General features: G+C 67.2%; 55 protein-coding genes (1 of these 55 running past the window's edge). 19 read left to right on the top strand and 36 right to left on the bottom strand.

Annotated features, from left to right (window positions below; translation table 11 throughout):
* The 6 genes from mmsA to LTH96_RS10715 form a co-directional block, all read right to left on the bottom strand.
* Positions 1–650: the beginning of a multiple monosaccharide ABC transporter ATP-binding protein gene (gene mmsA / locus LTH96_RS10740; RefSeq protein WP_241465722.1), read on the bottom strand. It extends 892 nt beyond the left edge of the window; 650 of the gene's 1,542 nt are visible here — the first part of the coding sequence; the start codon lies at positions 648–650; its stop codon lies beyond the left edge, outside the window.
* Between the two features lie 120 nt (positions 651–770).
* The gene (gene chvE / locus LTH96_RS10735; protein ID WP_241465721.1) at positions 771–1,931 is read right to left on the bottom strand and encodes a multiple monosaccharide ABC transporter substrate-binding protein; all 1,161 of its coding nucleotides are present in this window, start codon (positions 1,929–1,931) and stop codon (positions 771–773) included.
* Between the two features lie 78 nt (positions 1,932–2,009).
* The gene (gene araA, locus LTH96_RS10730; RefSeq protein WP_241465720.1) at positions 2,010–3,536 is read right to left on the bottom strand and encodes an L-arabinose isomerase; all 1,527 of its coding nucleotides are present in this window, start codon (positions 3,534–3,536) and stop codon (positions 2,010–2,012) included.
* Positions 3,533–4,306, bottom strand: coding sequence for an L-ribulose-5-phosphate 4-epimerase (locus LTH96_RS10725; protein WP_241465719.1), 774 nt, complete (start codon positions 4,304–4,306; stop codon positions 3,533–3,535). Before LTH96_RS10725 ends, araA begins: the two co-directional genes overlap by 4 nt.
* Positions 4,303–5,982: a ribulokinase gene (gene araB / locus LTH96_RS10720; RefSeq protein WP_241465718.1), complete on the bottom strand. Its 1,680-nt coding sequence runs from the start codon at positions 5,980–5,982 to the stop codon at positions 4,303–4,305. Before araB ends, LTH96_RS10725 begins: the two co-directional genes overlap by 4 nt.
* Before the next feature lie 151 nt (positions 5,983–6,133).
* Entirely contained in the window at positions 6,134–7,162 is a 1,029-nt protein-coding gene (locus LTH96_RS10715) for a LacI family DNA-binding transcriptional regulator (protein ID WP_241465717.1), read from the bottom strand.
* A gap of 151 nt (positions 7,163–7,313) precedes the next feature.
* Here LTH96_RS10715 and LTH96_RS10710 point away from each other — a divergent pair, with 151 nt between their 5' ends.
* Positions 7,314–7,742 (top strand): universal stress protein, encoded by a 429-nt coding sequence (locus LTH96_RS10710; protein WP_241465716.1) that lies wholly within the window; start codon positions 7,314–7,316, stop codon positions 7,740–7,742.
* 30 nt (positions 7,743–7,772) lie between these two features.
* A complete protein-coding gene (locus LTH96_RS10705; RefSeq protein WP_241465715.1) occupies positions 7,773–8,942 on the top strand; it encodes a glycerate kinase in 1,170 nt (389 codons plus the stop codon).
* 53 nt (positions 8,943–8,995) lie between these two features.
* On the opposite strand, the gene LTH96_RS10700 is transcribed toward LTH96_RS10705, so the two are convergent.
* The 6 genes from LTH96_RS10700 to LTH96_RS10675 all read right to left on the bottom strand — a co-directional run bounded on the left by LTH96_RS10700 (position 8,996) and on the right by LTH96_RS10675 (position 12,638).
* Entirely contained in the window at positions 8,996–9,814 is an 819-nt protein-coding gene (locus LTH96_RS10700; protein ID WP_241465714.1) for a SurA N-terminal domain-containing protein, read from the bottom strand.
* Between the two features lie 133 nt (positions 9,815–9,947).
* Positions 9,948–10,274: a DUF202 domain-containing protein gene (locus tag LTH96_RS10695; protein ID WP_241465713.1), complete on the bottom strand. Its 327-nt coding sequence runs from the start codon at positions 10,272–10,274 to the stop codon at positions 9,948–9,950.
* Entirely contained in the window at positions 10,274–10,699 is a 426-nt protein-coding gene (locus LTH96_RS10690; RefSeq protein WP_255728112.1) for a YidH family protein, read from the bottom strand. The genes LTH96_RS10695 and LTH96_RS10690 overlap by 1 nt, the downstream gene beginning before the upstream one ends.
* Before the next feature lie 25 nt (positions 10,700–10,724).
* Positions 10,725–11,159 carry an SDR family oxidoreductase gene (locus LTH96_RS10685; protein WP_255728127.1) on the bottom strand — a complete coding sequence of 145 codons (435 nt, stop codon included), beginning with the start codon at positions 11,157–11,159 and terminating at the stop codon, positions 10,725–10,727.
* A complete protein-coding gene (locus tag LTH96_RS10680) occupies positions 11,156–12,406 on the bottom strand; it encodes a pirin family protein (protein ID WP_241465711.1) in 1,251 nt (416 codons plus the stop codon). Before LTH96_RS10680 ends, LTH96_RS10685 begins: the two co-directional genes overlap by 4 nt.
* Before the next feature lie 91 nt (positions 12,407–12,497).
* On the bottom strand, positions 12,498–12,638 hold the full coding sequence (locus LTH96_RS10675; protein WP_304653915.1) for a hypothetical protein: 141 nt from the start codon (positions 12,636–12,638) through the stop codon (positions 12,498–12,500).
* Between the two features lie 38 nt (positions 12,639–12,676).
* Here LTH96_RS10675 and LTH96_RS10670 point away from each other — a divergent pair, with 38 nt between their 5' ends.
* The 3 genes from LTH96_RS10670 to LTH96_RS10660 all read left to right on the top strand — a co-directional run bounded on the left by LTH96_RS10670 (position 12,677) and on the right by LTH96_RS10660 (position 15,051).
* On the top strand, positions 12,677–14,023 hold the full coding sequence (locus LTH96_RS10670) for a galactokinase family protein (protein WP_241465710.1): 1,347 nt from the start codon (positions 12,677–12,679) through the stop codon (positions 14,021–14,023).
* Positions 14,024–14,084: 61 nt separating this feature from the next.
* Positions 14,085–14,744, top strand: a complete 660-nt coding sequence (locus LTH96_RS10665) for a pyroglutamyl-peptidase I (protein WP_241465709.1) — start codon at positions 14,085–14,087, stop codon at positions 14,742–14,744.
* 124 nt (positions 14,745–14,868) lie between these two features.
* Positions 14,869–15,051 (top strand): hypothetical protein, encoded by a 183-nt coding sequence (locus LTH96_RS10660; protein WP_241465708.1) that lies wholly within the window; start codon positions 14,869–14,871, stop codon positions 15,049–15,051.
* A 75-nt stretch (positions 15,052–15,126) separates the two neighbouring features.
* Here LTH96_RS10660 and LTH96_RS10655 read toward each other — a convergent pair whose 3' ends face one another.
* Positions 15,127–15,537 carry a hypothetical protein gene (locus LTH96_RS10655; RefSeq protein WP_241465707.1) on the bottom strand — a complete coding sequence of 137 codons (411 nt, stop codon included), beginning with the start codon at positions 15,535–15,537 and terminating at the stop codon, positions 15,127–15,129.
* Between LTH96_RS10655 and LTH96_RS10650 the strand changes: the two genes are divergently transcribed.
* Complete coding sequence (locus tag LTH96_RS10650; RefSeq protein WP_241465706.1) at positions 15,527–15,796, top strand: hypothetical protein; 270 nt, start codon at positions 15,527–15,529, stop codon at positions 15,794–15,796. The genes LTH96_RS10655 and LTH96_RS10650 overlap by 11 nt on opposite strands.
* A gap of 93 nt (positions 15,797–15,889) precedes the next feature.
* Positions 15,890–16,864 carry an SDR family oxidoreductase gene (locus LTH96_RS10645; protein ID WP_241465705.1) on the top strand — a complete coding sequence of 325 codons (975 nt, stop codon included), beginning with the start codon at positions 15,890–15,892 and terminating at the stop codon, positions 16,862–16,864.
* Here the strand turns inward: LTH96_RS10645 and dnaB are convergent.
* Positions 16,861–18,222 carry a replicative DNA helicase gene (gene dnaB, locus LTH96_RS10640; protein WP_342357750.1) on the bottom strand — a complete coding sequence of 454 codons (1,362 nt, stop codon included), beginning with the start codon at positions 18,220–18,222 and terminating at the stop codon, positions 16,861–16,863. The two genes, LTH96_RS10645 and dnaB, sit on opposite strands and share 4 nt — an antisense overlap.
* On the bottom strand, positions 18,219–19,784 hold the full coding sequence (locus LTH96_RS10635; RefSeq protein ID WP_241465704.1) for a peptide synthetase: 1,566 nt from the start codon (positions 19,782–19,784) through the stop codon (positions 18,219–18,221). The genes dnaB and LTH96_RS10635 overlap by 4 nt, the downstream gene beginning before the upstream one ends.
* 84 nt (positions 19,785–19,868) lie before the next feature.
* Between LTH96_RS10635 and LTH96_RS10630 the strand changes: the two genes are divergently transcribed.
* Both LTH96_RS10630 and glsA read left to right on the top strand, forming a co-directional pair.
* Positions 19,869–20,651 carry an alpha/beta fold hydrolase gene (locus LTH96_RS10630; RefSeq protein WP_241465703.1) on the top strand — a complete coding sequence of 261 codons (783 nt, stop codon included), beginning with the start codon at positions 19,869–19,871 and terminating at the stop codon, positions 20,649–20,651.
* 680 nt (positions 20,652–21,331) lie between these two features.
* The gene (gene glsA / locus LTH96_RS10625) at positions 21,332–22,342 is read left to right on the top strand and encodes a glutaminase A (protein ID WP_241465702.1); all 1,011 of its coding nucleotides are present in this window, start codon (positions 21,332–21,334) and stop codon (positions 22,340–22,342) included.
* A 59-nt stretch (positions 22,343–22,401) separates the two neighbouring features.
* Here glsA and LTH96_RS10620 read toward each other — a convergent pair whose 3' ends face one another.
* The 11 genes from LTH96_RS10620 to LTH96_RS10570 all read right to left on the bottom strand — a co-directional run bounded on the left by LTH96_RS10620 (position 22,402) and on the right by LTH96_RS10570 (position 32,574).
* Positions 22,402–23,523, bottom strand: a complete 1,122-nt coding sequence (locus tag LTH96_RS10620) for an LLM class flavin-dependent oxidoreductase (protein WP_241465701.1) — start codon at positions 23,521–23,523, stop codon at positions 22,402–22,404.
* A gap of 222 nt (positions 23,524–23,745) precedes the next feature.
* Entirely contained in the window at positions 23,746–24,198 is a 453-nt protein-coding gene (gene rplI / locus LTH96_RS10615) for a 50S ribosomal protein L9 (RefSeq protein WP_241465700.1), read from the bottom strand.
* A 33-nt stretch (positions 24,199–24,231) separates the two neighbouring features.
* A complete protein-coding gene (gene rpsR, locus LTH96_RS10610; protein WP_036475751.1) occupies positions 24,232–24,471 on the bottom strand; it encodes a 30S ribosomal protein S18 in 240 nt (79 codons plus the stop codon).
* 114 nt (positions 24,472–24,585) lie between these two features.
* On the bottom strand, positions 24,586–25,182 hold the full coding sequence (locus tag LTH96_RS10605; protein ID WP_241465699.1) for a single-stranded DNA-binding protein: 597 nt from the start codon (positions 25,180–25,182) through the stop codon (positions 24,586–24,588).
* A 56-nt stretch (positions 25,183–25,238) separates the two neighbouring features.
* Complete coding sequence (rpsF, locus tag LTH96_RS10600; RefSeq protein WP_241465698.1) at positions 25,239–25,538, bottom strand: 30S ribosomal protein S6; 300 nt, start codon at positions 25,536–25,538, stop codon at positions 25,239–25,241.
* A 212-nt stretch (positions 25,539–25,750) separates the two neighbouring features.
* Positions 25,751–27,070: a M18 family aminopeptidase gene (locus tag LTH96_RS10595; RefSeq protein ID WP_241465697.1), complete on the bottom strand. Its 1,320-nt coding sequence runs from the start codon at positions 27,068–27,070 to the stop codon at positions 25,751–25,753.
* A gap of 48 nt (positions 27,071–27,118) precedes the next feature.
* Entirely contained in the window at positions 27,119–27,925 is an 807-nt protein-coding gene (locus LTH96_RS10590; RefSeq protein WP_241465791.1) for a response regulator transcription factor, read from the bottom strand.
* A gap of 97 nt (positions 27,926–28,022) precedes the next feature.
* Entirely contained in the window at positions 28,023–29,444 is a 1,422-nt protein-coding gene (locus LTH96_RS10585) for a sensor histidine kinase (RefSeq protein WP_241465696.1), read from the bottom strand.
* Entirely contained in the window at positions 29,437–30,339 is a 903-nt protein-coding gene (locus LTH96_RS10580) for an ABC transporter permease (protein ID WP_241465695.1), read from the bottom strand. The genes LTH96_RS10585 and LTH96_RS10580 overlap by 8 nt, the downstream gene beginning before the upstream one ends.
* Complete coding sequence (locus LTH96_RS10575; RefSeq protein ID WP_241465694.1) at positions 30,336–31,247, bottom strand: ABC transporter ATP-binding protein; 912 nt, start codon at positions 31,245–31,247, stop codon at positions 30,336–30,338. Before LTH96_RS10575 ends, LTH96_RS10580 begins: the two co-directional genes overlap by 4 nt.
* 34 nt (positions 31,248–31,281) lie before the next feature.
* Positions 31,282–32,574 (bottom strand): DUF418 domain-containing protein, encoded by a 1,293-nt coding sequence (locus tag LTH96_RS10570; protein WP_241465693.1) that lies wholly within the window; start codon positions 32,572–32,574, stop codon positions 31,282–31,284.
* A gap of 137 nt (positions 32,575–32,711) precedes the next feature.
* On the opposite strand from LTH96_RS10570, the gene LTH96_RS10565 reads away from it, so the two are divergent.
* Positions 32,712–33,578, top strand: coding sequence for a potassium channel family protein (locus tag LTH96_RS10565; RefSeq protein WP_241465692.1), 867 nt, complete (start codon positions 32,712–32,714; stop codon positions 33,576–33,578).
* A gap of 40 nt (positions 33,579–33,618) precedes the next feature.
* Here the strand turns inward: LTH96_RS10565 and LTH96_RS10560 are convergent, their stop codons facing one another.
* Positions 33,619–34,704 carry an inositol-3-phosphate synthase gene (locus LTH96_RS10560; protein ID WP_241465691.1) on the bottom strand — a complete coding sequence of 362 codons (1,086 nt, stop codon included), beginning with the start codon at positions 34,702–34,704 and terminating at the stop codon, positions 33,619–33,621.
* A gap of 132 nt (positions 34,705–34,836) precedes the next feature.
* Between LTH96_RS10560 and LTH96_RS10555 the strand changes: the two genes are divergently transcribed.
* A complete protein-coding gene (locus tag LTH96_RS10555) occupies positions 34,837–36,279 on the top strand; it encodes a glycosyltransferase family 87 protein (protein WP_241465690.1) in 1,443 nt (480 codons plus the stop codon).
* On the opposite strand, the gene LTH96_RS10550 is transcribed toward LTH96_RS10555, so the two are convergent.
* On the bottom strand, positions 36,265–37,689 hold the full coding sequence (locus tag LTH96_RS10550; RefSeq protein ID WP_241465689.1) for a CCA tRNA nucleotidyltransferase: 1,425 nt from the start codon (positions 37,687–37,689) through the stop codon (positions 36,265–36,267). The two genes, LTH96_RS10555 and LTH96_RS10550, sit on opposite strands and share 15 nt — an antisense overlap.
* Positions 37,690–37,812: 123 nt before the next feature.
* On the opposite strand from LTH96_RS10550, the gene LTH96_RS10545 reads away from it, so the two are divergent.
* The 5 genes from LTH96_RS10545 to trxA all read left to right on the top strand — a co-directional run bounded on the left by LTH96_RS10545 (position 37,813) and on the right by trxA (position 43,585).
* Positions 37,813–38,367, top strand: coding sequence for an NUDIX hydrolase (locus tag LTH96_RS10545; RefSeq protein WP_370642739.1), 555 nt, complete (start codon positions 37,813–37,815; stop codon positions 38,365–38,367).
* A 21-nt stretch (positions 38,368–38,388) separates the two neighbouring features.
* Positions 38,389–40,158 (top strand): murein biosynthesis integral membrane protein MurJ, encoded by a 1,770-nt coding sequence (gene murJ, locus LTH96_RS10540; protein ID WP_241465688.1) that lies wholly within the window; start codon positions 38,389–38,391, stop codon positions 40,156–40,158.
* A 69-nt stretch (positions 40,159–40,227) separates the two neighbouring features.
* Positions 40,228–42,117: a hypothetical protein gene (locus LTH96_RS10535; protein WP_241465687.1), complete on the top strand. Its 1,890-nt coding sequence runs from the start codon at positions 40,228–40,230 to the stop codon at positions 42,115–42,117.
* Positions 42,118–42,233: 116 nt separating this feature from the next.
* A complete protein-coding gene (trxB, locus tag LTH96_RS10530; protein ID WP_370642740.1) occupies positions 42,234–43,244 on the top strand; it encodes a thioredoxin-disulfide reductase in 1,011 nt (336 codons plus the stop codon).
* Between the two features lie 14 nt (positions 43,245–43,258).
* On the top strand, positions 43,259–43,585 hold the full coding sequence (trxA, locus tag LTH96_RS10525; protein WP_241465685.1) for a thioredoxin: 327 nt from the start codon (positions 43,259–43,261) through the stop codon (positions 43,583–43,585).
* A 108-nt stretch (positions 43,586–43,693) separates the two neighbouring features.
* Here trxA and LTH96_RS10520 read toward each other — a convergent pair whose 3' ends face one another.
* The 8 genes from LTH96_RS10520 to rpmH form a co-directional block, all read right to left on the bottom strand.
* On the bottom strand, positions 43,694–45,010 hold the full coding sequence (locus tag LTH96_RS10520) for a ParB/RepB/Spo0J family partition protein (RefSeq protein ID WP_370644433.1): 1,317 nt from the start codon (positions 45,008–45,010) through the stop codon (positions 43,694–43,696).
* Between the two features lie 1,126 nt (positions 45,011–46,136).
* Positions 46,137–47,111: an AAA family ATPase gene (locus LTH96_RS10515; RefSeq protein ID WP_342357749.1), complete on the bottom strand. Its 975-nt coding sequence runs from the start codon at positions 47,109–47,111 to the stop codon at positions 46,137–46,139.
* A gap of 163 nt (positions 47,112–47,274) precedes the next feature.
* A complete protein-coding gene (gene rsmG, locus LTH96_RS10510; RefSeq protein ID WP_241465682.1) occupies positions 47,275–48,024 on the bottom strand; it encodes a 16S rRNA (guanine(527)-N(7))-methyltransferase RsmG in 750 nt (249 codons plus the stop codon).
* Between the two features lie 81 nt (positions 48,025–48,105).
* Positions 48,106–48,771, bottom strand: coding sequence for a R3H domain-containing nucleic acid-binding protein (locus LTH96_RS10505; RefSeq protein WP_241465681.1), 666 nt, complete (start codon positions 48,769–48,771; stop codon positions 48,106–48,108).
* Between the two features lie 5 nt (positions 48,772–48,776).
* Positions 48,777–49,739 carry a membrane protein insertase YidC gene (gene yidC / locus LTH96_RS10500; protein ID WP_241465680.1) on the bottom strand — a complete coding sequence of 321 codons (963 nt, stop codon included), beginning with the start codon at positions 49,737–49,739 and terminating at the stop codon, positions 48,777–48,779.
* Positions 49,740–49,807: 68 nt separating this feature from the next.
* A complete protein-coding gene (yidD, locus tag LTH96_RS10495) occupies positions 49,808–50,092 on the bottom strand; it encodes a membrane protein insertion efficiency factor YidD (protein ID WP_370644437.1) in 285 nt (94 codons plus the stop codon).
* 230 nt (positions 50,093–50,322) lie between these two features.
* Positions 50,323–50,718, bottom strand: coding sequence for a ribonuclease P protein component (gene rnpA / locus LTH96_RS10490; protein ID WP_241465679.1), 396 nt, complete (start codon positions 50,716–50,718; stop codon positions 50,323–50,325).
* Between the two features lie 176 nt (positions 50,719–50,894).
* The gene (gene rpmH / locus LTH96_RS10485) at positions 50,895–51,032 is read right to left on the bottom strand and encodes a 50S ribosomal protein L34 (RefSeq protein ID WP_083504652.1); all 138 of its coding nucleotides are present in this window, start codon (positions 51,030–51,032) and stop codon (positions 50,895–50,897) included.
* Between the two features lie 252 nt (positions 51,033–51,284).
* Here rpmH and LTH96_RS10480 point away from each other — a divergent pair, with 252 nt between their 5' ends.
* The 3 genes from LTH96_RS10480 (at position 51,285) to dnaA (ending at position 55,704) form a co-directional block, all read left to right on the top strand.
* The gene (locus LTH96_RS10480) at positions 51,285–52,259 is read left to right on the top strand and encodes an ABC transporter ATP-binding protein (RefSeq protein ID WP_241465678.1); all 975 of its coding nucleotides are present in this window, start codon (positions 51,285–51,287) and stop codon (positions 52,257–52,259) included.
* Positions 52,256–53,929, top strand: a complete 1,674-nt coding sequence (locus LTH96_RS10475) for an ABC transporter permease (protein WP_241465677.1) — start codon at positions 52,256–52,258, stop codon at positions 53,927–53,929. The genes LTH96_RS10480 and LTH96_RS10475 overlap by 4 nt, the downstream gene beginning before the upstream one ends.
* Positions 53,930–54,219: 290 nt before the next feature.
* Positions 54,220–55,704 (top strand): chromosomal replication initiator protein DnaA, encoded by a 1,485-nt coding sequence (dnaA, locus tag LTH96_RS10470; protein ID WP_370644436.1) that lies wholly within the window; start codon positions 54,220–54,222, stop codon positions 55,702–55,704.
* The last annotated feature ends 627 nt before the right edge of the window (positions 55,705–56,331 follow it).

Genomic DNA, 56,331 nt, shown 5'->3' with positions numbered 1-56,331 from the left:
CGGATCACGGTGGTGGAGTCGGCCACCGCCGCGATCTCGCCGAGCTTGTGCGAGATGATGATGCAGGTGACACCTTCCTCCCGCAGATCTCGGATGAGACCGAGCAGGTGGGCGGAGTCATCGTCGTTCAATGCCGCCGTGGGCTCGTCGAGGATCAGCAGCTTGACGTTCTTGCTCAGTGCCTTGGCGATCTCCACCAGCTGCTGCTTGCCCACGCCGAGGTGGCCCACAGGGGTGACCGGGTTCTCACGCAGACCGACCTTGTCCAGCAGGGCCGCAGCCTCCAGATTGACCTCGTGCCAGTTGATGATTCCTGCGCGGCTCTTCTCGTTGCCCAGGAAGATGTTCTCCGCCACGGAGAGATGCGGCACCAGCGCGAGCTCCTGGTGGATGATGACGATGCCGAGAGCCTCGGACTCGTTGAGCGAGGAGAAGCTCACCTGTTTGGACTCGAAGTGGATCTCGCCCTCGTAGGTCCCCGCCGGGTGGACCCCGGAGAGCACCTTCATCAGGGTGGACTTTCCTGCGCCGTTCTCGCCACAGACCGCGTGGATCTCCCCCCGACGCACCTGAAGGTTCACGTCGTCCAGCGCCACCACCCCTGGGAACGTCTTGGTGATGGAGCGCATCTCGAGGATGTTCTCGTTCATGGGCCCTCCTTAGGACCTCTGCAGAAGGTCGGGCCCGGGGCTTCCACCCCGGACCCGACCGGTGAGACTGCTGAGCGGTGCTCAGCTCAGTGGTAGATCGGGCTCAGCGCCACATCAGGGTCACTGCTGGCCGGACTCGACCTGCTCCTCGGTGTAGTACTCGGAGTCCACGAGGATCTCCTCGTAGTTCTCCTGCAGGATCATCTCCACCGGCAGCAGGTAGGAGGGGATGACGGCGGAGCCGTTGTCGTAGCTCTCGGTGTCATTGGCCTCGGGCTCTTCCCCGTTGAGGAAGGTGTCCGCCGCGTTGACGGCCTGCTCGGCGAGCAGGCGGGTGTCCTTGAAGATGGTGGAGTGCTGCACGCCTTCGGCGATCAGCGAGACCGTGGCGATCTCGGCGTCCTGACCGGTCACGATCGGCAGACCGTCTTCGATGGTGTCTCCCAGCCCGTCGCTGCGCAGGGCGTTGATGATGCCGCGGGAGAGCGGATCCGCCGGGGAGAGCACGCCGTGCAGCTCCTCCTCACCGCGGTAGGTGCTCGTGAGCAGGTTCTCCATGCGCTCCTGGGCGGTCTCCTGCTCCCAGCGCTGGGTGGCCGCCTGGTCGATCGTGGTCTGACCCGAGGGAACAGCGATGGTCTCATCCTCGATATAGGGCTCGAGCACGTCCATCGCGCCGTCCCAGAAGAACCGCGCGTTGTTGTCATCGAGGGAGCCGGCGAAGAGCTCAACGTTCAGCGTCTCCTCCGGGGCGTCCTCGGCGGGCTCGAAGTCCTCATCCAGGATTCCGAGGCCGTAGAGCAGCGCATTGGCCTGCTCCTGGCCCACGGCGAAGTTGTCGAAGGTGACGTAGAAGTCGACGTTCTCGCTGTTGGTGAGCAGTCGGTCGTAGGAGATCACCGGGATCCCCGCGGCATCGGCGGCGTCGAGCTGGCTGGTCAGCGCCGAGCCGTCGATGGAGGCGATGATCAGCGCGTCCATGTCCTGGGTGATCATCTGGTCGATCTGCTGCTGCTGGGTGGGGATGTCGTCGTCGGCGTACTGCAGGTCCGCGTTGTAGCCGAGCTCTTCCAGGCCGTCCTCCACGGCCGCGCCGTCGTTGAGCCAGCGCTCATAGGTCTGCGTCGGCATCGACACGCCGACTGTCATGTCCTCGGGTGCGGCGTCTCCGCCGCCGGTGTCGTCTCCGCCTTCACTGCCAGCGCCGCCTCCCGCACATGCGGTGAGACCCAAAACCAGGGCGGCCGAGACGCCCAGCATCTTCATTGATCGGTTCTGCATGATTTTTTCCTCCTGGGTTTCGTGCCTGCCCCTGCGGTAGACACGTGGTGCGAATGAGTGGGTCATGTGCGCGCGGGGCTAGAGTCCCTGCGCAAGTCGGTGGTAGGCGGCATTGAAGCGCAGCTCTTTGGCGAACCCGCGGGCGGTGGTGGCCGCATCGATGATCGCCAGCTCCATCCCAGCGATCTCGGCCAGATCCTCGAAGGCCTGGACTCCGGCGCCGGTGGAGAGCACCGTGTGGTGCGCAGCCCCGGCGGTGAGCCAGCAGGTCGCAGAGGTCGCGAAATCTGGACGCGGCTCCCACACCGCACGGGCCACCGGAAGATTCGGCAGCGGCTCGTCCGGGGGAACCAGGTCCACCAGGTTCGCGGTGAGCCGGAAGCGTTCGCGCAGATCAGACATGGCGACGACGACGCCCTCGCCTGGATCGGTGTCGAAGACCATCCGCACCGGGTCCTCTCGGCCCCCGATGCCCAGCGGGTGGATCTCGATCCGCGGGGTCGACGTGGTCAGCGAGGGGCAGATCTCGAGCATGTGCGCACCGAGGATCTTCTCCTTCCCCGGGGTCATCTCGTAGGTGTAGTCCTCCATCAGCGAGGCGCCCCCGGGCAGACCGTGCCCCATGACCTTCGCCGCGCGGACCAGCAGGGCGGTCTTCCAGTCCCCCTCCGCGCCGAAGCCGTAGCCGGCCGACATCAGCCGCTGCACGGCCAGCCCGGGAAGCTGGCGCAGCCCGCCGAGGTCTTCGAAGTTGGTGGTGAACGCGGAGAACCCGCCCTCTTGGAGGAAGGAGCGCATCCCGGCCTCCTGGCGGGCCGCGTAGGCCAGCGACTCCCGACGCTCACCGCCGGCCTGGAGTTCAGCGGCGACGTCGTAGTGGGCGTCATACTCGGCCAGCAGCGCCTGCACCTCTTCTTCGGACACGGCCTCGACGCGTGTCACCAGGTCGTTGACCGCCCAGGTGTTGATCGAGGTGCCCAGCCGGATCTCGGCCTCGGTCTTGTCCCCCTCGGTGACCGCGACGTTGCGCATGTTGTCCCCGAACCGGCACACCCGCATGTTCTGAAGCGCGTTCCACCCGGCGGCGGCGCGCGCCCAGGTGCCCACCTCGGTCTGGACCCGGGGGTCGGTGCTGTGTCCGACCACGGTCTTCCGACGCACCCCGGTGCGGGTCGCGATGTAGCCGAACTCGCGGTCCCCGTGGGCGGCCTGGTTCAGGTTCATGAAGTCCATGTCGATCTGCCCCCAGGGCAGCGCCATGTTCGCCTGGGTATGGAAGTGCAGCAGCGGCTTGGCCAGCGCCTCGAGCCCGGCGATCCACATCTTCGCCGGGGAGAAGGTGTGCATCCACACGATCACCCCGAGGCAGTTCTCATCGGCGTTGGCCGCCAACGCGGCGGTGCGGATCGCGTCGCGCTCGGTGAGCACCGGCTTCCACACGATCTCCACCGGGATCTGGTCCGCGCCGTCGAGGGCGGCGGTGACCTGCTGGGACTGCTCGGCGACCTGATCCAGGGTCTCGGGCCCGTAGAGGCCCTGGGAGCCGGTGAGGAACCAGATGGACCTGCCCTCGAAAGGCGAGGAAGCCGGGGTGTGGAAGCTCATGCGTGGTCCTTCTGTCCATAGACGTTCTGATACCGCGCGTAGAGCGCGTCGATCTGGTGCTGGGCGATCCGCTGCGGCTCCCCGTAGGCGCGGGCGAGGTGCACGGTGCGCGCGACCTCTTCACAGAGCACCGCCGCCTTCACCGCTTCCTTGGCATCACCGCCGATGGTGAAGGGACCGTGGCGGTCCATCAGCACCGCCTTCGACCGGGAGGCCTGGAGGGTCTCCACGATGCCGCGGCCGATGGAGTCGTCCCCGATCAGTGCGAAGGGCCCGACGGGGACGTCTCCGCCGAACTCATCGGCCATCATGGTCAGCACGCACGGGATCGCTTCGCCCCGGGCGGCCCAGGAGGTCGCATAGGGGGAATGGGTGTGGACCACCCCGCCGATGTGGGGCATGTGCCGGTACACATAGGCGTGGGCGGCGGTGTCGGAGGAGGGGCTGAGCCCGATGGAGGTGTCGTCGTCGACCTTGACCCCGTCCAGAGTGCAGACCACCATGTTCCCCGGGCTCAGCTCGTCATAGCTGACCCCGGAGGGTTTGATCACGAAGAGTCCCGAGGTCTCACCTGAGACGTGCTCCGAGGCGTGGGCGGCGAGCTCTTCGGCCTCTTCAGAGAGGTCCACCCGTGCCGAGACGTTGCCCGCGGTCCAGGCCACCAGGTCATTGCGGGGCAGCTCGGCATGCAGGCCGGCCACGGTCTCCCGGGCTGAAGCGATGGCCTCCCTGGCCGAGGCCGAGAAGGCGTTCAGATGCAGGGCGTTCATGCGCTGACCTCCTGGTGGTGTGCCCGGCGCCGGATGGCCTTGAGCCGGCGCATCACGTCGTTGCCGCCGCGGCCGAAGTGGTCGTGCAGCGCGCGGTATTCGGCGTAGAGCTCGTCATATGCGGCGGCCGCCTCCGGCTGCGGGGTGTAGGCGTTCTTTCGGCGGCCGCCCATGACGGCGCCGGCGGCGGAGGCGTCCGGGTAGGCGCCCGCGGCGACCGCGGCGTGGATGGCCGAGCCCAGCGCGGGCCCCTGGGTGGAGACGATGGTCGAGATCGGAAGCCCGGTGATGTCGGCGTAGAGCTGCATCAGGAAGGAGTTGCGCAGCAGTCCCCCGGCGACGACGAGCTCGGTCACCGGGACGCCGGAAGCGTTGAATGCCTCGATGATGGTGCGGGTGCCGAAGGCGGTGGACTCCAGCAGGGCGCGGTAGCCGTCCTCAGGCTTGGTGGCCAGGGTCTGGCCGAGCACCAGCCCGGAGAGCTCGTGATCCACCAGCACCGAGCGGTTGCCCGAATGCCAGTCCAGGGCGACCAGTCCATGGGCGCCGACCGGCTGGGCCGCAGCCTTCTCGGTGAGCAGCTCGTGGACGCTCAAGCCGCGGGTCTCGGCCTCGGCGCTGACACTTCCCGGCACCTGGTTCTCCACGTACCAGGCGAAGATGTCGCCGACGCCGGACTGTCCTGCCTCATAGCCCCAGAGCCCGTCGGTGATGCCGCCGTGGACGGCGCCGCACATGCCCGGCACCTCGGCCAGGTGGTCTCCGTTCATCACGTGACAGGTGGAGGTGCCCATGATCGCGACCATCTGCCCGGGCGCCACAGCGTCGGCGGCCGGAGCAGTGACGTGGGCGTCCACATTCCCGACGGCGACGGCGATGCCCTCGGGCAGCCCGGTCCACTCCGCCGCGGTGGCGCTCAGCCCACCGGCACGCTCGCCGAGCTGGCCGATGCGGTGGTCGAGCTTCTCTGCCACGAAGCCGGAGAACTCCGGGTTCAGGGCGGCGAGGAAGCCGGCGTCCGGGTAGGTCCCGTCCTGGTAGATGCCCTTGTAGCCGGCGGTGCAGGCATTGCGCACGTATTCCCCGGTCAGCTGCCAGACGATCCAGTCGGCGGCTTCCACCCAGTGGTCCATCGCTGCGTAGATCTCGGGGTCCTCCTCGAGGACCTGCAGACCCTTGGCGAACTCCCATTCGGAGGAGATGAATCCGCCGTAGCGTCGGATCCAGGATTCCCCGCGAGAATGGGCCAGCTCATTGATCCGGTCGGCCTGGGCCTGGGCGGCGTGGTGCTTCCAGAGCTTCACGTAGGCGTGGGGCCGGTCGGCGTACTCGGGCAGCTCGCTCAGCGGGGTGCCCTCGGTCGTGGTGGGCACCATGGTGCAGGCGGTGAAGTCGGTGGCGATGCCGATGACCTTCTCGGCCGCGACCCCGGCCTGGCGCAGCGCCTCAGGCACCGCGGTCTTCAGCACGTCGACGTAGTCACCGGGCACCTGCAGCGCCCATTCCGGGGGCAGCGGCTCCCCGCGGTGCGCGGTGAGTCGGCTGTCCATGACCGCGTGGCCGTAGTCATGAACGGCGGAGCCGAGCTCTGCGCCGTCGCTGACCCGGACCACCAGGGCCCGTCCCGAGAGCGTGCCGTAGTCGACACCGATGACGACCGCGTCCGCAGCAGACATGGAACACCGTTCTTCCTTGCACTGGATCTGGCTCCGGGCCGGGCATGGCCGCGAGCTGCACGTGAACATGACCTGAGTCACGTGATCTACGTCTCAGCAATGTTAACGTTAACATCGCCTTGCGCGTCAAGACCTTCTCAAAATTTTTATTTCAGTCGCGGAAGGCGGTCGAGCCGCGCGTGATCAGCTCCGGGGAGATGAAGTTCGGCACGTGGGTCAGCCCGTCGCTGACGTCGAGGAGCAGCTCCAGGGCCGCACGTCCGGCTTCTTCGAAGGGCTGGCGCACCGTGGTCAGCGGCGGCGAGAAGTACCCGGCGGCGTCGACGTCGTCGAACCCGACCACCGAGATGTCCCCCGGCACCGAGAGCCCGCGCTCGGCCAGCGCGCGGATCAGGCCCAGCGCGATGAAGTCGTTGGAGGCGAAGATCGCGTCGGGCAGTCGAGCCTCGCTGAAGAGCTGCTGGGCGGCGTCGTAGCCGGCCTCCGCTGTCCAGCCGGCGGACCGGATCATCCGTGGTGCGCTGAGATCCGCGACGGCGAGCGCCTGCCGCCACCCGACCACGCGACCGCGGGCGTCGAACCAGTCCATGGGTCCGGCGATATGCGCGATCGACTTGTGCCCGCGATCGATCAGGTGCTGGGTGGCGCGGCGCGCGCCGAGTTCCTGGTCGATGCCGGCGACGTTCATGTTCCCGGCGGGCCACAGCCCGGAGGTGACCAGCACCAGCGGGACCCGGGTGGAGAGCTGCTTGGCCGCCTCGGCCAGGGCCGGCACCGGGGTGATCACCACGATCCCCTCGATCCCGTGGCTGAGGAAGAAGTCCAGCGTGGAGTCCACCGTCTCGGCGCGCTGATCGCGGACCACGCTGAGCGCGGTGGCGTAGCCGCGCTGCCGTGCCGCGTTCTCGATGGCCCAGGTCATCCGGGTGGGCCCGAAGTCGGTGTCGCCCTGGCTGACCACGCCGATCAGCCCGGTGCTCTGGGTCTTCAGCGCCCGGGCCTGGCTGTTGCGCCGGTACCCCAGGGCCTGCATGGAACGTTCGATCCGCTCCCGGGTGTCCGGGTGCACCGTCTCCGGGGCGTTGAGCACGCGGGAGACGGTCTGGTGCGAGACACCGGCATGCTTGGCGACGTCGATCATCGAAGGCCGCCTGGCACCTTTGCGCTTCGCCCCGTTCACCCAGCGGCTCCTCTCCCCCTGCTCGAGATGATCCTGCCACATCCGCGCACCGGGTCGACCCGCCCCACGTCCAGTCGACGCTCCCTGCTCGGAACGAGGCTCCAGTACGCTGATCCGTGGTCACGCTCACCATTCGTAGAAGGAGAACATCATGGCAGGTCCGATCGTCGTCGGTGTGGACGGAAGTCCGACAGCCCAGCGCGCTGCCCAGAAGGCCCGCGATCTCGCGCTGAAGCTCGATGTCGCGCTGCACGTCGTGTCCGCACACACCGATGCCACCATCGAGCACGTGAACAGCGGCTCGGACCAGTGGGTGGTCTCGGGCACCGACAACGCGCTCTACATCGCCGAGCAGGTGGTCCGGGGTCTGCGCACTCCGGGGTTGAAGATCAGCGCGGGGTCAGCTCAGGGCAAGCCCGCGGAGGCGCTCATCGACTACGCAGAGAAGGCCGGCGCGCAGCTGATCGTGGTGGGCAATCAGCGCATGCGCGGCGCCCGTCGCGTTCTGGGCAGCGTGGCGAATTCGGTGTCCCACACCGCAGGCTGCGACGTCTACATCGCCAATACGTATGGCGACTGAGAACGGCGGACCAGCACAGATCAGCACGCCATGAGTTCCACCGTGCCTGCCGTGCAGCGCATCGTCTGCGTCCCCGACTCCTTCAAGGGCTCCGTCAGCGCGGCGCAGGCCGCCGCGGCGATGGGCCGCGGTGCCCGCCAGGTCTTCCCCGACGCGCAGATCCTCGAGCTGCCCTTCGCCGACGGCGGCGAGGGCACCTTGGAGGCGCTGCTCGCCGCGTGGGGGCGCGCGCCGGAGACCGTGGAGGTCCGTGACGCGCTGGGTCGACCGGCGACCGCGCAGTATGGACGCTCCGCCGACGGACGCACCGGAGTGATCGAGGCGGCCCAGGGCAACGGGCTCCCGCAGGTCTCCGACGTGGGGCTGCAGCCGCTGCGGGCCGACACCTTCGGGGTCGGGCTCATCGCTCGGGAACTGCTGGCCGATCCTGCCTGTACCGAGATCCTGCTCTGCATCGGCGGATCGGCGAGCACCGACGGCGGCACGGGGCTGCTGCGCGCTCTGGGCGCCGAATTCCTCGACGCCGCTGGAGCCCCGGTGGCTCCCGGCGGTGCGGGCCTGGGGAAGATCAGCGCCGTGGACCTCAGCGGGCTGGACCCCAGGGCGAGCCAGGTGGGCTGGCGGATCGCCGTGGACGTGGAGAACCCGCTGACCGGCGAGCGCGGGGCCGCGACGGTGTTCGGGCCCCAGAAGGGCGCGACGGCAGCGGAGGTCGGCCTCCTGGACGCCGGCCTGAGCCACCTCGCCCAGGTGCTGGGCGAGATGAGCGGCGCGGAGCCTCAGCGGCTGCGCGAGACCCCTGGCTTCGGCGCCGCCGGCGGAACGCCGGTGTGCCTGGCCGTGCTGCTCGGTGCCGAGGTCCTTCCCGGCGCACAGATGGTGGCCGAGGCGCTGGACCTGCAGGAGACCCTCGCCCGGGCCGATCTGATCATCACCGGAGAAGGCTCCCTGGACGCACAGTCCCTCGACGGGAAGGTGGTCCAGGCGGTGCGCGGCTATGCCCCGCACAACGCGGCGGTGCTGGTGATCGCCGGCGCAGTCCAGCTCAGCGCGGAGCAGTGCCGCGCCGCGGGGCTGACGGCCGCGTTCTCGATCGCCCCGGGCGCGGCCTCGCTGCAGGATCTGCTGCGCCGAGCACCGGAGCTGATCGAAGACACGGCGGCCCAGGCCTGCGGGCTGCTGAGTCACAGCCTTTCGTGAGACCCCGTCTTCGCTGAGGCGCAGGTGCGCCTGCAGGCGGCGTCCCGCTCAGATCACAGGTGTGTCTGGACGTCTGCCTCGGCGCGGAGATCTTCGACATGGTCCAAGGCTGCCTCATTGCGGGCCTGATCGGTGGCGTCCGCCTCGAGGTCATCGCGCACCTCGTCGAAAGGTGGGATCTCGGCCGCTTCCTCACCCTCGGCCGCTTCCTCACCCTCGGCACCTTCAGCACCCTCAGCGCCTTCTGCGCCTTCCTGGGCGGCGACGGCCTCGTCATAGGTCTCGCGGAGCTCCTCCTCTGAGGGCTCCGGGACCTCCAGCTGCGCGAGCACCTGGTTGATCAGGACCTGGCTCTCGGCGTCCTCGGTCAGCTGCTCCTCGTCCATGCCCTGCTCTTCATAGGCCTCGATGAACTCTTCGGAGGAGCCCATGCCTGCGGTCTCGGCGGCGTCGGCGATGAGCGCGTCGATCTCCTCCTCGGAGGCCTCGTAGCCCTCGTCCTCGGCGTCCTGGAGCAGAAGCTCGTTGCCGATCATCGATTCCAGGGTCTGCTCCTTGAGCTGATCCTGGTCCGGCTCCTCGCCGGTCATCTGGGACTCCATCGCCATCTGCTGGAACTGGGACTCATAGAGCACGGTGAAGTCCTCGCCGGTGATCTCTTCGCCGTTGACCTCGGCCACGACCTCCGGAACGTCAGAGGTGTCAGCCTCAGGCAGCTCGGGCTGCTCGCCGTCGGCGCCCTGCTCCGGGCTCTCGGCGCCCGCTTCGGCGCTCTGCTCCTGCGCGCTCGCGTCGTCGTTCTCTGCGGCGGGTGCATCACTGCATGCGGCCAGGGCCAGCACGCCGGCCAGGGCGAAACCTGTGGTGATCATCTTCATCGACAAGGCAAGGACCTCCTCATTGGTAGTCGAGCGCGAAACGTAGCACGCGCAGCCCAACGCCGGGACCAGCCTGTACTCAGCTGGAGTTCAGGCCGACGATGAAGGTCCAGGTCAGGCGTCCGGCTCAGGCCAGCACCGCGAGGAGGCCCAGGATGCCGAGCACCACAACGGCCAGCGTCGTGACCAGCACCGCCGGCACGTCCGCCTCCACCCGCTCCGCCGCGATGCCCCGGGACTGCCGCGAATACCGCCGCCGCTGGGTGAGGTAGATGGCGCCGGCGACGACGGCGCAGCTCAGCGTCAACCCCACGGTCCAGAACCCGTAGTGCGGCAGCCAGCGCAGGAAGACCGCTCCGACCAGCGCGAAGAGCATCATCGTCCGGCCCCAGGAGAGCACCGTGCGCTCGGGCTGCAGGCCCGGATCCGCGTGCATCGGCGCCGCCGGGGACATCAGTCCAGCACCACCAGCACGATGACCACAGCCATGGCGACCCCGGAGGCGAAGCTCAGCAGCGGGATGATCAGCGGCATCGGCAGCGGATGCCCCAGACGCATGCTGCGCTCCACGTTGAGCCAGCGCATCGCCGCGCCCACGCTGATCAGCAGTCCCACGCTGATCGTCAGCACCGAGACCACGGTGCGGTAGGGATCGGCGAACACATCGGCGGCGAAGGCCTCCACAGCCACGCCTCCGGCGAGGAACGCCAGGGCGGTGCGGATCCAGGCCAGGAAGGTGCGTTCGTTGGCGAGGGTGAAGCGTGGGTCTGGCTCCTGGCCGTGTGCCAGCAGGCGAGAGCTCAGTCGTCCCCGCGGTGGATCCTCGCTCAAGGGGTCTTGGCTCACTGAGCCTCCTGCTCGCTGGTCCTGGTGCTGCATCACTGCGTCGGCGAGCCCAAGTCTTTCACAGCGGCGAGAGCCCCGACCGAGCTGTCTGGTTCAGACGCCGGCCTTCACGGACCCCTCCACCACGAGGTGATTCATCTTCTTGGCGATCATCGCGATCCCCCTTCTCGGGGCGGGCCTTGAGCCCGGGCAGGAAGGCCTTGACCATGTGCAGAGTGCCCCAGAAGTTCACGTCCAAGACGCGTTCGATGACCTCGAGGTCGAGGTCCTCCACGGGGACGGAGGGCTGGATGATCCCGGCCACATTGATCAGCCCGTCCACGGGCCCATGGGCCTGAGTGATGAGTCCGGGAAGCTCGTCCACAGCCTCGCGGTCGACGATGTTCACCATGTGCGTGCTGAGCCGCCTCCCGGCCTGGGCCTCTCGGGCGCGTCTGCGCCGCCAGCAGATGGCGCTCGATAGACCCTGTCGCGCCTGAGCCTGCCGGTTCAGCCGCGCGGCTTCATCCGCGTGTTGGGCAGCTCCGGGGCCGGCAGCGGCGCGGCCTGACCGGGTGGAAAGTCCCCGAACTGCGGGAACATCCGGCCGTCGTCGTAGTGGGCCTCGGCCAGCGCATCGCGGAGCCTCCCGTGCACCGGGTTCCCCAGCGCCCCGGCGGGAACCGGGATCTGGTGCTCCGAACCATCGGCGCGGGCCGCCCGTTCAGTGGTGCCGCCCTCCGTGGCGCCGCCTCTGTCGTCACCTGCGTCGCCCCCTGTGTCGTCGCCGTCGGGAGCGTGTTCAGCCGCACCCACCTGGTCGCGCAGCGGTGAACCCTCCGCCGGTGGCTCGAAGCCCATCTCGGCCTGGTAGGCGCTGCGGAAGGCCGCGATCTCCTCGTGGCTGCGCCCGACGAAGTTCCACCACATCACGATCTGCTCGCCCAGGGGTTCTCCGCCGATGAGCAGGGCCAGGACCGGCTCGTCCAGGGCCTCCACCCGCAGCGTGGTGGCCCCGACCTCGGTCACCGCCAGATGATCCTCCCCCACCAGGGCGCCGTTCAGCCGGACCGCGCCAGAGATCCGCAGCAGTCCGTGCTCGTGGGCCGCGGGGACCTCGATCTGAAGCACCGTGCCGGGCTCGAGCCGCAGCTGGGCCCCGGTCAGCGGGATATAGGTCTTCACCGGCGAGCGCCGGCCCAGCAGCTCACCGAGGAACACCTGAGCCTCCCAGCCCGGCCCTTGGACCGGCTCCGGGCGATGGGTCTCCAGCGACGGCTCCACGAATCGATGCGCATCGGGGAAGGCGTACCAGAGCTGGGCACCGTGCAGGACTGCGGTGTCCGCAGAGGAGTACTCCGAATGGCTGATCCCGCTGCCGGCGTTCATCAGCGCCACTTCGCCGGGGCGCACGGTGGCCCAGTTTCCGGCGGAGTCCATGTGGTCGATCCGGCCTTCGAAGAGCCAGGAGACGGTGGCCAGCCCGGTGTGCGGATGCCGCGGCACCCGCATGGGCGTGGCCTCGGTGAGATCGTCGGGGCCGTAGAAGTCAAGGAAGCACCATGCCCCGACGAGTGAGCGGGCTCGCTGCGGCAGGGTGCGGCGCACGGTCATCGCCCGCGGACCGCCCAGCGGGACCGTGCGCGGCTCGAGCAGCTCGACTCCGTCCTGGGCGCGGGTCACACCGTCACGCAGACCCTCGAAGGTGTAGGGCCCGTTGATGCAGACCTGTTCCTGGGGCTCGCGCTCGGTGGTGCTCATCGCCGTCTCCTCATCCTGATGACCGGGTTCGAAGTCGAGTATTTCAATATTGAATCAATAAGCCCAGAGTTTCCGCTCCAGGCGCAGGGCGTCAGTCGTCGGTGACGGTGACGGTGACCTCGACCTTGGTGTTGCCGCGGGCGGCCTTGGAACAGGGGCAGAAGGCGTGGGCCTTCTCCGCGATCGCCTCCGGCTGCCGCGGCGAATCCGCGGCACCGCCGGTCATCCCCATGGAACACCAAGCCACTGTTACTGGCACAATGGAACACCGTGCGAACTACCGATGCCGTCTGGCTTGCCCCTGGCGAGCCACAAGAGATCCAATCTGACCTGGTCAGCCGCTTCCAGCAGGAGTATGGCCGGGCAGCTTCTGGTACCTGGTTCGCCCCGGGCCGAGCCAATCTCAACGGCGAGCACATCGATTTCCACGCCGGCCGCTGCCTGCCGATGGCCCTGGCCCACGGCACCTACGTCGCCGCGGCTCCGCGCACCGACGGCCAGCTTCGGCTGCGCACGCTGGACGCATCACTCGACGACGGGATCACCACGGTGACCCCGGACCAGATCGGACCCGCCGCGGCCGCCTCCGGACAGGATGTTTCGGGGCATTGGAGCCACTACGTCTCCGGGGTGCTCTGGGCGCTGCGCGAACTGGGCAGGTCCCAGCCGGCATTTGCGGTCGATGCGGACTTCGGCGCCGATCTGCTGGTGGTGTCCACGCTGCCCATCGGCGGAGGGCTCTCCTCCTCGGCTGCCCTTGAATGTGCCTCGATCCTCGCGTTCCTCGCTCTGGGCACTCCGTTCGGCCAGGACAATCCTCTGCAGGATCTCAACGCCGCGCTGACCCGGGAGAACCGCAAGGACCTGGCCGCCGCCTGCGTGCGGGCCGAGGTGGAGGTCGTCGGCGCCGGCACCGGAGGCCTCGATCAGACCGCTGCGATGCGCGCCCGCCCGGGCAAGGTGCTCTCGCTGGACTGCCGGGACTTCAGCGTCACCCCGCTGGACATCGGCTGCATCCTGCGCGGCTACCGACTGATCGCGGTGGACACCGGAGAGGCGCATCGGCTTGCCGACGGCCAGTTCGGGGATCGTCGGGCAGACGCCGAGGCCGCGACGCGCCTGCTGGGTCTCGACCGGCTCCGTGATGCGCTGCCCGAGCAGCCGCGCAAGGCCGATGTCTCCCACGTGCTCGAGGAGTTCGATCGGCTCGCGGAACAGCTGGAGACCCTCGACGGTCGCAGCGTCGAGGCCTGCCGGCGTCGGCTTCACCATGCCCTGACCGAGATGGTGCGATCCGAGAAGCTGCATCACCTGCTCTCGGGGGAGGCCTACGGCGTGCGTCACATCGCCTCCACGGTCGGAGACATCCTCACTGCCGGACATATGAGCATGCGCGACGACGCGGAGGTCTCCTTCGACATCGCCGACCTCGTGGTGGAGACCGCGCTGGCCCAGGGCGCCGAAGGCGCCCGGCTGATCGGCGGTGGCTTCGGCGGCTCGGTGCTGGTGCTGATCACCCCCGCGGCGATCCCCAAGCTCACCGCGGCGCTGGAGCGCATCAGCCGCCGCATCCGGCTGCTCGACGTCGCACCCTCCGCCGCGGCCCAGGCGCTGTGACCTCGCCCCAGACCGCCCGCGGCACCGGAATCGCCGGTCGCGCCGCTGATCCGTGCGCCCGATGAACTCCACGCGCACGGTGCTGCTGACCGGTTTCGAGCCCTTCGCCGGGATGGACCACAACCCCTCCTGGGACGTGGTCGCCGAGCTCTCCGAGGCCGCTGGGCGAGGCGCTCTGCGGGCCCAGGAGGTCCACGGCGACGTCACGGTGCGCACGGCGCTGCTGCCGGTGGAGTTCCACGTCAGCGCCGAGCTCCTGCTCGAACAGATGGCCGTCGCCGCACCGGACCTGGTGATCTCCGTGGGCCTGGCAGCCGGCACGGAGGCGGTGCGGCTGGAGCGGGTCGGCCTGAATCTGCGCGACGCCCGGATACCGGATAACGCCGGGCATCAGCCCACCGAGGAGCCCGTCGTGCCGGGCGGGCCTCCGGCCTTGTTCGCCACCCTGCGGCTCAAGGCCGCCCACGCCGCGATCAGCGGCGCAGGAATCCCCGTGGCGCTCTCGCTCAGCGCGGGCAGCTTCGTGTGCAACAGCCTGCTCTATACGCTGCTGCACGCGGCCCCGGCATCCGTGCCCGCCGGCTTCGTCCATGTCCCGGATCTGTCCCGCGCGGGATCTCCGGTGAGCCGCGCGCAGGCCGCGCGAGCCGTGGACCTGCTCATCACCGAGTCGCTGCACCAGGGACCCGATCTCCAGGTGCCCGCCGGCCTGCTGCACTGAGCTCCGGCGCTGCCCGGCCAGGGTTTACCTCCTGCCCAGCTCATTTTCAGAGATACTTCCTAGACTCCAGGTCAGGACGCATTTCCCATCCACCCGGTACGGCTCTGCCAAGCGAGGTGCACGAATGTCATCTCATCCCGCACGTCCCACTCACCGGGAGCTGGATCACCCGGCCCCCGAACCCGCATCCGCGCGCGCCCCTGAACTCGGACGGTCCAATTCCGACGCCACCGTAGCGATCACCTTGGGCGTCGGCATCGGGGTGATCGTCTTTCTCCTGGTCCTGCCCTACCTCGGCGGCATCTGACCCAGCGCCGGGCAGCCGCTGTGAATCCCCGAGGATCCCGGTGGATTCACCTCGCCGCTTCGGAGAGTCCCCTGGTCACGCCTGACTGCCGGTACGCTGACAGGCTGTGAGCACCAGCAAGAAGTCCGCGGCCAAGAAGCCTGTCGGCAGATCCTCGGTTCCGACCAGGAAGAAGAGCGCGACGACGGCGCGACGACCCTCCTCTCCCGCTCCCCGGGCCGGCAAAGGATCACGGGCCGGCACAGCCTCGCGAAACGGTGTGAGCTCGCGCAGTGCGGGCTCGCGCGGCGGGTCATCCCGTGCTCCGTCTCGGCCCTCGGGGAAGTCCGGCTCCCGCAGCACCCGACCCAACGGCAGCCCGAGGCCCAACCGCGGCCCCCGGTCAACCGGCAGGACCCGGTCCGCGTCCGCACAGCGGAAGCAGCCCAGCGCCCTGCGGCGCATCGCCGGGGACTGGGGCCGGTATCTCTGGGCAGTGGTCGTCACCGTGGTCATCGCCGCGCTGCTCTTCGAGTTCACCATGATCTGGACCATCGGGGTGGGCTTCTACATGCTGGCCCTGGGTGAGTTCACCGGCCTCTGGATGTTGGTGGGCGGCTACGCGATGGCCTGCACCCCGGCCGCCTTCGGACTGCTCATCGCCACCGGCCAGTTCTGGAAGTCCCTGACCCATTCACTGTGGATCGGACTGCTCTACGGCACGCTGGGATTCACCTTCATCGACGTCATCCTCGGCTCCTTCTGAATCCTCGTCCGAGTCAGCAGAACCCTCGGCGGAGAATCTCGGGAATCCCTGAGACCCTGAAAGTCACCAGATCACTTCTCCGGGAGGCCCGTCATGTCCGCACGATCCACATCGGCTGCTGCATCCCCACGGTTCGACCTCTCCGGGCGGGTCGCGCTGGTCACCGGGGCCACTCGTGGCGCCGGACGCGCAATCGCTCGTGAGCTCGCCGGCGCCGGGGCCGTTCTCTACTGCACCGGCCGCTCGTCCCCAGAGGCGCCGTCTGACTACGGCCGTTCCGAGACCGTGGAGGAGACTGCGCGGCTGATCTCCGACGCCGGCGGGACGGCGCATCCGGTGATCGTGGATCACCTCGAGATCGAGGCGGTCCGCGCCCTGATCGCGCGGATCGACGAGAATCACGGGCGTCTGGACATCCTGGTCAATGACATCGGCGGGGAAGCCTATGTGGAGTTCGGCAAGGCGCTGTGGGACTACGACCTCGCGGCGGGGAAGAAGCTCTTCGACACCGGATTCACCACTCATTTGAACACCAGCCACAGCGCCCTGCCGCTGCTCATCCGCAATCCCGGCGGCCTGGTGGTGGAGGTCACCGACGGGACCCGCCGCTACAACGCCTCCCACTTCCGGGAGAACGCCTTCCTCGACCTGACCAAGACCGCAGTGGATCGACTGGCTTTCGCCCAGGGCCATGAGCTGGCGCCCCATGGCGGGACGGCCGTCTCGGTCTCCCCCGGCTGGCTGCGTTCAGAGATGATGCTCGACGGTTTCGGGGTGACCGAGCAGACCTGGCGCGCCGCCGCAGAGGCCAACCGCGGGAAGACCGAGGTGGTGCCGCCGTATGAGTTCGTCATCTCTGAGACCCCGGCGATGCTCGCCCGCGGCATCACGGCCCTGGCCGCAGACCCGGCGCGGGCCGGGTGGAACACCAGGTCGACCAGTTCCTTCGAGCTGGCTCAGCACTATGAGCTGACCGACGTCGATGGGTCCCGGCCAGACGCCTGGAGCTTCATCACGGAGATGGAGACCACCGACGCCGCACAGCTCGAGGCCTCGCAGTACCGCTAGAAGTCGCGGGCCATGTCCTGGAAGCGGGCATAGTGGCCCTGGAACGCCACCGTGATGTCCCGGGTGGGACCGTTACGGTTCTTCGCCACGATGATGTCGGCCTCGCCGGCGCGCTCGGTCTCCTTGTCATAGACCTCAGGGCGGTGCAGCAGCATGACCATGTCCGCATCCTGCTCGATCGAACCGGATTCACGCAGATCGGAGACCTGCGGCTTCTTGTCCGGACGGGACTCGGACCCGCGGTTCAGCTGGGAGAGGGCGATGATCGGGACATCAAGCTCCTTGGCTAGCAGCTTCAAGGTACGGGAGAACTCGCTGACCTCCTGCTGGCGCGACTCGACACGTTTGCCCGAGGAGAGCAGCTGCAGATAGTCCAGCACCACGAGCTTGAGGTTGTGACGCTGCTTGAGCCGGCGGCACTTGGCCCGGATCTCCATCAGCGACATGTTCGGGGAGTCATCGATGAACAGCGGCACGTCATTGAGCCGGTCCACCGCCTCGGACATCTTCTCCCAGTCCTCATCACGGATATTGCCCTTGCGCAGGTCGGAGAACAGGATCCGGGACTCTGCGGAGAGCAGACGCATCGCGATCTCGTTGCGCCCCATCTCCAGGGAGAAGAAGGCTGCGGTCATCTTGTTGTTCACCGCGGCGGCGCGGGCGAAGTCCAGCGCCAGGGTGGACTTACCCATGGCCGGACGAGCGGCGATGATGATCATCTGTCCGCCGTGGAAGCCATGGGTCAGGTCATCGAGTTCGCGGAACCCGGTGGGGATGCCGGTGAGTCCCCCGTCGTGGGCGGAGTTGGTCTCGATCTCGTCGATCGTGGGGCCCAGGATCTCGGAGAGTGAGACATAGTCCTCGCTCTGCCGGTTCTCCGCCACGTTGTAGATCTCAGACTGCGCCTGGTTGACGATGCCCTCGACCTCACCGTCGGCGGTGTGTCCGAGCTGGACGATCTTGGTGCCGGCGTCGACGAGTCGGCGCAGGATGGCGCGCTCGCGCACGATCTCCGCGTAGAAGCCGGCGTTCGCCGCGGTGGGCACCGACTGGGCCAGGTTGTGCAGGTACGCCGGGCCGCCGATGCGCTGAAGTTCGCCGCGCTTGGTCAGGTGATCCGAGATGGTGACCACGTCGGCGGGCTCGCCGCGGCCGTAGAGATCGATGATCGCGTCGTAGATCAGCTCATGCGCGGGTCGGTAGAAGTCCGAGCCGCGCAGGACCTCCACGACGTCGGCGATGGCGTCCTTGGAGAGCATCATGCCGCCGAGCACTGACTGCTCCGCCACCATGTCCTGCGGGGGCGTGCGGGAGTCCACCCCTGCGGGGGATCCGGTGTTGTAGAGCTCGGTAGTCACCCCTCCACGATACTCGGTGCACGCAGTCCTTCGACCACCGCATCCAGCCAGGTGCGCATCGTCTCGCGAGCCTGTGGAGTATCGGGATAGCGGCAGCGCAGATGCAGTCCTGTCTCGTTGACCACGAACCAGATCATCACCCCGTCGGTCTGGACCACCGCGGAGACGTGCTGAGCATTGAGCGCCTCGTCCACATTGATCGGCAGTCGGCGATGATCCAGCCAGCTCATCGCGAACATCCCCGGCTCGGCGGGCATCCCGCCGTAGGGCCGCATGATCGGTGCCATCGGATGCGAGCCCAGCCGGATCGCCTCCTTGACCGCCTGATAGCTGCCGCGCAGGCTGTCGTCTTCGTTCTCCAGGACCGCATTGGTGATGAACCAGCCCACCGAGTCGAACCAGCGCGGCTCATCGCGGCTGTGCACCGGGAAGACCGTGCGCAGCGGCTGGTCGCCCAGCTCGCGGAAGATCCGGGTCATCACCGAGACCGCGACGGCGATCAGCCTGACCCCCTCTTCCCTGGCATGGGCCTCGAGCTTGTTGAGCTCCGCGGAGTCCAGCACGTCGCGGACCTCGACCTTCTCACTCACCGGCAGCGAGATATCCCCCAGCGGCAGCGGGAAGGTCGGCATCACTCCACCTCCGGCCTCCAGGATTTCTCGCCACCGGGTGACGATCTCCTCTGGGGGAAACGGCTTGGCCTCCATCGCCGTGGTGTGCGCCGCGAAGGACTCCGGCACCGGGAGCTCATGTGCCGCGGGACGGCCGGCCCGCAGGTTGTTCAGGACGGCGTTGAAGTCCCGCACCAGCACCAGCAGGGACCAGGCGTCGACGTGGGCGTGGTCGGAGCCGATGACGATCTGTGGTGACCCGGCGGTGTCCCGCACAGCCGCGGATTCACCGTCGTCGATCACGCAGAGCCGGTGCGACGGCGTGCCGAATGGATCGCAGACGGCGTCGAAATGAGCGCGCAGGGCGGCCTTGACCTCCGCCGCGTTGAGCTGGTCGCTCGGCGCGGCCAGGTGTGCGGTCTTCAGCGCCGCACCGCGATCCACGCTGAAGCTGATCGGGCGGCGCGGCCGCTCGGGAGCAGAGAGCTGCTCCCAGGTGCCGGGCAGCATCGCGACCTCGCGCAGCAGCAGGTCACTGACCGGTCCGCCGGAATCTCCGCCAGGCCCGGTGTTGGAGTGATGCGTGTCACTGCGGCGCGGGGAATGTTCGGGCCGCCAGTCGAAGACCGTGCGCAGCGTCCCGTGGCGCTGGATCACCACCTGCCAGGCGGCGGCGATCTCGTCCAGGGAAGCCGGACCGTCGAGCTGGAAGGACACCGCCATCCAGGATCCGGGTCTGGACCCGAAGCTGACATGGCGGTTCTGGTCGAACGACACCGGGAGCCCGCCGGGGGGATCGGCGGCCGGCACCCCGGCCCCCGGGAGTCCCGCCCCGAAGCCGACGTCGGAGGTCCGCCTCGCCGCATCGTCGACGGCGAGCTGGGCCACCACCGAGTAGCTGGACAGACGTCCGGGCCTGGCGTGCATCTGTGCCACATTGGTCAAGCGCATACGGCGTAGTGTAGATGGCGTTCAGTTCGCCTGGATGTTTCCAGCGCAACTTGTTGTTCACCTGAGACTCAGGAGTCGAAGACCGTGGGGCTTTTCCAGACAGCCGGGGCGAAGCTCGCCTATCAGATCTCCGGCGACGGTCCGATCTTCGTCCAGCTGCACGGGCTGACCTCTTGTGCCTCGCGCGAGCAGCGCGCCGGTCTGGACATGACGCTCAGCCTCGAAGACTGCCGAGTCCTTCGCTACGACGCGCGGGGACACGGCTCCTCCACCGGGCGCGCCGTGCCTGAGGACTATGTCTGGCCGCGGCTCGCCGATGACCTGCTCGAGCTGCTCGATGAGCTCGCCCCCGGACAGAAGGTGCACGCCGCGGGACCCTCGATGGGCGCCGCGACGCTGCTCTATGCCGCGCTGCGCGATCCCGACCGTTTTGCCACGCTGACCCTGATGGTGCCCCCCACGGCGTGGGCCACCCGTGCCGGGCAGGCGGCGACCTACCAGAAGTCGGCCGAACTGGTGGAGGATCACGGGATCGGGGCCTTCGTGCGGGTGGGCCGACAGGTGCTTCCGCCGCCCGCCCTGGCGGACCGGCCGAAGGAGCGCGTCCCGGCAGTCAGCCAGGAGCTGCTGCCCTCGATCTTTCGCGGGGCCGGGGTCAGCGATCTTCCCGGTGCTGAGCAGATCGGCGAGCTCTCGGTTCCCACGCTGCTCCTGGCCTGGGTGGATGACTACGCACACCCGGTCTCCACCGCTGAGAAGCTGCACCAGCTGATCCCGAACTCGCAGCTGCAGATCGCCGAGACCCCGGAGGAGCTGGGCACCTGGCCGCGCCGGGTGTCACGGTTCATCGCCGCACACCCCGTGTGAGGCCCAGGCCTGTGGCGGAGATCGGATCGCCGGGGGACGCAGCAGGATCACGAGCCATGAGCGCGTGATCCCCTTCCCTTGGCCGGTCTCCCGGCGACCCGATGTGCCTTCAGATCCTGCCGCTCGGCCTCCTGCAGCGGAGCGCAGAGGTGCGGGGACCAGGATCTCCTCGGATTCTCCGAGGCCTCGGACACGTCGACCACGGGACGGCCGGCGAAACGCTTCCCGGCCCCGTGTCTCCGCTCCCGCCGCTGAGTGCGGCGCCGCGTGAATGCGCGCTGGGCGGGGCCCAGCCAATATTCACGTCCGAGGGACTTTCCACACTTTAGGTCCCGAGCCCGGCAGGGGCAATAGAGCGAAATGCTGTTGCCTGTGGAGTAAATGTGGACTATGCGGCGTGTCTTGTGCACAACATGTGCAGGAAGCTGTGGATAACAGTTGGATAACCCGTAGATATCTCCACTGAGGTGCAGTTTTGTAGCAACTCACCTGTGCACGCAGGAATAGAGATACCAGTTTTTCCACCATTCCGTCGCCTTGCCGTAACCCCGCCGTTAGGTGTATGGCCCCTCCGTCGCCCTGTTTTCCACAAGTTGTCCACACCCTGGTGAGAACCCGTCCAGCAGATCCCCAGCTCCCAGCGGGTAGCGTGGGGAGACCAACCCCCGAGGAGCCACCCGGTGCAAGAATCGATCAACACGTACCTCCGCGAGGTCCTCAAGGAGTCCAGTGCGGATGTCAGCGGCAAGCTTGCCGCCTATATCCCCCGGCTGCGCGACGCCGATGAGAACCTGCAGGCGCTGGCCCTGGCGACCGCAGACGGCCAGGAATGCTCCGCCGGCGACGACGAGCACCTGTTCACCATCCAGTCGATCTCCAAACCCTTCGTCTATGCCCTCGCGCTGGATGACATCGGCCTGGACCGGGTACGCGAGATGGTCGGCATGGAGCCCTCCGGGGAGGCCTTCAACGAGCTCTCCCTCGAAGGCGGCACCGGGCGCCCGCTGAATCCGATGATCAACGCCGGGGCCATCGCGACGCACCACCTGGTGGACCACACCAGCCATGAGGAGCATCCCGGTGGCCGGGACAGCGCGTCGCGCACCTCAGAGGTGCGCAGCCGGACCACCCGGATCCTCGACGGCATGTCGGCCTTCGCCGGACGCGCACTCGAGATCGACTGGGACGCGGCGGAGGAGGAGTACTCCACGGCATACCGCAATATGGCGATCGCCCACATGCTGAAGTCCCACGGCTCGCTGGACACCGAGCCCGATGAAGCCGTCCGCGGATACATCGACCAGTGCTCGATCCTGGTCAACGTCAAGGACATCGCCCGGATGGCCGCCACGCTGGCGAACAACGGAATCAACCCGGAGAACGGTCAGCGCGTGGTCTCGGCCGAATCTGCCCGCACCACCTTGGGGATCATGGCGACCTGCGGCATGTACGACGCTTCGGGACGCTGGCTGACCCAGATCGGCATTCCGGCGAAGTCAGGGATCTCCGGCGGCATCATCGGGGTGCTCCCCGGCCAGGTCGGGATCGCCTCCTTCGCGCCGCGGCTCAATGACGAGGGCAGCAGCGTCCAGGGCGTGGCGATGTTCCAGCACCTCTCCAACGAGCTCTCGCTGCATCTGATGAGCAATGAGCGGATCAACGTCATCGAGGAACTGGAACGCCGCAGCTGAGCTGAATCTTCAGGCTCAGCCGCCGCCGGCCACCCCGAGTTCTCGGGCTCGGCCCAGGGTCAGGCGGCGGCCCCTCTGCCGCCTCCTGGGACGGGGTCTCGGCCTTCAGCGCGCCGTCGGGCCAGCACCGCGTGCGTAGGCGCCTCAGGGGTGCTCTGCGGGGCGCGGGCGGCCACCTCTCGTCGCAGGACCGGGACGACCTCCTCCCCCAGCAGGTCGATCTGCTCCAGCACGGTCTTCAGCGGCAGACCGGCGTGGTCGATGAGGAAGAGCTGACGCTGATAGTCCCCGGCGTAGTCGCGGAAGCTCAGCGTGCGCTCGATGACCTGGTCGGGGGTGCCCACGGTCAGCGGGGTCTGCGCGCTGAAGTCCTCCAGCGAGGAACCGCCGCCGTAGACCGGCGCCCGGTCGAAGTAGGGCCGGAACTCGCGGATCGCATCCTGGGAGTTCCGGCGCATGAAGACCTGACCGCCGAGTCCCACGATGGCCTGCTCGGCGGGCCCGTGGCCGTAGTGCGCGTAGCGGGAGCGGTAGAGGTCGATCATCCGCCCGGTGTGCTCCTTGTTCCAGAAGATGTTGTTGTGGAAGAAGCCGTCCCCGTAGTATGCCGCCTGCTCCGCGATCTCCGGGGATCGGATGGACCCGTGCCAGACGAAGGGCGGGATGTCGTCGAGGGGACGCGGCGTGGAGGTGAATCCCTGCAGCGGAGTGCGGAAGCGCCCGGAGAAGTCGACCTCGGTCTCACGCCAGAGCCGGTGCAGCAGCGCGTAGTTCTCCACCGCCAGCGGGATCCCTGCGCGGATGTCCTTGCCGAACCAGGGGTAGACCGGGCCGGTGTTCCCACGTCCCAGGGTCAGGTCGACCCGCCCCTGGGCAAGATGCTGGGCAAAGGCGTAGTCCTCGGCGATGCGCACCGGATCGGTGGTGGTGATCAGCGTGGTCGCCGTGGAGAGCTGGATCCGGTGCGTCTGCGCCGCCAGGTAGGCCATGAGGATCGGCGGGTTGGCCGGCGCCACGAAGGGCGGGTTGTGGTGCTGGCCGACCGCGAAGACGTCGAGTCCGACGTCTTCGGCGCGTCTGGCGATGGCCACCAGCGAGTTGATGCGCTCGTGCTCGGTGGGGACCCGACCGGTGGTCGGATCCGGTGTCATGTCGCCGATGCTGAATACGCCGAACTGCATGGCTGCTCCCTGCGCCGTCCTGGGTGACCCTGCCGTGCCGGCCACTGATTGAAATTTGTACGACATCAACCATAACCGGCACCCGCCATTCGGCATTCCCCGCTCCGGAGGCCCGCCAACCTTCGGAGAATGCGCCCGCGGCGCGAGAAAGCCCCGGCCTCCTGAAGGAGTCCGAGGCTTTCTCAGGTCTCAGCCGCGAACGGCTGGGGTGCTGCGTGCTGCTTACTTCGAGCCGACGACCTGAAGGTCGAGGGTCGCTGAGACATCAGCGTGCAGGCGGACAGTCGCCTTGTAGTTGCCGACTGCCTTGATGCGTGCGGGGATCTCGACGGTGCGCTTGTCGATGGAGCCCAGGCCGGAGGCCTCGACTGCATCGGCGATCTGTGCGGAACCGACGGTTCCGAACAGGCGACCGGAGTCGCCGGTCTTCACGGTGATCTTCACGGGGGCAGACTGCAGCTTGGTGGCCACTGCCTGTGCTTCCTCGACCGTTGCGATCTCGCGAGCCTTGCGAGCGGAGCGCAGGCGCTCCACATCCTTTTCGCCGCCCTTGGTCCAGGCCATTGCGAAGCCACGCGGCAACAGATAGTTGCGTGCGTAGCCGCTTTTGACGTCGACCACATCTCCGGAGGCGCCGAGACCGGTCACTTCCTGAGTCAGGATGAGCTTTGCCATGGGTTGTTCCTTTCCTTCCCAGTCAGTCCTGGATCAGCCGCGGCCTGCGCCGGCGTACGGCAGCAGTGCGACTTCGCGAGCGTTCTTGATCGCCTGGGCGATCTTTCGCTGCTCCTGGACAGTCACGCCGGTCACCCGGCGTGCGCGGATCTTGCCTCGGTCGGAAATGAACTTCCGCAGCAGAGCGGTGTCCTTGTAGTCGATGACCGTGATGTCAGCAGCCTTCAGCGGGTTCGCCTTGGGCTTTGGCTTCTTGAGTTCAGCCTTTGCCATCGTGGTGCTCCTTTTCATTCTCGGAGCCCGCACCTGTGGGATGCGGGATGGTGAATAGTGTGTGAGTTCAAGCCGCTGTTCGCGGGCTTGAGGAGCGCGTGGCGCTTCTCAGGCTCAGAACGGTGGCTCGTTGTTGTCAGGGGTGCCCCAGCTTCCGCCGCCGGAGGGCTGGCCGCCCCACGGATCCTGCGGAGCGGAGTCGTTGCTCCACCCGCCGGAGCCGCCGGATGACGCGCCGCCGCCGGAGCCTCCTCCACCGAAGCCGCCGCCGGAGGCCGCGCCGGCGTTGCCGCCGGTGTTGCCTCCGCCGAAGCCGCCTCCGCCGCTCGGACGGCCGCCTTGGCCGCCGCTCGAACGCTGGACGCTGGCAGTCGCAAAGCGCAGCGAGGGACCGATCTCATCGACGTCGAGCTCCCAGGAGGTGCGGTTCTCCCCCTCCTTGGTCTGGAACGACCGAGCCTTCAGGCGGCCCTGCGCGATCACGCGGGTGCCCTTGGTGAGTGACTCAGCGGCGTTCTCTGCGGCTTCACGCCACAGGGAACAGCGGACGAAGAGAGTCTCTCCGTCCTTCCACTCGTTTGCTTGACGGTCGAAGAACCGCGGCGTAGACGCGATGGCAAAGTTGGAGACCGCGGCACCCGAAGGGGTGAAGCGGAGCTCTGGATCTGCCGTCAGGTTGCCTACAACGGTGATGATGGTCTCGCCGGCCATGGAAGTGCTCCTTGGTTGCTGGTTCGCCCTGACAGGTGGATGGACCACCTGGAGGATTATTCGATCTTCTGTTCCTCGGGGCGGGTGATCTTGGTGCGCATGATCGTCTCGTTCAGGCGCAGCAGTCGGTCGAGCTCGGCGGCGGCGTCGGGAGTCGAGTGGAAGTTGACGACGGCGTAGACCGCTTCCGTCTTCTTCTGAATCTCATAAGCCAGGCGGCGACGGCCCCAGACATCGACGTTGTCCACGGTGCCGCCGTCCTTCTTGACGACCTCCATGTACTTGCCGAGAGTCGGTTCCACGGTGCGCTCGTCAACCTCGGGGTCGACGAGCACCATCAGTTCATAGTGACGCATTGTGTTAACCCACCTCCTTTGGCCTTGCGGTCACGGGATTTCCGTAACAGGAGGGTCTATCTGCATCTGCATCTGAGCCCGTCCGTCCGACCCTCGGCATGAGGGCAGGATGAAACCAGGTCAGACAACCTGCATCATGATACCGGCTTTGCGCCAGCGTGACGAACGGGCCTGTTCAGCTGTGGAGATCGCGTGTGGGGTCGAGGGCGAGCTCAGCTGTTCAGCTCGGTGGTGAAGAAGCTCGCCACCGCGTCCCGCAGATGCTCGACGTCCTCGACCCCGCACATCTCCCGGGCCGAGTGCATCGAGAGCAGCGCGATCCCGACGTCGACGGTGCGGATCCCCAGCCGGGTGGCGGTGATCGGGCCGATGGTGGAGCCGCAGGGGAGGTCGTTGTTGGAGACGAACTCCTGGGTGGGGACGCCCGCGGCGCGGCAGACCTGGGCCCACATCGCCGCCCCCGGGGCGTCGGTGGTGTAGCGCTGGTTGGCGTTGATCTTCAGCAGCGGACCGCCGTTGGGCAGCGGGCGGTTCGCCGGGTCATGGCGTTCGGAGTAGTTCGGGTGCACCGCGTGTCCGGCGTCGCTGGAGAGATGCCAGGAGGCGCTCAGCGCCTGCGCCCGCTGGGTGGCGGTGGCGCCGGGCTGGCCCGCCGCACGGCCGAGCCCCTCATAGATCCGGCCCAGCACCTCTTCCAGGAACGGCCCGGCCGCACCGGAGCGCGACGCCGAGCCCAGCTCCTCGTGGTCGAAGGCGGCGAGCATCGGAATGACCGCACCGGTCTCGGCCTCCTCGGCGGTCCCGATCAGGGCGCTGAGCCCGGCGTGGACCGAGGAGAGGTTGTCGAGTCGGCTCGAGGCGAGGAACTCCTGTGCCGCACCGAAGGTCGCCGGCGCCTGGGCGTCGGCGAGCACCACGTCGTAGCCGTCCACCTGGGCGGGGTCCACCCCGGCGGACTCCGCCAGCAGGGCCAGCACGTCGGCGGCCGCGGCCTGCTCGGTGGAGCCGGCGAGCCCCAGGATCGGGCTGGTGTGCGCCTGCTTGCCCAGCTTCAGCCCCTCGTTGACCTGACGGTCCAGGTGGATGGCCAGCTGCGGGATCCGGGCGACCGGGCCGGTGGCCGCCAGGTGAGTGGCCCCGTCACGGGTGACCAGGCGCCCGGCCAGGCAAAGCTCACGGTCCAGCCAGGAGTTCAGCAGCGGTCCGCCGTAGACCTCGACGCCGGCCTGCAGCCAGCCATTGCTGATCAGCGTGGACTTGGGCTTGAGCTTGAACCCGGGGGAATCGGTGTGCGCACCGAGGATCCGCAGCGGGGTGGTGGGTGCGGCGCCGGTGGGCACCACCCAGGCCAGCACGGCGCCGTCACGGACCACCACATGGCGACCCGGCTCGGTGGGCCAGTCCTGATGCTCGCCCAGCTGCGTGAATCCGGCGCTGACCAGGCGCTGCGCCGCCACGGCCGCCGCGTGATACGACGAGGGCGAGGCGCTCACGTAGGCGGCCAGATCTTCGATGAGCTCTTGTGCTGTCATGCCCGCCATCCTAATCAGCGGCCCCGACTCCGCGGAGCCGGAGCGGCACTAGAGCGGCCCGAGGAGTCCGGTCTGGAACACATAGACCACTGCCTGCACCCGGTCTCGGAGCTGCAGCTTGGTCAGGATCCGGCGCACGTGGGTCTTGACCGTGGCCTCGGAGAGGAAGAACTTCGCCGCGATCTCAGCGTTGGAGAGGCCCTCCGCGACGGCGAAGAGCATTTCGGTCTCACGCTGGGTCAGCGGCTCACGCGGGATTCCGTCATCCATCGCCTCAGCGATCGCTCGCCCATCGGGCAGGGGCCTGACGGCAGCCCCGGCAGCCCCGACAGTCCCGGAAGTCCGGGCAGTCCGGGCAGTCCGGGCACCGCCGCGCGCTCCGCGAGCCGCCCCGGCGCCGGGGCGCTCCGGTGCTGCAGGTTCGGTCGGGGCCCCGCCGCGCAGATAGACCTCCAGCAGCCGCTGGGTGATCCGCGGGGCCACCACCGCGTCGCCCTCTGCCACCACCCGTACGGCGTGGACCAGGTCCTCCGGGGTGACGTCCTTGAGCAGGAAGGCACTGGCGCCGGCCTGAAGCCCGGAGAAGGCGTACTCGTCCAGGTCGAAGGTGGTCAGGATGATCACCCGGGTCTGCGGGAACTGCGCGACCACCTTCGTGGTGGCCTCGATGCCGTCCATCCGGGGCATCCGCACGTCCATGAGCACCACGTCTGGACGTTGCGCCGGGGTGAGCGCCTGCAGCACCTGCAGCGCCTCGAGCCCGTCCGCGGCCTCGGCCACGACCTCCAACTCCTCCTCGCCCTCGAGGATCAGCCGGAAGCCCATCCTCAGCAGGTGCTGGTCATCGACCAGCATCACCTTCAGCGGACCCGTCCTGGGCTCCGCCTCGGGCGGTGCGGCCTCGGTGCGCGGTGGGCGTGCGGCGTCGTCGTCGTCGATGTTTCTCACCTGGTCATCCCTTCTGCGGCGGTTCCAGCACCGCGCGCACCATCCAGCCCCGGCGCGCTGCCGGGCCTGCGTAGACCGAGCCGTTGTAGAAGCCGGCGCGCTCCTCCATGCCGTGGATTCCCTGCCCGCTGCCCACCGATTCGCGGCGCTCCCCATGGGTGGGGTGCACTCCGTCATCGGTGATCGTGAGCACCACCTGCCCGGCGGCCGGCATCCCCAGCGCGGCCTGGTCCGCGGCGCTGAGTCCCTCGCCGCGCAGCCGCCGAGCCTCTTCCGGATCCGGGCCGGGGCGGTGCTCGATCTGCACCGACACCTCGGTGACCTGGCGGCCATAGCGCAGCACATTGGTCAGCGATTCCTGGATGATCCGGTGCACGGTGAGGCCGAAGCCGGCGTCCTCGGGCAGGGAGGGTCCGGTGAGGCTCACGGTCAGCGGAAGGCCCGCCTGGCGGAAGTTCTCGTAGAGGTCCTCCAGCGATTCTCCGATCGGGCGCCGGGCGGCCCCGACGTCCTGACCCTCTCGCAGCACCCCGATCACCCGACGCATGTCCCCCAGCGCGGTGCGGCCGGTCCCGGAGAGCTCCTCCAGGACCTCTCCGGCGCGGTGCGGATCCTTGCGCGCCACGATCCGGGCACCATCGGCCAGGGAGATCATCACCGAGAGGGAATGGGCGATCACGTCATGCATCTCCCGGGCGATCCGATTGCGCTCGGCCACCTGGGCCAGCTGCTGGCTGCGTCGGGCCCACTCCAGGACCTCCTGCTCGTGGCTGCGGCCGCGGCGCACGGCCGCGCCGATGCCGGCGGAGCTTCCGACGCTGAAGAACATCGTGACCGCCAAGATGCTCAGCGACTCGAACTCGCTGAGTCCCATCGGATGGTAGTAGTTCTCCATCCACCAGCTGGGCCCGTGGCTGGAGGTCCAGATGTCGATGCGCAGAAACGACAGATAGCCCAGCACGGTGGCGGGAAGCCCGGTGATCAACCCCACCAGCAGCCCGCGCTGGAGCGCCACGGCGTAGGCGGCGAAGCACAGTCCCAACATCTGCACGCCCTGCCAGGGGTAGAAGAGCAGCAGCGCCGCCTCGGCCCCGGCGACGACCGCGAGCACGGTGAGCGGGCGGGAGCGGCGGAAGCACAGGGCCGCCGCGATGACGACGTAGCCGCTCAGCAGCCACAGCGCGCCGCTGCCCAGATCGTAGAACGCGTAGGGGTAGACCCACAGGGTCAGCAACACATAGACACCGACGACCACCGCGTTCATCCACTTCGGATGCCGCCGGAACCATCCGCGCAGGCCGCGCCGGCGGACGATGGCGAGCTCCTCGAAGCCAGGCGGCATCGACTGCCCTGCGGGGGATTCAGACAGCGCCGGGGTGATCACGGCATCGACTCTACCGAGCCGGGCGACCCCGGGCTCAGGCATCACGTCGGGTGAACAGCAGCCATCCCGGGATCAGGACCACGCCGGCCCAGACCAGCAGCAGCGTGCCGGCCAGGGGCACCGACAGGTCTGTGGCCATCGAGGCGCTGCCGGCGATGAACTGACGCTGCAGCGCGAAGATCTCGAAGCGCATCAGCTCCTCGACCCAGCGGGCACCGTCCGTGAGCGCCAGCAGCAGACCCAGCATGATCGGTCCGCTGAACAGCAGCAGGCAGTAGCCGACCACCGCCCCGGCGGTGCTGCGCAGCAGCGCGCCGAGACCGAACCCGATCGAGGCGATGATGATCACCACCGCCCAGTGGCTGAGCACCATCCACCAGAGCTCGGGCTCCAGCAGCGGGGGCATCACGTCATGGAAGCCGGCGAGCGGCAGCAGGACCAGGACGCACAGCGCCATCAGCGCGGCGGTGATCGCGGCGATGAAGCCGCAGACCGCGAGCAGCTTGGCGGTGAAGAACATGGTGCGGTTCGGCACTGCGGCCAGCGAGGACCGGATCGAGCCCGAGGCGTGCTCGGTGGTGATCGCGACTGCGGCGAGCGCACCCATCAGCAGGGTGACCAGGGTGAAGCTGGAGAAGGCGTTCTCGAAGAGGCCGAGTCCGGTCAGCTGGGCACCGGCGCCCTGGAGCGAGGGATCGGAGAGCAGGTAGCGGGTGCTGAAGACGGTGGCGATCAGCGTGATGATCATCAGCCCGAAGGCGGCCAGGCAGAGCCACCAGTTCAGCCGCAGGCTGGTCAGCTTCAGCCATTCCGCGCGCAGCGCCCGGGAGAAGCTCACCTCGGCGGAGCCGAGCGCCGCGGCTGCGGCGTCTGCAGCCGGAAGGTCCTCGGTGGCGGGGTCGGTGCTTCCCGGGGCGCGGGAGGTGTTGGGGTTCATCTGAGTCCTCCGGAACGGTGTTCGACGTAGTCCCCGGTCAGCTTGAGATAGGACTCTTCCAGGGAGGAATGCAGCGGGGCCAGCTCGTGGAGCACCACGCCCAGCTCCAGCGCCCGACGGCCGATGCTTCGGGCATCCATGCCGCGCACCTCGAAGGTCTCGGCATCCTGGGAGATCAGTGTGATGCCGGCTCCGGCCAGGGCGGCCATGAGCGCCTGGGAGTCCTCGGTGCGCACCAGCACCCGGGTCTCCCCGGTGGCGTCGATGAAGTCCCCCAGCGGCTGATCGGCGATGATCCGCCCCTGCCCGAGCACGATGAGGTGATCAGCGGTCAGTGCCATCTCTGACATCAGGTGCGAGGAGATGAACACGGTCCGGCCCTGGGCGGCGAGTCGGCGGACCAGCTGGCGGACCCAGCGCACACCTTCGGGGTCCAGACCGTTGATGGGCTCGTCGAAGATCAGCACCCCGGGGTCTCCCAGCATCGCCGCGGCGATGCCGAGCCGCTGACTCATCCCCAGGGAGTAGCTCTTGATCCGCCGGGAGGCCACGGAGCTGAGCCCGGTCATCTCGATGACCTCCTGGACCCGGGTCTTCGGGATGGCGTGGGTGGCGGCCAGGATGCGCAGCTGCTGCTCCCCGGTCCACCCCGGATGGCTCGCTCGGGCGTCGAGCACCGCCCCGACCTCGCGCAGCGGTGAGCGGTGTTCGGCGAAGGGTCTGCCGTTGATCGTGATCTGCCCGGCGCTGGGGCGGTCCAGCCCCATGGCCAGCCGCATGGTGGTGGACTTCCCGGCCCCGTTGGGACCCAGGAAGCCGGTGACCCGGCCCGGCTCCAGCGCGAAGCTGATCCCGTCCACCGCGGTTCGCTCACCGTAGGTCTTGCTCAGTCCGCTGGCTGTGATCATGCCTCCACGCTAGGTCCGCGCGGTGCGGGGCGCATCAGGCTGAAGGATGACTCTGCGCCGGTTTCACGGGAAACGGTGTGACGGCGTAGGTCCAGGCGCGCAGCGGAGCTTCTACGGGTCCGCGGTCGAAGAATCGCAGCCACAGGTGCGAGAGCCCGAGCTGTCCCAGCCAGAGCACGACGACGACGGCGCCCACCTGGCTCGCGCTCAGCTCTCCGGCCAGTCCCAGGCCCAACGGCGAGCCCAGCGCGGAGAAGAGCAGCGCCAGCACCAGGGACTGGCCCAGGTAGTTGCTCAGCGACATTCGCCCGGCCGGGGCCAGCACGCGCACCAGCCAGCCGAATGCCCGGTGGCGCAGGATCAGCAGCGCCGCGAGCACATAGCCGGTGGCCTGTATCGGTCCGGCGAGGAAGATCAGCCCGGCGCTGAGGGTGTCGGTGCCCAGTCCGTCGGCGCTCGCGTCCCCGCCCCAGACCATCCAGGCGGCGGTCACGCTGAGCGCACCTCCCACCACGAGAGCGGGCAGCATGATCGAGACGAGCCGCGTCGTCGTGATCTCTCCGGCGATGATGCGTTCGAGCATCCGGGCCCGTCCGATCACCAGTCCGAGCAGGAACGCGGCGAAGGCGATCGGTCCCTGCACCAGGAGCATCGAGGGCGCCACCAGCGCGTAGGCGCTGAGCTGGAAGGCCAGGTAGCTGCCCAGCCCGCCGGCATAGGCCCCGCGGGCCTCCTCGCCGGCCAGGATCAGTCCGGAGCTCTCCATCGCCTCGGGGCTCATCGCGGCGGCGTCCATCATCGGGGAAGACTCCAGCCACCAGGTCAGCGCGCCCAGGCCGAGGATCGCCAGCGCCACCACGGCCCAGAGCGCGGCGGCGAGCAGCACCGCCGCGCGGGTGCTGATCCTGCGCATGCCCAGCAGCGCGAAGCCGAGCACGGCATAGGCCAGCAGGATGTCGCCGACGAAGAGGAAGATCCCGTGCAGCACCCCGAGGATCGCCAGTGCGGTGAAGCGGCGCTGCGAGCGGGAGACCTCGCTGACTCCGGCGCGATGCGCGGCGCTCCACTGCAGCACGAAGGAGAGTCCGAAGAGGAAGGAGAAGATCACATAGGACTTGCCCTCGAAGATCGCCGTGGCGGCGAAGGCCACCCACTGGTCAGCACCGGCGAGCGCCCCTGCGTCCGCTCCGGTGGCGCCCTCGGTCAGCCCGGCGGAACGCCCGCCGCCGGTGAGGTTCTCCGGAAAGGCGAAATACCAGATGTTGACGGACAGGATCCCCAGCAGGGCCAGGGCGCGCAGCGCGTCGACGGCGTGAAGTCTCTCCATCCCCCCAAAATACCGGGACCTGCGCGTATCGCCCCACCTGAATCCGCTGGACACGATCCTTCTGGTGGAGCACGCAGGCCCGGAGGAGGAGGTGGGGCTATAGGGTCACCAGACACCATCAAGTCTCAGGAGTTTCTTTGGGCACCATACTGACCATCACCGGAATCGTCGTGATCCTGGTGGGCCTCTGGGACATGTTTCACCAGCTTCTGCACCCCCGCGGGTCAGGTCCGCTGAGCAGCCTGGTCTTCTCCGCGACATGGAAGATCGACCGGGCGACCAGACGCCGACTGAGCTGCGCGCTCGGTCCGGGCACGATGGTCGCCGTGATCATGCTGTGGGTGCTGATCCAAGGGGTGGGCTGGGCGCTGATCTACTACCCGCATGTCCCTGCCGGGCTCCTCTATGCCGATGGCGTGAACCCCGGCGACTACTCGACCTTCGCCGAGGCGCTCTACATCTCGCTGGTCTCGCTGGCGACGCTCGGATTCGGCGATGTGGTCGCCGTGGAGCCGTGGCTGCGGCTGGTGGCTCCGATCCAGGGACTCACCGGATTCGCTCTGCTCACCGGAGCGCTCACCTGGTTCATGCAGATCTATCCGCCGCTGCTCCGGCGCCGGACGGCAGCACTGATGCTTAACGCGCTGGAAGAATCCGGATTTCTGGAGAAGCTCTCCGCGCTGGCCCCCTCTGCGGTCCAGACCGAGCTCGACAGGTTTTCGGAGCAGATCGCGCAGATCTGTGTGGACCTCACCCAGCACAGCGAGACCTACTACTTCCGGGTCGACTCGGCCGCCGTGTCGATCTCACAGCACCTGCCCTATGCCCTCGCGCTGAGTCGAGCCGCGGCAGACAGCGGCTCGCTCGAGGTGCGGATCAGCGCAGCCCGGCTCGACTCACTGCTGGACCAGCTGGGCTCCACGCTGAGTCCCAGCTTCGTCCCCGGCAGGGACCTGGATGAGATCTTCGCGGCCTATGCCGCAGACCACTCCAGCGGCCGCTGATCGCCGTCGGAGGCCTGCCGGGACACGAGCTGACAGGTTCCTAGCGGTCGATCTCGCCGCGGATGAAGGCTTCGACCTTCTCGTGGGCGACGTCGTCATGGAACTGCTCCGGCGGGGACTTCATGAAGTAGCTCGAGGCGGAGAGCAGCGGTCCGCCGATCCCGCGGTCCAGCCCGATCCTCGCCGCCCGGATCGCGTCGATGATCACCCCGGCGGAGTTCGGCGAGTCCCAGACCTCCAGCTTGAGCTCGATGGACACCGGGGCGTCGCCGAAGTTCCGGCCCTCCAGGCGGATGAAGGCCCATTTCCGGTCGTCGAGCCACTGGATGTAGTCGCTGGGCCCGATGTGGACATCACGGTCGGCCAGCGGCGCGGAGGTGTTGGAGGTGACCGCCTGCGTCTTGGAGATCTTCTTGGACTCCAGCCGGTCGCGTTCGAGCATGTTCTTGAAGTCCATGTTTCCGCCAACGTTCAGCTGGTAGGTGCGGTCCAGGTGGACCCCGCGGTCCTCGAACAGGTGGGCCAGCTCGCGGTGCGTGATCGTCGCACCGATCTGAGACTTGATGTCGTCACCGACGATCGGGACCCCGGCGTCGGTGAACCTCTGCGCCCATTCGGGGGTGCCGGCGATGAACACCGGCAGTGCGTTGACGAAGGCCACCCCGGCGTCGATCGCGGCCTGGGCGTAGAAGCGGGCCGCGTCCTCGGAGCCCACGGGCAGATAGCAGACCAGCACGTCGGCCTGGGCCTGCTTCAGAGCGGCCACGACGTCCACCGGCTCGGCGGCGGACTCCTCGATGGTCTCCCGGTAATACTTCCCCAGCCCGTCCAGGGTCGGACCGCGCTGCACGGTGACCCCCGTGACCGGGACCTCGGCGATGGTGATGGTGTTGTTCTGCGAGGCGGTGATCGCCTCCGCCAGGTCCAGTCCGACCTTCTTCGCGTCCACGTCGAAGGCCGCGACGAAGCTGACGTCTCGCACGTGATACTCCCCGAAGCGCACATGCATCAGCCCGGGGACCCGCTGATCATCGGGGGCGTCCTTGTAGTACTCCACGCCTTGGACAAGTGATGCCGCACAGTTTCCGACGCCGACGACGGCGACTCGGATGGGTTGTTCTGCCAAAGGTTTTCTCCTTGCGGGTCTTGCAGCTCGGTGGGCGTGACCCACCGGCAGCTAGAAGGTGATCTCAGTCATGACGGTGTCTCTGATCGAGAAGCCTATAGCCAGTCTGGGTCGGAGGTTATCGTGGACCCGATGATCCAGTCCCCGAAGGACGGCCCCCCGGTCGCTGCGACCCGGGATGATCCGCTGCTGCGGCACCTCTCGGAACGCTTCGGCGGACCCGCGGGGACACGGCTGCGCCCACGGAACTCTCCGGCCCAGGTGCTGCTGGGCCTCACCGTGCTCGGGATTCTGCTCTCCGCGCTGACCAGCCAGTACTGCCGGATCAACGGCTGGGGCGGGGCGGAGGTCTACCACGCGGGCTGTTACTCAGACATCAGTGCGCTCTTCCACCAGCGTGACCTCAGCGATGCGCCATGGGGCCCCCTGGTCGGCCCGGGCTACTTCGAGTACCCGGTGCTCACCAGTCTGGTCGCCGCAGTCCTGGCGGCCTCGACGCGCTTCCTGCTCGCCCAGGACGGGACCGCGGCGCTGGGCTGGTCCGCCGACCGCGCCTCGCTGCTGTATTGGGATCTCAGCTTTGCCGCCGCCGCCGTGGTGTGGCTGGTCCTGGTGCTGGTGGTGATGAAGGCCGCCGGGGCACGGCCCTGGGATGCCGCGATCGTGGCGCTCTCCCCGGCGATCATCTTCGGCATCGGGATCAACTGGGACATCTGGGCGGTGACCGCGCTGGCCCTGGCGATCCTTGCCTTCCACCGCGAGGCCTGGGTCAGCGCCGGGGTGATGATCGGCGTCGGGGTCTCCTTCAAGCTCTTCCCGCTCTTCATGCTGGGCGCCGTGCTGATCCTGGTGCTGCGCCGGGACACCGGGCTGGGGTTCGACGTCTTCCTGCGCGCCCTCGCCGGCGCGGCGGCCAGCTGGCTGGTGCTCAATGTTCCCGCGATGGTGCTCAGCTTCACCACCTGGTCCCAGTTCTTCGAGCTCTCGGTCGAGCGCGGCGCAGGGTATTCCTCCCCGTGGCACATCTGGCAGCTGATCGCGGAGGGCCGCGGGGGCTCCGGGCCGAGCCCCGAGACGATCTCGGGATTCTCCCTGGGACTCTTCGCCGCCGCCTGCGCGGGCATCCTGGTGCTGGGACTCCGGGCGAAGCATCCCCCTCGCATGGTCCAGCTGCTGTTCCTGATCGTGGCGGCGTTCCTGCTGCTCAACAAGGTCTATTCGCCGCAGTTCATGGTCTGGCTGATTCCGCTGATCGCCCTGGCGGCGCCGCGGTGGCGGGACGCGCTGGTCTGGCAGGGATTCCAGCTGCTGCACTTCTGGGCGGTGTGGATGTACCTGGCGGGCATCGTGGGGGATCACGATCCGCAGCATTCCTTCGACACCGCGCTCTACATCGCTGCGGTGCTGGGCCATATGGGCGCCACGATCTACCTGATGGCCCAGGTGGTGCTTGACATCCTGCGCCCGGACCGAGACCCAGTCCGACGTGCCGCGCGGGTCCCGCTTGGCCCACGCTCCGGGAGAACCTCGCAGACCTCGGCACAGACCCGGACCCAGGCCTCAGAGTTCCGCTGAGGCCCACTCCTTCAGGATGTCAACGGCTTCCGCCTCGGCCACCGGCCCGTGCTCCATGCGGTGTTCGAGCAGGAACTTGTACGCCCGGCCCACCGCAGGGCCCGGCGGGATCTGCAGCACGGCCATGATCTGTTCCCCGTCGAGGTGCGGACGGATCCGGTCCAGCTGCTCACGCTCGGCCAGCTGCGCGATCCGCTCTTCGAGATCGTCATAGGCATGATCGAGCCGGGCGGCCTTCTTCTTGTTCCTGGTGGTCACGTCCGATCGGGTGAGCCGGTGCAGCCGCTGCAGCTGGTCTCCGGCGTCGGTGACATAGCGGCGCACCGCCGAGTCGCTCCACCCCTGATCGCCGTAGCCGTAGAAGCGCATGTGCAGCTCCACCAGCAGGCTCACCGCGGCGATGCTGGCCTTGTCGAAGCGCAGCTCCTGCATCCGACGGCGGGTCTGCTTGGCGCCGACCACGTCGTGATGGCGGAAGCTGACCCCGCCACCGGGTTCGAACCGCCGGGTCTTGGCCTTGCCGACGTCGTGCATCAGCGCCGCGAAGCGCAGCACGAAGTCCGGGCCGGGCACCGGGCCTTCAGTCCCGGTCTCCAGCGCGCAGGCCTGCTCCAGCACCTGCAGCGAGTGCTGGTAGACGTCCTTGTGCCGGTGGTGCTCATCGTCGGTGAGCTTCAGCGCGGGCACCTCGGGGAGCATGATCTCGGCCAGGCCGGAGTCCACCAGCAGGTCGATCCCGGCGCGCGGGTCCGCGCCGCAGATCAGCTTGACCAGCTCCTCGCGGATCCGCTCCGCAGAGACGATGCTCAGCCGCTGCGACATCTCGGTCATCGCCGCGCGCACCTCAGGGGCGACCTCCATGCGCAGCTGAGAGGCGAAGCGCGCCGCGCGCATCATCCGCAGCGGGTCATCTGAGAAGGACTCCTGCGGGGTGGCGGGAGTGCGCAGCAGCCTCAGATGCAGGTCTTTGACGCCGCCGTGCGGGTCCACCAGTTCGAAGCTGGGCAGCTTCAGCGCCATCGCGTTGACCGTGAAGTCGCGCCGGACGAGGTCCTCGTCCAGGTCGGTGCCGAAGTTGACCTGCGGCTTGCGCGAGCCCGGGTCGTAGGCCTCGGCCCGGTAGGTGGTGATCTCGATGGTGTCATCACCCTTGCGGATGCCGATGGTTCCGAAGTCCCGGCCGATGTCCCAGTGCGCCTCGGCCCAGCCGGAGACCGCCTCGATGATCTGATCCGGGGTGGCGGCGGTGGTGAAGTCGAGATCCGGGGAGGTCCGGCCCAGGAAGAGGTCCCGGACGGGACCGCCCACCAGGGACAGCTCGAAGCCGCGGGCGGCGAAGCGTTCGCCGAGTTCGACGACGACGTCGGGCAGCCAGGCGCCGTCAGGGAATCCAGAGGGAAGGTAAGGCATAGCGGAAACAGTGTCCCATATGCCCCGCCGACAGAAGCCCGCATCCGCGCCAGCACCGGCATGCACGCTCGGCGAAGTCCACCGCGACGGGATCTTCGCGGCACTCCGATTAGAGTGTTCGGTATGAACAGACCGGAGACCGGCGATGAACGGCGCACCCCATTGACAGTGTCAATGGGTGCCCGGCGCATGCCGGCTCGGCAGACCACGCGGCAGCAGGGGAGCCTTCCGACGGTCGAAGAGGTCAGCGCCGGCGGGGTGATCATCCGCCCGGCCTCCAACGGCTTCGAGGTCGCCATCATCGCCCGCTACAACCGCGGCGGACGCCTTGAATGGTGTCTTCCCAAGGGCCACCCCGAGGGCACCGAGACCTTCGAGGAGGCCGCGCTGCGCGAGGTGGCCGAGGAGACCGGCGTCGAGGGCGCCATCCTGACCTCCCTGGGCAGCATCGAATACTGGTTCACCGTCCCCTCGCACCGGGTCCACAAGACCGTGCACCACTACCTGATGGAAGCCGTGGGCGGGGAGCTGAGCATCGAGAACGATCCCGATCATGAAGCCGTCGACGTCGCCTGGGTGAGCATGGACGCGCTGGATCGCACCCTGTCCTTCCCCAATGAGCGCCGGATCGTGAATCTCGCCCGAGCGGTGATCGATGAGTCTGTGCAGTCCAGCTGATCCGGCTATAGTCCACTGACGATGACTGCCGCTTCCCCCGGTCAGACCGAAACCGGTCCACCGCCGCCTCCGCCCTCGACTCCCTCGACCCCGGACCCCACGGCCGATCAAGGCCACCTTCCCGCCAAAGGCCTTGCCCGGGCCAGCGCGATCATGGCAGCCGGAACGCTGGTGTCCCGGGTGCTCGGCATCGTGCGCACCGCACTGCTGGCGGTGGCGATCGGCTCGACCACGCTGGTGGGCGATGTCTTCGAGAAGGCCAACACGGTCCCCAACGTCGTCTACCTGCTGCTCGCCGGCGGGATGTTCAACGTGGTCCTGGTCCCGCAGCTGATCAAGGCCGCGCGGCGCTCGGATCGGGGCGCCGACTACACCTCCCGGCTGCTCACGCTGACCATCACCGTGCTGGCGGCGTTCACCGTGCTGCTCACCCTGGCTGCATATCCGATCATCCTCACGCTGACCCGCAACTGGACCGAACCGATGCTCGCGCTGGGCACGGCCTTCGCGATCTGGACGCTGCCGCAGATCTTCTTCTACGGGCTCTACGCGGTCACCGGCCAGGTGCTCAACGCCAACGCCCGCTTCGGCTGGTACATGTGGGCTCCGGTGCTGAACAACCTGATCGCCATCGGGGTGATCCTGAGCTTCATCATCACCTTCGGCCAATACGCCGCCAGCGACGATCAGCTCACCGAGTGGACCGCGCAGCAGACCATCTGGCTCGCAGCGGGCCACACCGTGGGCATCATCGCCCAGGCGCTGCTGCTGCTGTGGCCGCTCTCCCGGCTCGGGCTGCGGCTGCGCCCGAAGTTCGGACTCAAGGGCATGGGCCTGGCCTCCACGGGCCGGATCGCCGGGTGGACCCTGGTGACGATGCTCATCGGCAACGTCGCCAACCTGCTCTACATGCGGCTGATCTCCGGTGCGACGGCCACCCGTGAGGAGATGGGAGAACTCGGCGCCTCGGTGCCCGGGGAGTATGCCGCCAATGTCGCGGAGCTGATCGCGATCCTGCCGCACTCGGTCTTCGTGCTCTCGATCGCCACGGTGCTGTTCAACCAGCTGGCCCGCGCCATGGACCTGGGCCGCTACGGCAGGGCCCGGGAGATCATCAACGAGGGGCTGCGGATCTTCGCCATCCCGGTGATGTTCTGCATGGTGGCGGTGCTGGTGCTCGCCGGCCCGCTGGGGCGGATCTTCGGCGGCGCCGCGGCCGACGCCAACCTCGCCGGCGCGGCCATCGGGCAGCTGCTGGTGCTCCTCGCCTTAGGCATGCCCTTCCGCTCAGCCAGCTTCTACCTGATGCGGGTCTTCTACTCGGCCGAAGACGCCAAGACCCCGATGTTGATCTACGCGATCATCGCGGTGGTGGGGCTGACCACCGCCTACGGCCTGGCCGGGGTCATCCCCGAAGAGCAGATCCCCTACCTGGTGATCGGGCTCTTCACGGCGCTGCACATGCTGCAGTACCTGATCTGCCACCTGTTGGTGGTCCGGCGCTGGGGCGGCTTTGACTTCGCCTCCGTGCTCAGCGCGTATCTGCGCTCCGGAGCCTGCGCGGGTGTGGCTGGACTTGCCGGCGCCGCCGTCCTCTGGCTGCTCGGCGGCTATGACTGGGGCTTCGCCTGGGACTCCATCTTCACCGCGGTGATCAGCTGCGCCGTCGTCGGTGTGGTGATGGCGGTGGTCTTCGTGCTGATGCTGCGCTGGCTGCGCGTGAATGAGTTCACCGCGGCGATCGCGCCGCTGGCCAGGCGAGTTCCCGCACTGTCCCGCCTGGCCCGGTAGGCTTGACCACGATGTGAAGCTGGTCGCCTGAGTTGGGCGCCAGGATGTTTCCCGGACCGAGGAGGACTTGTGGCGCAGCCTTTCGGCGTCGGCGATGTAGTTGGTGGGCGGTACCGCATCACCCATCACGTGGTGACGTCAGCTGATCAGGACATCGTCTTCCAGGCGAGCGACGAGGTCCTCGACCGAGACGTCAGCATCCTGCTGGCCTCACGGTCCAACGCCAAACAGGTGGCCACCTCCGCGCGCGAACTGGCGATGGGCTCCCGCGACTCCGACGTCCAGGTGCTCGATCTCGGCCTGGCCGAGGAGCGGACCTACCTGATCTCCTCGCTGGTGGATCCAAACACCCTGCTGGATCTGGTGGTGCCTGACACCGCGCCCTATGTGGAGCCCTTCTTCACCGATTCGCTGGGCTCCGAGCTCTTCGGACAGTCCCGCGTGATGGAGCCGGAGACCTACGAGGACGACGACGAGTACTACGCCGGACTGCATGTGGGCTCCACCGATGACCGGCCCGAGGATCACGCCCGACGCTTCCGCCGGCGTCGGCCCGCCTTCCTGGACAAGGTCTCCGACTCGCTGAACCGCCGGCTGAACACCGAGACCGACGCCGCCGCCCTGGCAGTCGCTGAGGGACAGGCTGAGCAGGGCCGTGCGGCCGCCGCAGCGTACCTGCGCAGCGACATGGAGGTCACCAGCGCAGACCCCGCAGCGGACACCCAGGAGGACTTCTCCGGCACCCGGGACACCGCCGCCCCCGCCGCCTCGGGTGCTTCTGCCGCATCTTCCCCCGCCCCAGGCTCCGAGTCCACGGTCTCGGACGACTCCAGCGCCGCCGCGGGTGCGCCCACCGAGGACGAGGCCGCCTGGGTCGCCGAGCACGGCGACTCAGCCGCTGCCGCCGAGCCCGCGGAGATGCAGGCCTCGGAGCTGCCCGACGGTGACGAGGTCGTGGACAACCCGCCGGACTCACTCGTCGATGACTACGACCTGCCACCCGCCCCGGCCCACGCCCCGCTTCCCGGGCCGCCCAGATCCCGGCGACTCAGCGATTCGGTCTCCTTCACCGGACTGATTCGACCCGTCCCCCGCGTCGAGGACGAAGCGGCCATGCAGGCCTCCGCAGCGGCCGCTCCTGCGCTGGACCTTTCCGGCGCGGCGCGCGTCGAGCGCCCCGGCTCCGAGTCCGCAGGCCCTCCTGCTGCGGCCGTCTCCGGCGCAGCCGCAGGTCCGCCGGCCGAAGAGCCCAGCGACACAGACTTCAAGGACGAGAAGCCCGGCATCGGCCGCTGGGTCACCGCAGCAGCGCTGGCGGCGCTTCTGCTGGTCGCCGCGGTGATCGTGTTCCTGAACCTGCGCGGCGGCGAGACGCCCGACACCGCCGCCGGGCAGGATCAGGTCGACGGGACCGAGGACGCCCCCGCGGAGGAGAATGGGGACGCAGAAGGTGACCAGGAAGGCTCCACCGAGGAGTCCGCCCCTGACGAAGACGCCGGAGTGGAGCCGGAGATCGCGAACATCACCCGCGTGGTGCCCGACTCTCCAGACCTCATCGCCGACCGCGACGGTCAGCTGGCCAATCTCTTCGACGGGGACACCTCCACCACCTGGGTCACCCTGTCCTTCGCGACCGCTGATTTCGGTGGATTCAGCTCCGGCGTCGGCCTGGTGGCTGAACTCGAGGAGCCCGCAGAGGTCTCCGCGGTCACGCTCACCCAGGAGGGCGGGTCCTCCGGGGGATCCTTCGAGGTCCTGGTCAATGACACGCCGAGCTTCGAGGGCGCAGAGCAGGTCGGCGACGGCACCCTGAACTGGAACGAGACGACCGTGGAGGTCGAGACCGAGGGGGAGGCCGCCTACGTGATCATCAACATCACCGAGCTGCCCAGTCAGGACGACCCCAACGCCGCTGGACTCCCCTTCAGCACCGAACTGGCCGAGATCAGCCTCGACTGACCCCGGTCCGCTCAGTGGGGTCCCGCGCATCGCTCCAGTAGGCTGGCGGGTGATGGAATAGGTTGAACATCGATGATGTTCAATATTCCAGACACCACGACCGTTGCTAAGGACATGTGATTGTGACTGAACAGACCCCTGACCAGGTTCACGACGTGGTCATCATCGGCTCCGGCCCTGCTGGCTACACCGCGGCCGTCTACATGGCTCGCGCAAACCTCAAGCCCATCATGCTCACCGGCTCTGTGACCGCCGGAGGGGAGCTGATGAACACCACCGACGTGGAGAACTTCCCCGGCTTCCCCGACGGCATCATGGGCCCGGACCTCATGATGAACATGGAACAACAGGCCCGACGCTTCGGAACCGACATTCGCCACGAGGACGCCACCGAGCTTCTCCTGGACCGGCCGATCAAGCAGATCACCACGGGCGCCGGAGACGTGCTGCATTCCCGCGCGGTGGTGCTCGCCACCGGCTCGGCCTACCGTGAGCTGGGCGTGCCCGGCGAGAAGGCACTCTCCGGCCACGGAGTCAGCTGGTGCGCGACATGCGACGGGTTCTTCTTCCGGGATCAGAACATCGCCGTGGTCGGCGGCGGCGATTCCGCCATGGAAGAGGCGCTGTTCCTGACCAAGTTCGCCTCCAAGGTCACGGTCCTGCACCGCCGACAGGAGCTGCGCGCCTCACAGATCATGATCGATCGGGCCAAGGCCAACGAGAAGATCGAATTCATCTGGAACACCGAGGTCACCGAGGTCCAAGGTGAAGGCAAGGTCAGCCGCCTGATCCTTCGCGACACCACCACCGGCGCACCCTCATCCCTGGATGTGACAGGTCTCTTCGTCGCTATCGGTCATGACCCACGCACGGAGCTCTTCAAGGATCAGATCACCTTGACCGAGGACGGCACGGCATGGGTCGACGGACGCAGCTCCAGGACCTCGCTGCCCGGCGTCTTCGCCGCCGGCGACGTCCTCGATCCGACCTATCGTCAGGCGATCACGGCCGCAGGTTCTGGCTGTGTGGCTGCCCTCGACGTCGAGCACTGGCTCGCGGACACGCTGAACTCCGACGCGGCCGAAGTGCCCTCCCCCCAGACTCACACCTCACCTGTACCGCTCTAAGGAAGGAGATCTCTATGTCAGATCTCAAGAACGTCACCGATGCAAGCTTCGAGCAGGACGTCCTGAAGGCCGATAAGCCGGTCCTCGTGGACTTCTGGGCCGAATGGTGCGGCCCTTGCCGCATGTTGACCCCGATCCTCGAGGAACTGGCCGCTGAGAACCCCGAGAAGATCGAGGTCGTCAAGGTCAACGTGGATGAGAACCCAGGCACCGCCGCGAAGTTCGGGATCACGTCGATCCCCGCTGTCTACGCCTTCAAGGGCGGCGAGCATGTCCAGTCCTCCATCGGCGCCAAGCCGAAGCAGGTCCTGGAGCAGGAATTCGCCGACCTGCTGAAGTAGGCGCTCGTCGCACTTCGTGAGGCCGAACAGGTGGGGCCCGGAACGCATCAGCGTTCCGGGCCCCACCTGTTTCACGTGAAACCCGGCCGGCTCATCAAGACTCGGACTTCATGAACGAGAACCGATCATCTCCATCAAGCGGTGCAGATCGTCGATGGAGCCGAAGTCGATGGCGATCCGGCCCTTCTTCGCCCCCAGGGTGATTTTGACCTGGGTGTCCAATCGATCGGTCAGGGCGTCGGAGAACTCCTCCAGCTGGCGCACCCGCGGACTCTTCGCCCGCTCACGGCCGAGATCGCCGCTGCCCAGATCGCGCTGCGCAAGCGTCACGGCTTCTTCTGTGCCGCGCACCGAGAGTCCCTCCGCCACGATCCGTCCGGCCAGCTGATCCATCTGCTCCTGAGACTTCAGCCCCAGCAGAGCGCGCGCATGTCCCGCGGAGAGGACCCCGGCGGCGACTCGCCGCTGCACGCCGGGGGGGAGCTTCATCAGCCGAAGGGTGTTGCTGATCTGCGGGCGAGACCGGCCGATGCGCTCGGCAAGTTCGTCCTGGGTACAGTTGAAATCATCGAGAAGTTGACGATATGCAGCTGCTTCCTCCAAAGGATTGAGCTGTGATCTGTGGATATTCTCTAAAAGAGCGTCGCGGAGAAGGTCGTCGTCGGCGGTCATCCGGACAATCGCCGGGACCGTCTCGCGGTCTGCGGCCTTCGAGGCTCGCCAGCGTCTCTCGCCCATGACCAGTTCGAAGTGATCAGGACCCGCCGGACGCACCACGATGGGCTGCAGCACACCGATCTCGCGAATGGAGTGGATCAACTCATCCATGTGCTCTTCGTCGAATTCCTGGCGCGGCTGACGCGAGTTCGGCACGATGGCGTCGACCGAGATGGATCGAAACTCTGCACCGTCGACAGATCCGCCGGTTTCACGTGAAACAGAGCTGGTCCAGGCCCCCTCCGGCACAGATGCGGTCTCGACTGCGGCTGTGGGACCCGTTTCCTCGCCGACGTGCTGCTCAGCAGTCGAGCGTGGATCCGTGGCTGCAACAGGCTTCGCGGCGGCAGGCTTGGCACCCGCTCGGGACAGCACATCTGGCATCGGTGCCCGCTGACCAGCCGTCGCGCGACGCGACGTCGTGCCTGGCTTGGAGATCGTGGCTGATTCCCGGGCGATGACTTGTCTATCGAGGTCTGCCTTCGCCGAGAAGAACACGTCGATGGGGCGAGGAGCAGCGGGGCGCGACTCGCGCGTTTCACGTGAAACCTGCTGGGCAGGTTCCCATGAGTCGCTCGGAGCGACCGATTCCGCGTCTTCAGTCGCCTCCGTCTCCCGAACCGGTTCGACGACCTGAGCCGGCTCAGCCGGCTGGGCTGCCTGGGCTGCTTCCGCTTCCTGAGCGTCACTATTGATCAGTGCGCCCAAGCCTCGACCAAGACCGCGCCGCTTTCGTTCTGCCATTCGGCAGCCTCCTAGGAGATAGAACTGGAACCGCTCAGTGTGAATGGCGGCGACATCTATTCTACGGAGCAAACAGGTGCGGATGGGCCAAGCGAGGGGTAATGGGTGGGAGTTTCACGTGAAACGCCGCGCATCGGCGGAACGCGGCGTTCGAGTCGAGAAGGTCAGCTGTATAGCCCCTGTTCAGACCCAGCTGATGGTCTTCTTTGCGCTCAGCAGTCCATCCGTCGGCCTGACAAGACCCTGGCACCCATCATCCGGTCGGCGTGTTCCACGTGAAACACCCCATTGTCGCTGCAGTTATGGGAAACGAGTGCGCTGCGGGGCTGGTTTCACGTGAAACGCCGCCGAATACCGGATCGCAGCGTTGCAGTCAGAGATCCGGGTGGCAGAACCCTTCTCGACGCCACCGATGGAACCTCCTGGACTCCAGTGCGTCGACCCTCGGACGAATGAGGCTCAGCCGTCCGAAGAATCTTCGGCGTGTTCCACGTGAAACGTATTCGCGGCGGGACGGTCGAGAGAGTAGAACACATCCACGGGCTGGTTTCACGTGAAACGCGCGCAGACGCCCCTGGCGCGGCACGATCGTCAGCGTCTTCTGCTGTTCTGCCCGGGCGGGTCGCTGGTCGCGAGCCAACCGGTGGTCACGGCAGCGAGGGTCCCAGCCGAACAGTGACGCCGGTCCAACTTGCCGTCTGTGTGTTCCACATGGAACCACACCGCCCGTCGACTGCCTGAGTCAGGGCAGCCTGGCTCAGACATGCATGGGTTTCACGTGAAACGAACGCAGATCGCATCGCCATGGGCACAAGAGCCGCTGATTCTCGGCCTCCAAGACGCGCGAGCTGATCAGTGTCGGTTGATGATCCGCCAGACCGCCCGGCTGACTCCTTGGAGACACACCGACGGTCGTCGGGGTCCCGGGGATCCACGGTGCACCGCAGTGACCAGCGTAGGAACTAGAGCATGCGCGTGAGGGTCAAAGGGCGTTTCAGGTGAAACAGGGTAGTCGAATCGCCGCGCCTCGAGCGCGAGATTCGGTCACGCACCACAGTAAAGACTGCTCAGAAACAACAATCGTTCCAGGTCAGGAGCGCTGCACGAGCTCAGCAGCGGCCTCAAGGTAGGCCAGGGCGCCGGTGGAGGAGCGGTCGTAGGTGATCACCGTCTGCTGGTACGAAGGAGCCTCGGAGATGCGCACGCTGCGCGGAATGACGGATTTCAACACCGACTCGGGGAAATGCTCGCGCACTTCTCCCGCGACCTGGGATGCCAGGTTTGTGCGACCGTCATACATCGTCAGAAGAATCGTGGAGACCTTCAGCGGCGGATTCAGGTGCTTCTGGATCATGCCGATGTTGTTCAACAGCTGACTCAGTCCCTCCAGCGCGTAGTACTCACACTGGATCGGAATCAGGACTTCCTGGGCGGCGACGAAGGCGTTCACAGTCAACAGTCCGAGGCTGGGGGGACAGTCGATGAAGACGAAGTCCAGTCGTTCGAGACCGTTCTCCTCGCGATACCGGTAGTACTCGGCGAGCGCGCGGGCAAGCCGCTGTTCCCGAGCAACCAGGGAGACCAGCTCGATCTCGGCACCGGCGAGGTGGATCGTGGCCGGCACCACTTGGAGTCGAGGCACGTCCGGGCAGTCAGCGACGACATCGGCGAGGGCGAAATCCTCGATCAGCACGTCGTAGACGGAATCGGTGTCCGCCGAGTGATCCACGCCCAGGGCTGTGGAGGCGTTTCCCTGCGGGTCGATGTCGATCACCAGCACGTTGAATCCCTGATCGGCCAGTGCGGCGGACAGGTTCACGGTGCTTGTGGTCTTGCCGACCCCGCCCTTCTGATTGGAGACGGTGATGGCCCGGGTGTGGCTGGGGCGGTTCAACTCAGTGGTGGTGAGTTTCTTGCGTCGGCGATTCTCGTCCGCGAGTTCAGCGGCCAGGGGAGAGGACGCGGCGAGGGACTCCAGGATCGAAGAGCCCTCTGCAGTGCTCGCGGCTGCTTCGGCGGCCTTGGCGGCACCACTGGTTTCACGTGAAACGCGCTTCTCCTGCACGGGCCATCCTTTCCTTGTCATGACTGGAGCACCTGGCGGTGCCCATCACCCCGGAGGGACCGCGGCGTGGGCACAGATACGAGTCTAGGCCACTGCCGTCACCTGGCACCCCCCGCGCCTTTGGAGCGGCATGGGGTCGAGCAGGACCCTGGATGAGCCGAAGCTAGCGCGGTCCGGCGGACCGACGGCGGCAACGCACCACCGTGCTGGGCTCCTCAAGGAGGCCCTCGCCGAGAAGCTCGACGGTGGGGTTTGCCAGCTTGTGCTTGCTGAAAGACTTTCCGGCCGCGGCGATCTCCCCACGGGCGCTGCGTCCCTTGATGAGCATCAGCTCGCCGTCGTCATCGAGCAGCGGAACCGTCATGGGCAAAAGCTTTTTGAGTGCTGTCACGGCGCGAGCGGTGACCACATCGGCCATGACCTCGTCAGTGACTTCCTCAGCGCGTGCCCGGATGAGCTGGACGTTGTCGAGCTCGAGATCCTGGACCACGGTGCTGAGCCACTCGACTCGGCGTTCCATGGGTTCGATCAGAATGAACTCGACGTCGGGGCGCGCGATGGCCAGGGCGAGGCCTGGAAGGCCCGCCCCTGTGCCGACGTCGGCGACCGTGGTCCCTGCCGACAGCTCAGGGCCCAGCACAGCGCAGTTGAGCACATGCCGCGACCACATGATGGGAACCTCCCGCGGACCGAGCAGGCCATGCTCGATGCCGGTGGAGCAAAGGTGTCCCACGTACCGCTTCGCCAGGTCCAGGCGCTCACCGAAGAGCGTCTCTGCAGCGCGCTGCTCCTGCTCGGTGAGCTCGGGAGCCTCGAGCGACGGTCCCTGTCCGGGGACCTCCGGCTCACCGAGCTGGCCGTCGTTGATCTGCTCGGCGATGGCTGCTTCGCGGTCGTCCTGGGGCTCACTCATGACTTGCTCCTTGGGGGAAGAACCGGATCCTCGGCTGTTCTGAGCTGCGGCGTATCGGACGCCAGCGGCAGATGGTCGCGCTCAGGCCGGTGAGATGACCACGTGGCGGCGCTTGCCTTCACCCTCGGACTCGCTGATGAGTCCAGAGTCGGCGACGAAGTCATGGACGATCTTGCGCTCATAGGCACTCATCGGTTCCAGGTGCTCGTCCTCACCGCGGTCCCTGACCTTGGCGATCGCGCTCTCGGCCTGCTCCTTGAGCTCCTCCTGGCGCTGGTCGCGGTGTCCCGCGATGTCCAGGATCAGCCGAGTCCGCTCGCCGGTGGCGGTGAGCACGGCGAGCCGAGTCAGCTCCTGCAGCGCATCGAGAACCTCGCCGCGGTGTCCGACGAGGTCATCGAGCTCTTCGCCGCCGTCTTCGGTCACGATGGAGACGTACGTGCGTCCCCCGCGGACCTCGATGTCGATATCACCGTCCAGATCAACGATGTCCAGCAGCTCTTCGAGGTAGTCAGCGGCGATGTCACCCTCGTCGGTGGCACCTCCAGCGGGGGGCTTGTCGCCCTCAGCATCATCCCTGGGGGCCTCTGCATCGTCGCTGGGGGCCTCGGCGGCGTCGCCGCTCACCGGAGCGGCTTGACCCGCTGCGGCGGCGCTGTGCTGCTGTTCAGACGGCGCATCCTGCTCGGGGGTCGAGTCCTGCTCGGGGGCGTCCGTCTCGCTCAGCTGGGTCTCGTTCTCGCTCATGGCTGCTACTTCTTCCTCTTCTTCTTCTTTGCAGGCTGGGAAGTCTGCCCCAGGTGCTTTCCAGTCGGCTTGGGCTGCTCGGCAGCGGGCTTGGGCGCCTCATTGAAGGGCGGCAGTCCGCGCGCGGCGCGGCGCAGGTTGAGTTCCTTCTCCGCCAGCGACCCGGGCGTCGGGTTGTTGCGGATGACCCACCACTGCTGACCCATGGTCCAGAAGTTGGTGGCCGTCCAGTAGACGAGCACGCCGACGGGGAAGTTCACGCCGCCGACCACGAAGACCAGGGGCAGCACGTAGAGCATCATCTTCTGGGTCTGTGCGAACTGTCCGGTCAGGGCCGCTTCGGACATGTTCTTGCTCATCAGCTGCTTCTGCGTGAAGAACTGCGTGGCGACCATGGCCACGATCATGACCGAGGTCAGCGCGATGACGTCCCAGCGTGTGGGGTCCACGTTGAAGGCCGGGAGAAAGATGTCCGACATCCCGACGCCGAAGATCTCCGAACCATCGAAGCTCTGGACCTCTGCCGCGCTGAGCGCGCCGTAGCCCTCGGCCTGGTTCTGCTCCTCTCGCATCCGGTTGAGCATCCAGAACAGGGCGAAGAAGATCGGCATCTGCGCGAGCAGCGGCAGGCACGTCATGAACGGGTTCACGTTGTGCTGTTTGAACAGCGCCTGCTGCTCCTGCGCCATCTGCTGGCGCGAGACCGGGTCCTTCTTGCCCTTGTACTTGGCCTGGAGCTTCTGCACCTCGGGCTGGATGATCTGCATGCCGCGCTGCGACTTGATCTGCTTGACGAACAGCGGGATCAGGATGATGCGGATCACGAGCACCAGCAGGACGATGGACAGCACCCAGTTCCATCCTGAGTCGAACGGCAGTCCCACCGCGGTCAGAAGACCGTGGAAGGTGCTCAGGATGAAGGAGACGGCCCAGGTGAAGGGCCACATGATTGTGTCGAAAAAGCCCATGGATCTCTCAGATGTCGTGGCCAGGCGTCATGCGAAAGCAGCCTGCCGGCTCGAGGGCGACGATGGCATCAGTCATCGTCGCCGCGGGGTATAGGGGGGTGGTTTGTCTCTATGATCGTCGGTACTCCACCCTGCGGCCAAATCCTTGCCGTGGGTGGAACCGGGTCGACTCCACCACCGGTGAAGGGATTGCAGCGCAGAATCCGCCAGAGGGTCAGTGGAATACCGCGAGTGACCCCGTGAGCGGTCACCGCTTCCAACCCGTAGGCGGAGCAGCTCGGATAGAAGCTGCACACCTGACCGTACAGGGGAGAGATGACTTTGCGGTATCCCCGCAGCAGCCAGGCCAGCACGATGGAGGGCGCCGCGCGGATCCACCCCCAGCATCCGCGGCGCAGCTCGGCCTCGGTGACTGCCGATGCGGGAAGACCGGGAGACTCCCCCTTGTCCACGTAGAAGTCTCGGTGTCGGACCCAGCCCGCGCTGCCTGCGCGGTGACCCTGGGGGCCCTCGTGGTCCGAAGCCTCATCCGGGTCCGAAGCCTCGTCCGGGTGCGAGGTCTCATTCACGTCCGGAGCCTCGTTCACGTCCGGGCCGCCCTGCGCAGCGACTTCCGCTGGGCTCGCTGGGCTGCTCCGAGCACCTCGGCGCGCAGCTGCGGGTGGTCCAGGGCCGTGATCTCAGGGAAGGCGCGGATCACGATGTCCAGCGAGTGCCCTGAAACAGGCTCGAGCGCCTCTTGGCGCATCAGGTCCATCACGATGTGTCGCAGTCGTCGCTGCACGCGATGTCGCACCACAGCATTGCCCACGGCTTTGGACACGACCAGCCCGCAGCGCCAGGACCGGTGATCCACCGCAGCGTCATCCGGGCGCGGCAGTACCGAGACCATGAGCCCGCTGCCGCCGGCGCGCGACCCGTGTCGCATCGCGGCGCGATGATCTCGGGAGGAGGTCAGACGGTGTTCCTTGGGAAGCACAGCTGGTGACCTTCCTTCGGTGCGGACGATATGGTGCCCTGGATGTCCTCAGGCGTGCACCCGTGCGTGGATGCACGAACGGCCCGATCCCTGATTGATGGGACGGGCCGCGGTGTCGGTCCTGCAGCTGTGCGCTCGGACCGGCTGACCACTTGGTCAGCGTGAATTGCTCTGAATCAGGCCGAGAGTTCCTTGCGGCCCTTGGCGCGGCGGGTCGAGATGATGGATCGGCCGGCACGGGTGCGCATACGGGAACGGAAGCCGTGCTTGCGGCTGCGACGGCGGTTGCTCGGCTGGAAAGTCCGCTTGCTCACTGTGTACTCCCACTTGGATGGTTTGAAGTCATTGGGGCCCCGGAAAGTATCTGCGTGCAGGCACGGCAATACCCTGGGGCGACCTGCCAACACTAGGGGTTTTTTCCATCCGCCGTCAAGTCGGCCCCGATTCGGCCATCAACAGCTGTGCAGAACACTGTGCATAAACCGGGTTGTGACCCATTGGCCAGGGGTTCGGGCTGACCTATGGTGGACCTCCCGGCGCCGGTCGGGGTGCCGAAAGGATTGGGCATGACTGGTCATGATCCCGTGATCCAGGTGGAGGACCTCACGAAGTCATTCGGTGATGTCCTCGCCCTGGACAAGCTGTCGCTGCAGATCAACCCGGCCGAGGTCCACGGCTTCCTGGGGCCCAACGGGTCCGGAAAATCTACGACGCTGCGTGTGCTGCTGGGCCTGCTTCGTCCAGACTCCGGAACGGTCAGGGTCTTCGGCGGAGACCCGTGGCGGGACGCGGTGTCCCTGCATCGCCGCCTGGCCTACGTCCCGGGGGAGGTGCAGCTCTGGCCCAACCTCTCCGGCGGCGAGGTGATCGACGTGTTCCTGCGGCTGCGCAGTCGCGACGCAGGATCCAGGCATGTGACCCGGCGCCGCGACGAGCTGATCGAGCGCTTTGGTCTGAACCCTCGCAAGAAGACCCGCACCTACTCCAAGGGCAACCGGCAGAAGGTGGCGCTCATCGCGGCCCTGGCGGCCGACGTCGACCTCCTGCTCCTCGACGAGCCGACCTCAGGACTGGATCCGCTGATGGAGGTGGTCTTTCAACAGATCATCGCCGAGACCCGGCGGGAGGGCCGGTCGGTGCTGCTCTCGAGCCATATCCTGGCGCAGGTCGAGGCCCTCGCGGACCGGATCTCCATCATTCGTCAGGGCCGCACCGTTGAATCTGGCAGTCTCTCGCAGATGCGCCACATGACCCGCACCACGATCGAGGTCGAGACCCAGGGCTCCACCGCCGGACTCCAGCAGCTCGAAGGGGTTCATGATCTGCGCATGAAGACCACCGCCGGTGCCAGCCGCACTGTCCTGGAGGTCGACAGCGACCACCTGGCGCAGATCACCGCGCACCTGGCATCCCTGGGCGTGCAGTCTCTCGTCGCCCATCCTCCGACGCTCGAACAGCTCCTGATTCGGCACTACGGAGTGATCCCGGAGTCCCATCCTTCCGCCTCCAGCAACTCCGTCTCCAAGACTTCAGCACCATGACGACGGCGCAGGCCCGGTCCTCCAGCAGGTCCGGCAACAGGTCCGGCAGCACCAGCGGTCAAACCCAGGCGAGCCTGGTCGGCACCGGTGTCCTGCTGCGGTTTCTGCTGCGTCAGGACCGGGTTCGGCTGAGCCTCTGGGTGGTGGGCATCGGGCTGATGAGCTTCTACGTGGCCAACGCTGTGCAAGCACTGGTGACCGACGAGGCGGAGCTGGCCCAGATGGCGGGGCTGTTCGCGGAGCCGGTCGGACGGCTGATGACTGGTCCGGCCTACGGCATGGAGTCACCCACCTTCGAGCGCTTCTATGCGGCCGGCTATGTGCTGTTCATCTACATCCTCACCGCTCTGATGAGCATGTTCACCGTGGTTCGGCACACGCGCGCCGAAGAGGCCTCCGGCAGGGCGGAGCTTCTGCGTGCCGATGTGCTGGGTCGGCACGCCACGCTCACCGCGGCGCTGATTCTGGTGCTGCTGGCCAATGCAGCGGCGGCGGCGCTGGTGCTCCTCGGTGCGCTCTCCGGTGGGTTCGCGCTGACAGGGTCGCTGCTGGTGGCCGGTTCCGGGGCATCCGTCGGACTTTTCTTCGCCGCCGCGGCGGCTCTCGCCGCCCAGCTGACCGAGACCTCCCGTTCGGCCTCCGCACTCACCGGTGCCCTGCTGGGGCTGGCGTATCTGATCCGGATGCTCGGTGACATGGCGGCCGTCGAGGGGACCACGCTGTCCTGGTTCTCCCCCCTCGGCTGGTCCCAGCAGACCGCCCCCTACGTCGAAGATCGCTGGTGGCCGCTGCTGCCCTGTCTGGCGCTGGCCGCCGCAGCAGTCCTCGGCGCGTACGAGCTGAGCACCCGGCGCGATCTCGGGGCCGGGCTGCTGCCCTCCCGGCTCGGCAGGTCCAGGGCTCGGCCCCGGCTGGCGACACCCCTAGGTGTGGCGACGCACACCCTTCGCGGCGGTCTGCGCGGCTGGGGGATTGCAGTCGTCCTCTGTGGAGCGCTCTTCGGCAGCTACGCCCAATCCATGGTCGACACCGCCGCGGACCTGCCCGAAGAGTTCCGCAGCTTCTTCAGCGGAGAGACTGTGCTGCTGGGATATCTGGCCTATATGGCGATGTTTCTGGCACTCTTCGTCGCCGCCGCGGGAGTCGGCGGGGTCCAACAGCTGCGTGGTGAGGAGAAGCACGGGCGAGCAGAGTGGATTCTCAGCGCTCCGCTGAGCCGGACTCGCTGGCTCGGTGCGCACCTCGCCGTGATCCTCGGCGGACTCAGCATCATGCTGGTGCTCACCGGCCTGGCCACAGGTGCAGCGGCCGTGGCCGTGCTCGCGGATGAGCCCGGTGATCACTTCACCGACATTCTGCTGGCCAGTCTGCATCAGGGGCCCGCCGTCCTGGCTGTGCTGGGACTGACGTTCGCCGCATACGGCTGGGCGCCTCGGTTCGCCGGGGTGCTGGGCTGGACCGTTCTCGGCTACGCGGCCGTGATCACAAACTTCGGTCCGCTCCTGGATCTGCCGGAGATCTTCTTCGAGCTCAACGTGTTCGGACACCTCGCGCAGTACCCGGTGGAGGCTTTCGAATGGGGTCCGGTGATCTGGCTCAGCGCCATCGGAGTGGGCGGGATCCTCCTGGGATTCACAGGCTGGCACCGCCGAGAGATCCCCAGCGGCTGACCTGCAATGACGCGGAAGCACAGAGTTGTTCCACAGGCCTCTCCACAGAAGCTGTGGAATACTATGGGCAGAATTTCACCGATGTATACGAGGGGAGCAGCGTGCCTGCTGAGTCAGAGATCGATGTGCCGCGCCAGTGGCAGCAGGTGCTCGCAGAGCTCCGTGAGAACCATGGCATCGGAGCCCTGAACCTCACTGATGTGGGACGAGCAGTCCCGCAGGGGGAACAGCTCCTCGGCGAGACGCTGCTGCTGACGGTGGCAGTCCCCCACGAGCGGGTTCGCGAACTGATGCAGGCGACTCTGACTGTTCAGCTCAGCGACGCGCTGCGCACCGTGTTCGGCAGGGAGGTCCTCTGCGCCTACGTGATCGATCCTGAGATGTCTCAGCGTCAGCGCGAACACACCATCGACAGCACCGCTCCCTCGGCGCCCTCGGCCGCTTCTGCCTCATCCACCGCCGTGGATGATCTCTACCCCAGTGAGACGGTCGTCGAACAGCCGCGGCGGGGACTCGCCGCAGACGCGGCGCCCTACGACCGCGTCGAGCGTGCACCGGAGCGCCGAGGCATCGGTTCGGGCCGCGAACGTGACGAGTTCGGTCAGCCGAGCTTCCCGCCCACGGATTATTCGCAGTATGAACGCCCCGAGCCGACGCAGCGCGAGCAGCGCCTCGTCGAGCGCCGTCCGAGCCGTCCGGCCCCGGCAGAATCCTTCACCGCCAGCGGCGGCGGTGAGTCCTACGAGACCTCCCGGCTGAACCCGCGCTACACCTTCGACACCTTCGTCATCGGCTCTTCGAACAGGTTCGCCCATGCGGCCGCGAACGCCGTGGCAGAAGCTCCCGCGAAGGCCTACAACCCGCTGTTCATCTACGGAGACTCCGGGCTGGGCAAGACCCACCTGCTCCACGCCATAGGGCACTACGCCCAACGGCTGTATTCCGGCATCCGGGTGCGCTACGTGAACTCGGAGGAGTTCACCAACGACTTCATCAACTCCATCCGCGATGACGAGGGCGCCAGCTTCAAGCACCTCTATCGCAATGTGGACATCCTGCTCCTCGACGACATCCAGTTCCTCGCCGACAAGGAACGCACGGTGGAGGAGTTCTTCCACACCTTCAACACCCTCTACAACAACAACAAGCAGGTCGTCATCACCTCGGACCTGCCGCCCAAGCAGCTCTCCGGCTTCGAGGAGCGGCTCCGGTCACGGTTCGAGTGGGGCCTGATCACCGATATCCAGCCGCCTGAGCTCGAGACGCGCATCGCGATTCTGCGCAAGAAGGCCACGGCGGAGAACTTCTCCTGTCCCGACGATGTGCTCGAATACATCGGTTCCAAGATCTCCACCAACATCCGTGAGCTCGAGGGTGCGCTGATCCGAGTCACCGCGTACGCCGCGCTGAACAAGCAGGCGGTGGATCTGTCGCTTGCAGAGCAGGTCATGCGGGATCTGATCTCCGATGACCACGCCCAGGAGATCACCTCCGAGCAGATCATCAATGCCACCGCGGACTACTACAACTTCACGGTCGAGGAGCTGACCTCGAAGTCACGCAATCGGACCCTGGTGACGGCGCGTCAGATCGCCATGTACCTGCTGCGCGAGCTCACCGAGATGTCGCTGCCCAAGATCGGTCAGGCACTCGGCGGCCGCGACCACACCACCGTGATGTATGCCGAACGAAAGATCCGTGAGCTCATGGCCGAACGTCGGGCCGTCTTCAACCAGGTCACGGAACTGACCAACAAGATCAAACAACAGCGCTGATCCACCCGCAGAATGACCTGAGTTAAGTCAAGCTCGTCCCTGACACCTGTGGAGAAGCTCCTGCTCCACAACTCACACCGTTGTCATTTGTTGTGCTGGTTGGGATTCAGAGAAGTTGACAGCGTCGATCTCCACAGGTTTTCCCACATATCCACAGGCACCGGTGGAGTTTTCCCGATTCTTGTTAACAGCTGTGGATAAAACAGTGCACGAAGCGGTGCAGAAGCCGACTTTTCTGTGGATAACTGCGCTATGCCTGGGGAACGGCCTCTTGGGCCCTCTTCGAATCTCCACTGCCGGTGCACAGCTGAAGCGACGGCGGTCCACCGCTGGGTGCACAGAGGATCCCGGACAGGGCACGCGAAGGAGGCGGTTATCCACAGATTCCACAGCACCTGTTAACACTTCTGACCCTTAACCCTTTAAATGACAGAGAACAATCACCTGGCTCGCTGAAACGAAGATCCAGCCGGAGAACACCCACCGTCACGATCTTTGAGATCCTCGGCCACGACGATGTCTCAGTCTGATCCTCGGATCCCAGATCTTGTGGCTGATGACCCGTCATGGGGCTCATATGGTGGTCGCTGAGATCTTTGCTGGCTTCTGCCGCGCTCTTGCAGGTAA

Origin of the sequence: Nesterenkonia sp. LB17 (genome assembly GCF_022565915.1) — a bacterium.
Classification (GTDB): domain Bacteria; phylum Actinomycetota; class Actinomycetes; order Actinomycetales; family Micrococcaceae; genus Nesterenkonia.
Note: the sequence above shows the minus strand (reverse complement) of the source record. Positions and strands in the feature narration are given on the sequence as shown.

Coding starts and splice junctions, on each gene's coding strand:
- chvE (WP_241465721.1), bottom strand. CDS start 1,931: ATGCAGAACCGATCAATGAAGATGCTGGGCGTCTCGGCCGCCCTGGTT.
- araA (WP_241465720.1), bottom strand. CDS start 3,536: ATGAGCTTCCACACCCCGGCTTCCTCGCCTTTCGAGGGCAGGTCCATC.
- LTH96_RS10725 (WP_241465719.1), bottom strand. CDS start 4,306: ATGAACGCCCTGCATCTGAACGCCTTCTCGGCCTCGGCCAGGGAGGCC.
- araB (WP_241465718.1), bottom strand. CDS start 5,982: ATGTCTGCTGCGGACGCGGTCGTCATCGGTGTCGACTACGGCACGCTC.
- LTH96_RS10710 (WP_241465716.1), top strand. CDS start 7,314: ATGGCAGGTCCGATCGTCGTCGGTGTGGACGGAAGTCCGACAGCCCAG.
- LTH96_RS10705 (WP_241465715.1), top strand. CDS start 7,773: ATGAGTTCCACCGTGCCTGCCGTGCAGCGCATCGTCTGCGTCCCCGAC.
- LTH96_RS10700 (WP_241465714.1), bottom strand. CDS start 9,814: ATGATCACCACAGGTTTCGCCCTGGCCGGCGTGCTGGCCCTGGCCGCA.
- LTH96_RS10695 (WP_241465713.1), bottom strand. CDS start 10,274: ATGTCCCCGGCGGCGCCGATGCACGCGGATCCGGGCCTGCAGCCCGAG.
- LTH96_RS10690 (WP_255728112.1), bottom strand. CDS start 10,699: ATGCAGCACCAGGACCAGCGAGCAGGAGGCTCAGTGAGCCAAGACCCC.
- LTH96_RS10680 (WP_241465711.1), bottom strand. CDS start 12,406: ATGAGCACCACCGAGCGCGAGCCCCAGGAACAGGTCTGCATCAACGGG.
- LTH96_RS10675 (WP_304653915.1), bottom strand. CDS start 12,638: ATGGGGATGACCGGCGGTGCCGCGGATTCGCCGCGGCAGCCGGAGGCG.
- LTH96_RS10665 (WP_241465709.1), top strand. CDS start 14,085: ATGAACTCCACGCGCACGGTGCTGCTGACCGGTTTCGAGCCCTTCGCC.
- LTH96_RS10660 (WP_241465708.1), top strand. CDS start 14,869: ATGTCATCTCATCCCGCACGTCCCACTCACCGGGAGCTGGATCACCCG.
- LTH96_RS10645 (WP_241465705.1), top strand. CDS start 15,890: ATGTCCGCACGATCCACATCGGCTGCTGCATCCCCACGGTTCGACCTC.
- LTH96_RS10635 (WP_241465704.1), bottom strand. CDS start 19,784: ATGCGCTTGACCAATGTGGCACAGATGCACGCCAGGCCCGGACGTCTG.
- LTH96_RS10620 (WP_241465701.1), bottom strand. CDS start 23,523: ATGCAGTTCGGCGTATTCAGCATCGGCGACATGACACCGGATCCGACC.
- rplI (WP_241465700.1), bottom strand. CDS start 24,198: ATGGCAAAGCTCATCCTGACTCAGGAAGTGACCGGTCTCGGCGCCTCC.
- rpsR (WP_036475751.1), bottom strand. CDS start 24,471: ATGGCAAAGGCTGAACTCAAGAAGCCAAAGCCCAAGGCGAACCCGCTG.
- LTH96_RS10605 (WP_241465699.1), bottom strand. CDS start 25,182: ATGGCCGGCGAGACCATCATCACCGTTGTAGGCAACCTGACGGCAGAT.
- rpsF (WP_241465698.1), bottom strand. CDS start 25,538: ATGCGTCACTATGAACTGATGGTGCTCGTCGACCCCGAGGTTGACGAG.
- LTH96_RS10595 (WP_241465697.1), bottom strand. CDS start 27,070: ATGACAGCACAAGAGCTCATCGAAGATCTGGCCGCCTACGTGAGCGCC.
- LTH96_RS10590 (WP_241465791.1), bottom strand. CDS start 27,925: ATGCTGGTCGATGACCAGCACCTGCTGAGGATGGGCTTCCGGCTGATC.
- LTH96_RS10585 (WP_241465696.1), bottom strand. CDS start 29,444: ATGCCTGAGCCCGGGGTCGCCCGGCTCGGTAGAGTCGATGCCGTGATC.
- LTH96_RS10580 (WP_241465695.1), bottom strand. CDS start 30,339: ATGAACCCCAACACCTCCCGCGCCCCGGGAAGCACCGACCCCGCCACC.
- LTH96_RS10575 (WP_241465694.1), bottom strand. CDS start 31,247: ATGATCACAGCCAGCGGACTGAGCAAGACCTACGGTGAGCGAACCGCG.
- LTH96_RS10570 (WP_241465693.1), bottom strand. CDS start 32,574: ATGGAGAGACTTCACGCCGTCGACGCGCTGCGCGCCCTGGCCCTGCTG.
- LTH96_RS10555 (WP_241465690.1), top strand. CDS start 34,837: ATGATCCAGTCCCCGAAGGACGGCCCCCCGGTCGCTGCGACCCGGGAT.
- LTH96_RS10550 (WP_241465689.1), bottom strand. CDS start 37,689: ATGCCTTACCTTCCCTCTGGATTCCCTGACGGCGCCTGGCTGCCCGAC.
- LTH96_RS10545 (WP_370642739.1), top strand. CDS start 37,813: ATGAACAGACCGGAGACCGGCGATGAACGGCGCACCCCATTGACAGTG.
- murJ (WP_241465688.1), top strand. CDS start 38,389: ATGACTGCCGCTTCCCCCGGTCAGACCGAAACCGGTCCACCGCCGCCT.
- trxA (WP_241465685.1), top strand. CDS start 43,259: ATGTCAGATCTCAAGAACGTCACCGATGCAAGCTTCGAGCAGGACGTC.
- rsmG (WP_241465682.1), bottom strand. CDS start 48,024: ATGAGTGAGCCCCAGGACGACCGCGAAGCAGCCATCGCCGAGCAGATC.
- LTH96_RS10505 (WP_241465681.1), bottom strand. CDS start 48,771: ATGAGCGAGAACGAGACCCAGCTGAGCGAGACGGACGCCCCCGAGCAG.
- yidC (WP_241465680.1), bottom strand. CDS start 49,739: ATGGGCTTTTTCGACACAATCATGTGGCCCTTCACCTGGGCCGTCTCC.
- LTH96_RS10480 (WP_241465678.1), top strand. CDS start 51,285: ATGACTGGTCATGATCCCGTGATCCAGGTGGAGGACCTCACGAAGTCA.
- LTH96_RS10475 (WP_241465677.1), top strand. CDS start 52,256: ATGACGACGGCGCAGGCCCGGTCCTCCAGCAGGTCCGGCAACAGGTCC.
- dnaA (WP_370644436.1), top strand. CDS start 54,220: ATGCAGGCGACTCTGACTGTTCAGCTCAGCGACGCGCTGCGCACCGTG.